The organism is Nocardia iowensis, assembly GCF_019222765.1.
Classification (GTDB): domain Bacteria; phylum Actinomycetota; class Actinomycetes; order Mycobacteriales; family Mycobacteriaceae; genus Nocardia; species Nocardia iowensis.
The window spans coordinates 1,436,473-1,492,973 of record NZ_CP078145.1 but is presented as its reverse complement, the minus strand read 5'-3'; the positions used below and the strand labels follow the sequence as shown (position 1 = coordinate 1,492,973).

Annotated in this window: 55 protein-coding genes and 1 tRNA gene (2 of these 56 only partly in view); 25 read left to right on the top strand and 31 right to left on the bottom strand. The window is 67.8% G+C overall.

Going from position 1 to position 56,501, the window contains the following annotated elements:
- Positions 1-300: the 5' end (the start) of a type I polyketide synthase gene (locus tag KV110_RS06715; RefSeq protein WP_218474363.1), read on the bottom strand. Its footprint begins 7,116 nt before the window's first position; 300 of the gene's 7,416 nt are visible here — the first part of the coding sequence; the start codon lies at positions 298-300; its stop codon lies off the left edge, out of view.
- A 473-nt stretch (positions 301-773) separates the two neighbouring features.
- Here KV110_RS06715 and KV110_RS06710 point away from each other — a divergent pair, with 473 nt between their 5' ends.
- Complete coding sequence (locus KV110_RS06710; RefSeq protein ID WP_218474361.1) at positions 774-1,325, top strand: TIGR03086 family metal-binding protein; 552 nt, start codon at positions 774-776, stop codon at positions 1,323-1,325.
- Positions 1,326-1,329: 4 nt separating this feature from the next.
- Here the strand turns inward: KV110_RS06710 and KV110_RS06705 are convergent, their stop codons facing one another.
- Positions 1,330-2,130 (bottom strand): CPBP family intramembrane glutamic endopeptidase, encoded by an 801-nt coding sequence (locus tag KV110_RS06705; protein WP_218474359.1) that lies wholly within the window; start codon positions 2,128-2,130, stop codon positions 1,330-1,332.
- A 165-nt stretch (positions 2,131-2,295) separates the two neighbouring features.
- On the opposite strand from KV110_RS06705, the gene KV110_RS06700 reads away from it, so the two are divergent.
- The 5 genes from KV110_RS06700 (at position 2,296) to KV110_RS06680 (ending at position 8,065) form a co-directional block, all read left to right on the top strand.
- On the top strand, positions 2,296-2,901 hold the full coding sequence (locus tag KV110_RS06700) for an Rv0361 family membrane protein (protein ID WP_218474357.1): 606 nt from the start codon (positions 2,296-2,298) through the stop codon (positions 2,899-2,901).
- A complete protein-coding gene (locus KV110_RS06695; RefSeq protein ID WP_246634374.1) occupies positions 2,865-4,304 on the top strand; it encodes a metallophosphoesterase in 1,440 nt (479 codons plus the stop codon). The genes KV110_RS06700 and KV110_RS06695 overlap by 37 nt, the downstream gene beginning before the upstream one ends.
- Before the next feature lie 124 nt (positions 4,305-4,428).
- The gene (locus KV110_RS06690) at positions 4,429-5,451 is read left to right on the top strand and encodes an iron ABC transporter substrate-binding protein (protein ID WP_218474355.1); all 1,023 of its coding nucleotides are present in this window, start codon (positions 4,429-4,431) and stop codon (positions 5,449-5,451) included.
- 2 nt (positions 5,452-5,453) lie between these two features.
- Positions 5,454-7,007 carry an ABC transporter permease gene (locus KV110_RS06685; RefSeq protein ID WP_218474353.1) on the top strand — a complete coding sequence of 518 codons (1,554 nt, stop codon included), beginning with the start codon at positions 5,454-5,456 and terminating at the stop codon, positions 7,005-7,007.
- Entirely contained in the window at positions 7,004-8,065 is a 1,062-nt protein-coding gene (locus tag KV110_RS06680) for an ABC transporter ATP-binding protein (protein WP_218474351.1), read from the top strand. The genes KV110_RS06685 and KV110_RS06680 overlap by 4 nt, the downstream gene beginning before the upstream one ends.
- Positions 8,066-8,084: 19 nt before the next feature.
- Here KV110_RS06680 and KV110_RS06675 read toward each other — a convergent pair.
- Positions 8,085-8,159: transfer RNA gene (locus tag KV110_RS06675), tRNA-Cys, on the bottom strand.
- Positions 8,160-8,307: 148 nt separating this feature from the next.
- On the opposite strand from KV110_RS06675, the gene KV110_RS06670 reads away from it, so the two are divergent.
- Both KV110_RS06670 and KV110_RS06665 read left to right on the top strand, forming a co-directional pair.
- On the top strand, positions 8,308-8,850 hold the full coding sequence (locus KV110_RS06670; RefSeq protein ID WP_218474349.1) for a MarR family winged helix-turn-helix transcriptional regulator: 543 nt from the start codon (positions 8,308-8,310) through the stop codon (positions 8,848-8,850).
- Between the two features lie 136 nt (positions 8,851-8,986).
- On the top strand, positions 8,987-10,045 hold the full coding sequence (locus KV110_RS06665; RefSeq protein ID WP_218474347.1) for an Hsp70 family protein: 1,059 nt from the start codon (positions 8,987-8,989) through the stop codon (positions 10,043-10,045).
- Between the two features lie 127 nt (positions 10,046-10,172).
- Here the strand turns inward: KV110_RS06665 and KV110_RS06660 are convergent, their stop codons facing one another.
- From KV110_RS06660 to KV110_RS06615, 10 genes are all read right to left on the bottom strand, one after another.
- A complete protein-coding gene (locus KV110_RS06660) occupies positions 10,173-10,982 on the bottom strand; it encodes an enoyl-CoA hydratase (RefSeq protein ID WP_218474345.1) in 810 nt (269 codons plus the stop codon).
- A 3-nt stretch (positions 10,983-10,985) separates the two neighbouring features.
- Positions 10,986-11,879: a 3-hydroxyisobutyrate dehydrogenase gene (gene mmsB / locus KV110_RS06655; protein WP_218474343.1), complete on the bottom strand. Its 894-nt coding sequence runs from the start codon at positions 11,877-11,879 to the stop codon at positions 10,986-10,988.
- Positions 11,872-12,930 (bottom strand): enoyl-CoA hydratase/isomerase family protein, encoded by a 1,059-nt coding sequence (locus KV110_RS06650; protein ID WP_218474341.1) that lies wholly within the window; start codon positions 12,928-12,930, stop codon positions 11,872-11,874. Before KV110_RS06650 ends, mmsB begins: the two co-directional genes overlap by 8 nt.
- Positions 12,927-14,066: an acyl-CoA dehydrogenase family protein gene (locus KV110_RS06645; protein WP_218474340.1), complete on the bottom strand. Its 1,140-nt coding sequence runs from the start codon at positions 14,064-14,066 to the stop codon at positions 12,927-12,929. Before KV110_RS06645 ends, KV110_RS06650 begins: the two co-directional genes overlap by 4 nt.
- Positions 14,067-14,070: 4 nt before the next feature.
- Complete coding sequence (locus KV110_RS06640) at positions 14,071-15,570, bottom strand: CoA-acylating methylmalonate-semialdehyde dehydrogenase (protein WP_218474338.1); 1,500 nt, start codon at positions 15,568-15,570, stop codon at positions 14,071-14,073.
- Positions 15,571-15,697: 127 nt separating this feature from the next.
- A complete protein-coding gene (locus tag KV110_RS06635; protein WP_218474337.1) occupies positions 15,698-16,642 on the bottom strand; it encodes a DUF2157 domain-containing protein in 945 nt (314 codons plus the stop codon).
- Between the two features lie 142 nt (positions 16,643-16,784).
- Positions 16,785-17,720, bottom strand: a complete 936-nt coding sequence (locus KV110_RS06630) for a hypothetical protein (protein WP_218474335.1) — start codon at positions 17,718-17,720, stop codon at positions 16,785-16,787.
- A 22-nt stretch (positions 17,721-17,742) separates the two neighbouring features.
- Positions 17,743-18,558 carry a hypothetical protein gene (locus KV110_RS06625; protein WP_218474333.1) on the bottom strand — a complete coding sequence of 272 codons (816 nt, stop codon included), beginning with the start codon at positions 18,556-18,558 and terminating at the stop codon, positions 17,743-17,745.
- A 38-nt stretch (positions 18,559-18,596) separates the two neighbouring features.
- On the bottom strand, positions 18,597-19,658 hold the full coding sequence (locus KV110_RS06620; RefSeq protein WP_218474332.1) for a hypothetical protein: 1,062 nt from the start codon (positions 19,656-19,658) through the stop codon (positions 18,597-18,599).
- Entirely contained in the window at positions 19,655-20,644 is a 990-nt protein-coding gene (locus KV110_RS06615) for a hypothetical protein (RefSeq protein ID WP_218474330.1), read from the bottom strand. The genes KV110_RS06620 and KV110_RS06615 overlap by 4 nt, the downstream gene beginning before the upstream one ends.
- A gap of 233 nt (positions 20,645-20,877) precedes the next feature.
- Between KV110_RS06615 and icmF the strand changes: the two genes are divergently transcribed.
- On the top strand, positions 20,878-24,096 hold the full coding sequence (gene icmF, locus KV110_RS06610; RefSeq protein ID WP_218474328.1) for a fused isobutyryl-CoA mutase/GTPase IcmF: 3,219 nt from the start codon (positions 20,878-20,880) through the stop codon (positions 24,094-24,096).
- A 6-nt stretch (positions 24,097-24,102) separates the two neighbouring features.
- Here icmF and KV110_RS06605 read toward each other — a convergent pair whose 3' ends face one another.
- Positions 24,103-24,504 carry a Dabb family protein gene (locus KV110_RS06605; RefSeq protein WP_218474326.1) on the bottom strand — a complete coding sequence of 134 codons (402 nt, stop codon included), beginning with the start codon at positions 24,502-24,504 and terminating at the stop codon, positions 24,103-24,105.
- A 109-nt stretch (positions 24,505-24,613) separates the two neighbouring features.
- On the opposite strand from KV110_RS06605, the gene KV110_RS06600 reads away from it, so the two are divergent.
- Together KV110_RS06600 and KV110_RS06595 are read left to right on the top strand one after the other, a co-directional pair.
- Positions 24,614-25,243 carry a TetR/AcrR family transcriptional regulator gene (locus tag KV110_RS06600; RefSeq protein ID WP_218474324.1) on the top strand — a complete coding sequence of 210 codons (630 nt, stop codon included), beginning with the start codon at positions 24,614-24,616 and terminating at the stop codon, positions 25,241-25,243.
- A 74-nt stretch (positions 25,244-25,317) separates the two neighbouring features.
- Entirely contained in the window at positions 25,318-26,400 is a 1,083-nt protein-coding gene (locus tag KV110_RS06595) for an amidohydrolase family protein (RefSeq protein ID WP_218474323.1), read from the top strand.
- 18 nt (positions 26,401-26,418) lie between these two features.
- Here the strand turns inward: KV110_RS06595 and KV110_RS06590 are convergent, their stop codons facing one another.
- Positions 26,419-27,075, bottom strand: coding sequence for a TetR/AcrR family transcriptional regulator (locus KV110_RS06590; protein ID WP_218474321.1), 657 nt, complete (start codon positions 27,073-27,075; stop codon positions 26,419-26,421).
- Between the two features lie 166 nt (positions 27,076-27,241).
- On the opposite strand from KV110_RS06590, the gene KV110_RS06585 reads away from it, so the two are divergent.
- Positions 27,242-28,735 carry a flavin-containing monooxygenase gene (locus tag KV110_RS06585; protein ID WP_218474319.1) on the top strand — a complete coding sequence of 498 codons (1,494 nt, stop codon included), beginning with the start codon at positions 27,242-27,244 and terminating at the stop codon, positions 28,733-28,735.
- A 21-nt stretch (positions 28,736-28,756) separates the two neighbouring features.
- Here the strand turns inward: KV110_RS06585 and KV110_RS06580 are convergent, their stop codons facing one another.
- On the bottom strand, positions 28,757-29,524 hold the full coding sequence (locus tag KV110_RS06580) for a helical backbone metal receptor (RefSeq protein ID WP_218474318.1): 768 nt from the start codon (positions 29,522-29,524) through the stop codon (positions 28,757-28,759).
- Entirely contained in the window at positions 29,521-29,658 is a 138-nt protein-coding gene (locus KV110_RS06575; RefSeq protein WP_218474316.1) for a hypothetical protein, read from the bottom strand. Before KV110_RS06575 ends, KV110_RS06580 begins: the two co-directional genes overlap by 4 nt.
- Positions 29,659-29,731: 73 nt before the next feature.
- Between KV110_RS06575 and KV110_RS06570 the strand changes: the two genes are divergently transcribed.
- Positions 29,732-30,205: an LIC_13387 family protein gene (locus KV110_RS06570; protein WP_218474314.1), complete on the top strand. Its 474-nt coding sequence runs from the start codon at positions 29,732-29,734 to the stop codon at positions 30,203-30,205.
- Between the two features lie 196 nt (positions 30,206-30,401).
- Here the strand turns inward: KV110_RS06570 and KV110_RS06565 are convergent, their stop codons facing one another.
- Both KV110_RS06565 and KV110_RS06560 read right to left on the bottom strand, forming a co-directional pair.
- The gene (locus tag KV110_RS06565; protein ID WP_218474312.1) at positions 30,402-31,169 is read right to left on the bottom strand and encodes an SWIM zinc finger family protein; all 768 of its coding nucleotides are present in this window, start codon (positions 31,167-31,169) and stop codon (positions 30,402-30,404) included.
- On the bottom strand, positions 31,166-34,159 hold the full coding sequence (locus KV110_RS06560) for a DEAD/DEAH box helicase (protein WP_218474310.1): 2,994 nt from the start codon (positions 34,157-34,159) through the stop codon (positions 31,166-31,168). Before KV110_RS06560 ends, KV110_RS06565 begins: the two co-directional genes overlap by 4 nt.
- A gap of 115 nt (positions 34,160-34,274) precedes the next feature.
- Between KV110_RS06560 and KV110_RS06555 the strand changes: the two genes are divergently transcribed.
- Complete coding sequence (locus KV110_RS06555) at positions 34,275-34,637, top strand: hypothetical protein (RefSeq protein ID WP_218474309.1); 363 nt, start codon at positions 34,275-34,277, stop codon at positions 34,635-34,637.
- A gap of 80 nt (positions 34,638-34,717) precedes the next feature.
- A complete protein-coding gene (locus KV110_RS06550; protein ID WP_218474307.1) occupies positions 34,718-35,422 on the top strand; it encodes an HNH endonuclease family protein in 705 nt (234 codons plus the stop codon).
- 23 nt (positions 35,423-35,445) lie between these two features.
- Here the strand turns inward: KV110_RS06550 and KV110_RS06545 are convergent, their stop codons facing one another.
- Positions 35,446-36,264 carry a sulfurtransferase gene (locus KV110_RS06545; protein ID WP_393537073.1) on the bottom strand — a complete coding sequence of 273 codons (819 nt, stop codon included), beginning with the start codon at positions 36,262-36,264 and terminating at the stop codon, positions 35,446-35,448.
- A gap of 226 nt (positions 36,265-36,490) precedes the next feature.
- On the opposite strand from KV110_RS06545, the gene KV110_RS06540 reads away from it, so the two are divergent.
- Positions 36,491-37,717, top strand: a complete 1,227-nt coding sequence (locus tag KV110_RS06540; RefSeq protein WP_218474306.1) for a benzoate/H(+) symporter BenE family transporter — start codon at positions 36,491-36,493, stop codon at positions 37,715-37,717.
- Positions 37,718-37,722: 5 nt separating this feature from the next.
- On the opposite strand, the gene KV110_RS06535 is transcribed toward KV110_RS06540, so the two are convergent.
- The 3 genes from KV110_RS06535 to KV110_RS06525 form a co-directional block, all read right to left on the bottom strand.
- Positions 37,723-39,063, bottom strand: a complete 1,341-nt coding sequence (locus KV110_RS06535; RefSeq protein ID WP_218474304.1) for a uracil-xanthine permease family protein — start codon at positions 39,061-39,063, stop codon at positions 37,723-37,725.
- An 82-nt stretch (positions 39,064-39,145) separates the two neighbouring features.
- On the bottom strand, positions 39,146-39,952 hold the full coding sequence (locus KV110_RS06530) for an SDR family oxidoreductase (RefSeq protein WP_218474303.1): 807 nt from the start codon (positions 39,950-39,952) through the stop codon (positions 39,146-39,148).
- A 48-nt stretch (positions 39,953-40,000) separates the two neighbouring features.
- On the bottom strand, positions 40,001-40,492 hold the full coding sequence (locus tag KV110_RS06525) for an Lrp/AsnC family transcriptional regulator (RefSeq protein ID WP_218474301.1): 492 nt from the start codon (positions 40,490-40,492) through the stop codon (positions 40,001-40,003).
- Positions 40,493-40,637: 145 nt separating this feature from the next.
- Between KV110_RS06525 and pdhA the strand changes: the two genes are divergently transcribed.
- From pdhA to KV110_RS06510, 3 genes are read left to right on the top strand one after another with little or no spacing between them, the layout of a single operon-like run.
- Complete coding sequence (pdhA, locus tag KV110_RS06520; RefSeq protein WP_218474299.1) at positions 40,638-41,750, top strand: pyruvate dehydrogenase (acetyl-transferring) E1 component subunit alpha; 1,113 nt, start codon at positions 40,638-40,640, stop codon at positions 41,748-41,750.
- Positions 41,747-42,730, top strand: coding sequence for an alpha-ketoacid dehydrogenase subunit beta (locus KV110_RS06515; protein WP_218474298.1), 984 nt, complete (start codon positions 41,747-41,749; stop codon positions 42,728-42,730). The genes pdhA and KV110_RS06515 overlap by 4 nt, the downstream gene beginning before the upstream one ends.
- 30 nt (positions 42,731-42,760) lie before the next feature.
- Positions 42,761-44,269, top strand: coding sequence for a dihydrolipoamide acetyltransferase family protein (locus tag KV110_RS06510; RefSeq protein WP_218474296.1), 1,509 nt, complete (start codon positions 42,761-42,763; stop codon positions 44,267-44,269).
- 6 nt (positions 44,270-44,275) lie between these two features.
- On the opposite strand, the gene KV110_RS06505 is transcribed toward KV110_RS06510, so the two are convergent.
- Positions 44,276-44,668 (bottom strand): acyl-CoA thioesterase, encoded by a 393-nt coding sequence (locus tag KV110_RS06505; protein ID WP_218478217.1) that lies wholly within the window; start codon positions 44,666-44,668, stop codon positions 44,276-44,278.
- Positions 44,669-44,694: 26 nt separating this feature from the next.
- On the bottom strand, positions 44,695-45,648 hold the full coding sequence (locus tag KV110_RS06500; protein WP_218474294.1) for an AraC family transcriptional regulator: 954 nt from the start codon (positions 45,646-45,648) through the stop codon (positions 44,695-44,697).
- Between the two features lie 81 nt (positions 45,649-45,729).
- Between KV110_RS06500 and KV110_RS06495 the strand changes: the two genes are divergently transcribed.
- Both KV110_RS06495 and KV110_RS06490 read left to right on the top strand, forming a co-directional pair.
- Positions 45,730-46,569, top strand: coding sequence for an SDR family oxidoreductase (locus KV110_RS06495; RefSeq protein WP_218474293.1), 840 nt, complete (start codon positions 45,730-45,732; stop codon positions 46,567-46,569).
- A gap of 187 nt (positions 46,570-46,756) precedes the next feature.
- Positions 46,757-48,004, top strand: a complete 1,248-nt coding sequence (locus KV110_RS06490) for an MFS transporter (RefSeq protein WP_218474292.1) — start codon at positions 46,757-46,759, stop codon at positions 48,002-48,004.
- On the opposite strand, the gene KV110_RS06485 is transcribed toward KV110_RS06490, so the two are convergent.
- From KV110_RS06485 to KV110_RS06470, 4 genes are all read right to left on the bottom strand, one after another.
- Complete coding sequence (locus tag KV110_RS06485) at positions 47,982-49,145, bottom strand: DUF5925 domain-containing protein (protein WP_218474290.1); 1,164 nt, start codon at positions 49,143-49,145, stop codon at positions 47,982-47,984. The two genes, KV110_RS06490 and KV110_RS06485, sit on opposite strands and share 23 nt — an antisense overlap.
- Before the next feature lie 94 nt (positions 49,146-49,239).
- The gene (locus tag KV110_RS06480; protein ID WP_218478215.1) at positions 49,240-50,658 is read right to left on the bottom strand and encodes an NAD(P)(+) transhydrogenase (Re/Si-specific) subunit beta; all 1,419 of its coding nucleotides are present in this window, start codon (positions 50,656-50,658) and stop codon (positions 49,240-49,242) included.
- Between the two features lie 17 nt (positions 50,659-50,675).
- Complete coding sequence (locus KV110_RS06475; RefSeq protein WP_218474289.1) at positions 50,676-50,993, bottom strand: NAD(P) transhydrogenase subunit alpha part 2; 318 nt, start codon at positions 50,991-50,993, stop codon at positions 50,676-50,678.
- Positions 50,993-52,111 (bottom strand): Re/Si-specific NAD(P)(+) transhydrogenase subunit alpha, encoded by a 1,119-nt coding sequence (locus KV110_RS06470; RefSeq protein WP_218474287.1) that lies wholly within the window; start codon positions 52,109-52,111, stop codon positions 50,993-50,995. The genes KV110_RS06475 and KV110_RS06470 overlap by 1 nt, the downstream gene beginning before the upstream one ends.
- 405 nt (positions 52,112-52,516) lie before the next feature.
- Between KV110_RS06470 and KV110_RS06465 the strand changes: the two genes are divergently transcribed.
- Genes KV110_RS06465 through KV110_RS06455 form a run of 3 tightly spaced genes read left to right on the top strand, consistent with a single transcriptional unit; the run spans position 52,517 to position 54,500 of the window.
- Positions 52,517-53,008, top strand: a complete 492-nt coding sequence (locus KV110_RS06465) for an HIT family protein (RefSeq protein WP_218474285.1) — start codon at positions 52,517-52,519, stop codon at positions 53,006-53,008.
- Positions 53,005-53,844, top strand: coding sequence for a maleylpyruvate isomerase family mycothiol-dependent enzyme (locus tag KV110_RS06460; RefSeq protein WP_218474283.1), 840 nt, complete (start codon positions 53,005-53,007; stop codon positions 53,842-53,844). Before KV110_RS06465 ends, KV110_RS06460 begins: the two co-directional genes overlap by 4 nt.
- A 2-nt stretch (positions 53,845-53,846) precedes the next feature.
- On the top strand, positions 53,847-54,500 hold the full coding sequence (locus KV110_RS06455; RefSeq protein WP_218474282.1) for a Type 1 glutamine amidotransferase-like domain-containing protein: 654 nt from the start codon (positions 53,847-53,849) through the stop codon (positions 54,498-54,500).
- Here the strand turns inward: KV110_RS06455 and KV110_RS06450 are convergent.
- Positions 54,481-55,275, bottom strand: a complete 795-nt coding sequence (locus tag KV110_RS06450; RefSeq protein ID WP_218474280.1) for a MerR family transcriptional regulator — start codon at positions 55,273-55,275, stop codon at positions 54,481-54,483. The two genes, KV110_RS06455 and KV110_RS06450, sit on opposite strands and share 20 nt — an antisense overlap.
- 18 nt (positions 55,276-55,293) lie before the next feature.
- The gene (locus tag KV110_RS06445) at positions 55,294-55,797 is read right to left on the bottom strand and encodes a GtrA family protein (protein WP_246634372.1); all 504 of its coding nucleotides are present in this window, start codon (positions 55,795-55,797) and stop codon (positions 55,294-55,296) included.
- 200 nt (positions 55,798-55,997) lie between these two features.
- On the opposite strand from KV110_RS06445, the gene KV110_RS06440 reads away from it, so the two are divergent.
- A protein-coding gene (locus KV110_RS06440; protein ID WP_218478214.1) for an FAD-binding oxidoreductase crosses the window boundary here: on the top strand, positions 55,998-56,501 show its start. Its footprint extends 840 nt past the window's final position; only the first 504 of its 1,344 coding nucleotides appear in the window; its start codon is at positions 55,998-56,000; its stop codon lies off the right edge, out of view.

Below are 56,501 nucleotides of genomic sequence, written 5' to 3'. Positions count from 1 at the left end.
CGGATCCATCCGGCTCGCTTCCCGCGGCGAGATGCCGAAGAACGGCGCGTCGAACGCGGCGACATCCACGCCGGTCAGCACGCCCGCCGCGCTGGTGTAGCTCTTGCCGGGCCTGCGCTCGCCGGGAGCGACGATCCTGCTCGTGTCGAAACGGTCGCTCGGTATTTCGGTGACGACATCGAGCCCGGAAGACAACGTCGTCCACAACCCGGCCAGGTCGGCGATGCCGCCGGGCAGCCGCAGCGCCACACCGATGATCGCGATGTCCTCGCCCTGATGGGCGGCACCGAAATCCGACATTCATCCTCCTGGTCCGATGCCCCGGGGCGGGGGCTGTGGTCATCGCGACGATCGTTGGCAAACAGAGCGGCACACACGGGCGAGCAGCGGGAGCATGGTCACGGTGGCGTCAACGATCCGGCTGTGCCACCGGCAGTCCGCCGAGCGACCGTAGGGATCACCGCATCCGGCCGTCGGGCGGGCGGCGCGGATAGATCGGGATGGGGCGATCCGATGAAGAATTCGACCGCGAACCTACCAAGCGGAACCATCGAGCGCAAGCCCACGATCACGAAAAATGCTGTGCGACAGCGCATTTCGTTGTCGGCAGGACGGAGCTCCGGCAACTCTTATTCGTTGCCGAGGCACCCGTGGATGGGAATCAATTGCCGCTCAGAGTTGAACGGTCGACCTGCTTGGGCGGCGGTCCAGCGTTCCGGGGCTACCCCGCGAAACCCGTGGCGGCGCCGCACGGCACGCCGTAGTCTCGCCGTGTGACCGCTTCTGTCGAGGATCTCGCGCGTGCGTCCGCAGCCGTCGGCGACCTATTGGCCGGTGTGCGGGACGATCAGTGGACAGCGCCGACGCCATGTAGCGCATGGAATGTGCGGGATGTGGTCGAACATCTGGTGACGGTGAATCTGACGTTCGCGGCGCTGATCAACGACAGCCCGCTCCCCGAGCGCGGCGCCGACCTGCTCGGCGACGACCCGGTCGAGGCCTACCGGACCTCCGCCTCATCGTTGCTTGCCATTTTCGACCACCCCGAGATTCGCGAGCGATCCCATTCCGGCCCGTTGGCCGAGCAATTGCGGCTTCGGCTCGCCGATCTGGTCACGCACGGCTGGGATCTGGCGCAGGCCACCGGGATTCCGGCGCGGCTGCCCGGCGAACTCGCCGAACAATCGCTGGCCTTCCTGCAGGAGCAACTCGCCATCCGGCCGCGCGGCGCCCAATTCGCCGAGGCACAGCACATCGAGGACACCGCCCCGGCGATCGACCGGCTCGCCGCGTTCGCGGGACGGTCGGTCCCGCCGAAGTCGTGAATGCTCAGCCCCGTCGCCGCCGCCGGGCCATTGCCCAGAGCAGGATTGCGGTACTGACAAACGGGATCACGACGAAAGCCAGTCCCACAATGGCCATATCGGGATCGTCGAGATCGATGTAATTCCACTTGTTGGCGAGAAATTGGGTAGTCAGCTGGAACATGGCGTGGAAACCCATGCATGCCAATAGGTTTCCGGTCGTAGCCCGAATCGCGCCGAGCACAAGGGCGAACGCGAAGAACAGCACTACGCGATCGACCGCTCCCGCCGCGCCGATCAGCACTCCCCATCCCGTGAAAAGCGCCGCCTGTGCGACAACAGTTATTCCGGTAGACCACCGCTCGGCCAGATTCGTGAAGAAGTAGCCGCGGAAAATGAGCTCCTCCGGAACAGCTTCATACAGCAGCACCAGCGCGACGAGGCCGAGGAGCGGCGGAAAGACTTCCGGCAGCGATGTCCGCAACGTGAGATCCGCCCAACCGAGCCACAGCATTACGGCCATGGACAAGAAGGCGGGAATGCCCCAGCACGCGGCGCCGAACAGGAAGGCGCGCGAACCACGTCCCACGGATGACCAGCCGAGCCCGGACCAGGGCTGCCGGTCGAGAAACCGCCGTGCCGCATAGATCAACGGCACCGTGAACACGGTCGCACCCACCGCACGCACCACATGACCACCGCGGGTGTATTCGTCGCCGGTCACCGCGGCTACGCCGTGGAACAGCACCAGCCACCAGACCGTCACAGCCGCGAAAACCACCCCCAGCCGAATGGCGATGCCGGGTCGGTCACGCTGCGCTTTCATGGATAACACCACGTCCGGACCATATCGCCTGCCCCACGACGACCACATCCTACGAAATGGTGACTCCCGGCCGGTGGCACTGATCGACGTCTCTTTTCGCTCGTCCGGGAACCCGGTTGCCGTAGCCTTCAGGAGAGCCGAGGGGGGCTGACGGAGGGCCAGACCATGACTTATCCGCCGGGCGGGCAGCCCCCGTCCCAGGATCCGCAGTTTCCGCAGCAGCCAGCGGAACCCACCGGTTATCCGCCACCGACGGATTACCCACCGGCCGAATATCCGCCGCCGGGACCGCCGAGCGGGCAACGGCCGTCGAAGAAAAGCAAGGTCGTTCTGATCGTCGGGCTGGTGGCGGTGCTACTGCTCGGGCTCGGCGGTGCGGTGGTGATCGGGGCCGTGCTGACCGCACAGGGGAAGGGTCCGTTCGCCTCCGATACCAAGCGGATCGAAGTGGCGATCCACGACTTCTACGACACGCTCGAGTCGAAGGGGTTCGAGGCCGCCGCGGCCACGGCGTGCGCGGCGGATCGGGCCGAGTTCGACGCGCTGCCGGAGGAACAGAAGCAACAGTTCGCCTCGGCGACAGTCGCGGTCGACCTCGATAGGATCGACCGCATCATGATCACCGGTGACGCCGCGACCGCGCACATCACCGGCAAGCTCACCTTGGAACTTCCCGGTCACGCACCCGATATCGACACCAGCACCACCGAACACCTGAAGAAGGAAGACGGTAAGTGGAAGGTCTGCTCCGCGACCTCGGCTCAGAATTGACCAGCGGGTGTTGCGGGCCGTCCCGGCGAACCTTGCTCGGCGCCATCGGCCTGACCGCCCTGCTGCCGTTGGCGCGACCGAGTTCGGCTCGGGCCCAACCGCATCCGCTGATCGCGACCGATCTGGAAGTGGTCACCATCACCGACCGGTCGGCGATCCTCACCTGGACGACGGTGGCACCCGACCTCGCCGGACGGCTCATGCCGGTGGATGCCGACGCGGAAGTTCGCCTGGCTCCGGCTGATTCGGCGCGCACGCCGGTTCCGGTGCACGCCGACCCGCGACCGACGCCCTTCCACTACGCGGAGATCGGCGGCCTCGAACCCGGCCGCACTTACCGTTTCGAGGCGTGGTCGCACGGCGTGCGCGCGATACCGGCCCTTTCCTTGACGACACTGAGCCCAGGAACTCCCGAATCCACCGGCGAATTCACCACCTTGGTGCCGCCGCCCGGCCGCCCGCTGCGCACCCTCGCCCTGGCCAACGACGTGCACTACGGCGAAGAGGTCAGCGGCCTGCTCGTCGCCGGACTGCCACCCGGCTTCCGCCAGGATGTGCCGCCATACCCCGAGGTGATGCTGGCGGCCATGCTCGACGACCTGCGCCGCCCCGACCGTGGCGCCGAGTTGCTGCTGATCGCCGGTGATCTCACCGACGAAGCGTCCTTGCCGGATGCCCGTGGCGTCCGCGCGCAACTCGACGACTGGGGCACCATGGGCAGCGACTACCTGGTCGTGCGCGGCAACCACGATCGTCCGCACGTCGGACCGGACTATGCCGGTTGTCCTCCCGCACCCGCCGACCATCACGACTGCTTTGCCGAGGCGTTCACCCCACGCCAGCAGCTGATCGAGCACGAGGTCGGCGGCCTGCGCCTGCTCGGCCTAGACACCAGTGAACTCGACGGCTCCGGCGGCACCATCGACCGCCCGCAATTCGACCAGTTCACCGACCGGCTGCGCGACGACCCGGACCGGCCGACCCTGGTCTTCGGCCACCACCCGGTCACTATCGAATCCGGCTTCACCAATCTTGCCGGCCCGGGTTTCGTGCTGAACGGCCGCGACAGCGCCGAACTCCAAGCCAGGTACGCGCGCTCCCCTGGCGTTTTCCTCCAGCACAGCGGCCACACCCACCGCAATCGGCGCACCCGCCCCGACACCGCGTGCGCCGTCGAATTCCTGGAAGTCGCCGCGGTGAAGGAATACCCGGGCGGATACAGCCTGCTCCGCCTGTACGAAGGCGGCTACATGGTCAACTTCTACAAGACCCGCACCGACGCCGCCCGCCGCTGGAGCGCCACCACCAGGGGCGAATACTTCGGCCTACTCCCCGATTACACCCTCGGCACCACCGCGGACCGCAATCACGTTGTGCTACGCGATTTCTCGGGACTCGAATAACCGCACCGGAATTTCGGCCGCGCCGCTGCAGGACCGATATCATCCGCGCACGTCGGACGCGGTATGTTCCTTAGGTAAGCCTCATCAACATGTATGGGGAATTCGACGCGGAAGGACCGAGCTGATGCCCGTCGGTTGGAAAAAGATCTCCGTAGTACTGGCAGTCACGGTAGCGACGCTGAGCATCCAGGCATGCTCGAATTCCTCCGACGACGACGCGAAAGACATCACGGTCTACAACGCGCAACACGAATCGCTCACCAAAGAGTGGGTGGCCGCGTTCACCAAGGAGACCGGCATCAAGGTCACGTTGCGGCAGGGCGGCGATACGGCGCTGGGCAACCAGCTCGTCGCCGAGGGCGGCGCATCGCCCGCCGACGTCTTCCTCACCGAGAATTCCCCCGCCATGGCACTGGTGGAAAACGCCGGTCTGTTCGCCGACGTGGACAAGCCGACGCTCGACCAGGTGCCAGCGCAATTCCGTCCGTCCACCGGCAAATGGACCGGAGTCGCCGCCCGCTCAACGGTTTTCGTCTACAACAAGGACAAGGTGGCGGCCGACCAGCTGCCCGCCTCGCTGCTCGACCTCGCGCAGCCGCAGTGGAAGGGACGCTGGGGCGCGGGCGTCTCCGGCGCCGATTTCCAGGCCATCGTGGCCGCCCTGCTCGCGCTGAAGGGCGAGGACGCCACCCGCGCCTGGCTGAAGGGCATGAAGGAGAACGCGACCGCCTTTCCGAACAATGTGGCCACCATGAAGGCGGTCGATTCGGGCAATCCGGACGGCGGCGTGATCTATCACTACTACTGGTACCGCGACCAGGCCAAGACCAAGGAGAGCAGCAGCCACACCGCGCTGCACTACTTCAAGAACCAGGATCCCGGCGCGTTCGTCAGCGTCTCCGGCGGCGGCGTGCTGAAGTCGAGCAAGAAGCAGGAGTCGGCGCAGAAGTTCCTGGCGTTCATCGTCGGCAAGGCGGGCCAGCAGGTGCTGCGCGACGGCGACTCGATGGAGTACCCGGTCGCCAGTGATGTCGCCGCAAATCCGGCCCTGCCGCCGCTGGCCGACCTGCAGGCGCCCGTCGTCGATCCGTCCGAGCTGGACGCCAAGAAGGTCACCGCGCTGATGACCGAGGCGGGCCTGCTCTAGCCGTGGCCCTTCGGACCGTTGTCGCCGGGCCCCGGGTCGGCCGACCGGGGCCCCTCGTCACGACCGTCGCCCTGCTGCTGGTGGCGGCGACGTTCGTGCCGCTGGGCTACATCGTGTCCGAGATCTTCGCGACCGGGCCGAGTCAGGCGGCGGAGCTGGTGTTCCGGCCCAGAGTCGGTCAGCTGCTGGCCAATACGGTCGGCCTGGTGGTGTGCACGGTGCCCATCTGCGTGCTGCTTGGGGTCGGCCTCGCCTGGGTGGTCGAACGCACCAATGTGCCCGGAAAGGCTTGGTGGGGGCCGATATTCGCGGCGCCGCTGGCGGTACCGGCGTTCGTGAACAGCTACGCCTGGGTCAGCGCGTTCCCGACCATGCACGGCCTCTCGGCCGGGGTGGTCATCGCCACCATGTCGTACTTCCCGCTGGTCTATCTGCCCGCGGCGGCCACGCTACGCCGCCTCGACCCCGCGGTGGAGGAGTCCGCGCGGGCACTCGGGTCCGGGCCGGTGGCGGTGTTCGCGCGAATCGTGTTGCCGCAGTTGCGGTTGGCCATTCTGGGTGGCGGGCTGCTCATCGCGCTGCACCTGCTCGCCGAGTACGGCGCGTTCGTGATGATTCGCTTCGACACCTTCACCACCGCGATCTTCGAGCAGTACCAGTCCAGTTTCGCCGGTCCCGCGGGCAGCATGCTGGCCGGTGTTCTCGTGCTGTGTTGTCTGGTGCTGCTCGCGGGTGAGGCGGGGCTGCGCGGCCGGGCCCGCTACGCCAGGATCGGCAGTGGTGCGCCGCGGGCCACCGCGCGGATCCGGTTGGGGTCCGGCACGATTCCGGTGCTGGCCGCGCTCGCCGTGGTGACCATCGGCGCGCTCGGTGTCCCGCTGTGGACGATCGGCCGGTGGCTGCGCATCGGCGGCGCGCAGGTGTGGGATTTCACCGAGATCGGCGAGGCGCTCGGACAGACCGTCGGGCTCGCCGCGGCGGCGGCGTTGCTCACCACGCTGTGCGCGTTCCCGGTCGCCTGGATCGCGGTCCGGTCCACCTCGGTGTTCGCCCGAATGGTGGAGGGCGCCAACTACATCACCAGTTCGCTGCCCGGCATCGTCATCGCGCTGGCGATGGTGACGGTGACCATCCGGTGGGCGCCGCCGCTCTATCAGACGGTGACCATGGTGGTCGCCGCCTACGTGCTGCTGTTTCTGCCCCGCGCGCTGGTCAGCGTGCGGGCCGGGCTCGCGCAGGTGCCGATCGGACTGGAAGAGGTGTCACGCTCGCTCGGTAAGTCCGGCCCGGCCACCTTCGTGCGAGTCACCCTGCGGCTCACCGCACCCGCCGCCGCCTCGGCCGCCGCGCTGGTATTCGTCGCGGTCGCGACCGAATTGACCGCGACGCTGCTGTTGGCGCCCAACGGGACTCGCACGCTGGCCATGCGGTTCTGGTCGCTTTCCGGCGAATTGGACTACGCGGCTGCCGCACCCTACGCGCTGATCATGATCGTCGCGGCGGTGCCGGTGACCTATCTGCTGTTCACCCAATCCCGGAAGGCGGCCGGTATATGAGTCAGCTTGTCGTCGAGAATGTTTCGAAGACGTTCAGCCGTCACCGCGTGCTCGACGGGATCACCCTCGCGGTGCCGGATCGGACGTCGACCGCGGTGGTTGGCTCCTCCGGCTGCGGGAAGACGACGCTGCTGCGGGTCGTTGCCGGATTCGAGACGCCGGACGCGGGATCGGTCGCGATCGGCTCGGAAACCGTTGCCCGCGACGGATTCTCGGTGCCGCCGCAGCGCCGCAATATCGGTTACGTCGCCCAGGACGGCGCATTGTTTCCGCATCTGACAGTCGGCCAGAACATCGCCTACGGACTGCGCAACGGGTTCACCGGGTGGCGCGCTGGCAAGCGCCGGGTCGATGAGCTCCTCGAGATGGTCTCGCTGGACCCCTCCTACGCCGACCGCCGCCCGCACCAGCTCTCCGGTGGCCAGCAGCAGCGCGTCGCACTGGCCCGCGCGCTGGCCCGCAAGCCCGATGTGATGCTGCTGGACGAACCGTTCAGCGCGCTCGACGCCGGACTGCGCGCGACGACCAGGCAGGCCGTCGCCGATACGCTGCGCGCGGCGGGCATGACCAGCATCCTGGTCACCCACGACCAGGAAGAGGCGCTGTGCTTCGCCGAGCAGGTCGCGGTGATGCGGGACGGCCGGTTCACCCAGGTCGGCGCGCCAGAACAGGTCTACGCCGCGCCGAAGGACCTGTTCACCGCCCGCTTCCTCGGCGATTGCGTGCTGCTGGACGCGGTGGTGGCCGACGAGGTGGCCGAGTGCGTGCTCGGCCGGATCCCCGTGCAGAAGTCCGCGCCCAGTGGCCAGGCGACCATCATGATGCGCCCGGAACAGCTTGTCGCCCATGTCGTTTCGAATGGCGACGCGGACAGTGGCGTGGTCAGGGAGGTCGAATTCCGTGGCGCCGACGTAATGCTCACCATCGCACTGGACGGCCGCGGCGACGCGGTACGCGTGCGCCGGGCCAGCGTCGCCGCCCCGGCCGTCGGCCAGCGCGTGCGACTCGAGGTGCTCGGTTCGGCGGTGGCGTACGCCGAACCGAGCGTCGTCGCCTGAGGCGACCCTCGAACCCGGTTGGAGCGAGCGGCGGGAATTGAACCCGCGTAAACGGCTTTGCAGACCGTTGCCTCAACCACTCAGCCACGCCCGCCTCGCGATTGATAGTGCCCCGAACTGGCGCTCCGGCCCACCCTTGCGCTCACTCTGATTCGAAGAACGCGTTCGATTCGAAGACAGTGTGATCCGAAGTCCCCCTGGATGTCCCCGATCCGCGCCCACCCGCATGGAATGATCGGAACATGTCTCGGCCACGCCCACTTCCGCTCGATCCGATCGAGGAGGCCCATCGCCAATGGGTCGGCCACGGCTGGGGGGACGTGGCCGATGGCATGGCCGCGGTGACCTCCCTGGTGCGGGCCCAGCAAATCGTGATGGCGCGAGTGGACGAGGCACTGAAACCGACCGGTTTGACCTTCTCCCGGTACGAACTGCTCATGCTGCTGAGCTTCAGCAAGACCGGCGCGCTACCGATGGCGAAGGCCAGCGCACGGTTGCAGGTGCACCCCACCAGCGTGACCAATACCGTCGATCGACTCGAGGCGGCGAAGCTGGTCGAGCGGGTGCCGCACCCCACCGACCGGCGCGCGACCTTGATCGAGATCACCGACGCCGGAAGGGAATTGGTCGCGCAGGCGACCGAGGAACTCAATACCAAGGTCTTCGCACTGCCCGGCCTGCCGCCGGATCGGCTGCACACCCTGCTACAGCTATTGGCGGAATTCCGACATGCCGCAGGCGACTTCGACACCGGTGATGAACAGGCGCACTGGTCCGCGACCTAGCCCGGCACGCGACGGCCGTACTGGACGGTCCAATACACGCTCCGATTGACCAACCGGTAACGGTCCGGCATCCAACTAGCGAATTTCCCAGCCTGTTGTCTTGGCAGCGGGCCAGAAAGGGTTCACCATGTAAACCATGGTGCTGGTCTTGGGGGTGTCGGCGGGCGCTGGCGGCGCACGCGCGATGCTGACGCATTCCGATCAGCCACACCTCCCCCCGATCGACCGCTGCGAGGTACCGCGCCGCGCCGGTGGCGGCGTCGAAGAACCCGTTTTCGAGGCGATCCGCCAGATGCGTGGCGCCGCGGACCGGCGCGACGAATTGGTCACCGGAACCGCCGTGACCTGCCGCTGCACCATGCACGCCGACGCCATCCGGTCCGTCGCGGGCCGCAACCGCCTCACCATCGTCGACGAACCGCTGGCCCAGCTGCGCTATCTGCGGTTTACCGGGCAGTTGCCCGACGAGGGCTCAGTGCTCCTCTACGACCTCGGCACGTCCGGGCTGACCATCACGCACGCCGACTGCCGCACCGACACCATCCTGGCAGGCAAACGCAGTACGGTGCTCGGCGGCGACGGCTACGACGCCCTGCTGCGCTGGCAGCTCGCGCGCGGCGGCGTGCTCACCGACAAGCTGACCAGCCGCAGGCATCGGGAGGCGTTGAGCAGCGAGCGAGTGGTCACCGCGATCGACCCGATTTCCGGCGGCCGTGAGGTGGTCACCCGCAGTGACCTGGCCGAATTGTGCGCCGCGAGCATTCATCATTCGGCCTCGTTCGTGCACCAGCTGATCGAGGAGAGCGGCGTCGAGCCCAAGGCACTGGTGCTGCTCGGCGGCTGCACCCGCAATCCGAGCATTCGGGAGGAACTGGCCGAGCTGATCGACCTGCCGATCATCTATGACCCGGAGCCGGACTACGTTTCGGCGCGCGGCGCGGTATTGCTCGCCGCCGAGCGGCACAGCGGCGATGTGCGGATGCCGCGCGCCCGGGCGGGTGCGGCGCTGTCGGCCTCGCTGGTGCACGGCCCGGTGGACCGCCGCAAGCTCATCGCCGCCGTCGCGGTGACGGCGGCGCTCGGCGCGACCATCGCGGGAATCCTTGCCATGGACAAGAGTTCGGCCGAACCGAACCATGGCACCACGCCGACGCCGATGGAGATCGTCGTACCGTCGCCGTCGCATTTCGGATAGCGGGCGAACATCCGAGCTAAGTGGATCCGCATTCTGCCGGGGCCGCCCCGGCTTTCGCGCGATTGCCCCCGCCTTTCGGGCGATTGCCCCGCCCGCCCGGCAGCAACTCGGACCGGCGGAGCACCGATCAGCGGTTGGTGAACTTCGCCGGACGCTTCTCAACGAAGGCGGTCATGCCTTCCTTCTGATCATCGATGGCGAACAGCGAGTGGAACACCCGGCGTTCGAAGCGCAGCCCCTCGGCGAGCGTGGTCTCGAAGGAACGGTTGACCGCCTCCTTCGCAATCATGGTGACCGGCAACGACATCGACGCGATCGTCTCGGCCACCTCGAGCGCGGTGTCGAGCAGTTCACCCGCGGGCACGATGCGCGAAACCAGTCCCGCGCGCTCTGCCTCCTCGGCGTCCATGTTGCGACCAGTGAGCACCAGATCCATCGCCTTGGCCTTGCCGACCGCGCGGGTGAGCCGCTGCGAGCCACCGATGCCGGGAATGACGCCGAGCTTGATCTCCGGCTGGCCGAACTTCGCCGTGTCCGCCGCGATCAGGATGTCGCAGATCATGGCCAGCTCACAGCCGCCGCCGAGGGCGTACCCGGCGACCGCGGCAATGGTGGGCTTGCGGAACTGGGCGAGCCGGTCCCAGCGCGCGAAATAGTCGTTCAGGAACATGTCCATGTACGACTTCGGCTGCATCTCCTTGATGTCGGCACCGGCCGCGAAGGCCCGGTCCGACCCGGTGATGACCACCGCTCCGATCTCGTCGTCGCGCTCCAGCTCGTCCAGCGCGGCGATCACGTCATCGAGGACCTGCGCGTTGAGCGCGTTGAGCGCCTTCGGACGGTTCAGCGTGATCCAGCCGACCCGGCCCTTGCGCTCCAGCAGAATCGTCTCGAACTCGGGCCCGCCCCCCACAGAATCGCTACGCGATGCGTCCATCTTTTAGGCACCTTCTCGGTCGGAACGGTTACGGATTTCCTCGACGATAGCGGAGAAGTCCCGTCCGCCGGACGTCTGGTTGAACCGGTTGTAGATCTCCGCGGCGAGCAGGCCGACCTGCCCGTCGATGCCGTTCTCGCGCAATGCGTTTGCGGCGAGGCCGAGGTCTTTGTTCATCAGCGCGGTGGCGAAACCGGGCTGATAGTCGTTGTTGGCGGGGCTGGTGGGGACCGGGCCGGGGACGGGACAGTAGCTGGTCAGCGCCCAGCTCTGGCCGGAGGCGGTGGAGACGACGTCGAAGAACGACTGGTGGCTCAGGCCGAGTTTCTCGCCGAGGACCAGGGCTTCGGACAGCGCGATCATGGAGACGCCGAGGAGCATGTTGTTGCAGATCTTGGCGGCCTGGCCGACGCCGGAGCCGCCGCAGTGCACGACCTTGCCGCCCATCACCTCGAGCAGCGGCAGGGCCGCGGCGAAGTCTTCGGCGCCACCACCGACCATGAAGGTCAGGGTGCCTGCCGCCGCACCGGCGACGCCGCCCGAGACGGGCGCGTCCAGGGCACGGTGGCCCGCGCCGATGGCGAGGACGGCGGCGGACTTGGCGTCGGCGACGTCGATGGTGGAGCAGTCGATGAACAGGGTGCCCGGCTTGGCGGCGGGTAGCAGTTCGGCGTAGACGTCGAGAACCAGTTTCCCGTTGGGCAGCATGGTGATGACGACGCCGGCGGCCGCCGCTTCGGCGGCCGTGCTCACCACGGTGGCGCCGTCCCGGCTGGCCTGCTCCTGCGCGGCGGGCACCGGATCGTAGGCCAGCACTTCATATCCGGCCTTGACCAGGTTTGCCGCCATCGGCGCGCCCATGTGGCCGAGGCCGAGGAATCCGATCTTCTCAGTCATTGCTCACCAAACCCAGTTCCTGATCGCCCAATTCGGCGAAGTATGCGTCGACCTGCGCGGTGCTGACGTCGGCGAGGGTCGCCGGCGACCACCGCGGATTGCGGTCCTTGTCGATCACCTGCGCGCGGATGCCCTCCACCAGATCGGACGAGGACAGCGCCGCGATGGAGACCCGGTACTCCTCGTTCAGCACCGCTTCCAGGCTCGGCGCGGTCCGTGCCGAGCGCAACGACCGTAGCGTGACCTTCAACGCGACAGGCGATTTCGTGAGAATATCCGCGGCCGCCTTGGCGGCTTCGGGCGAATCGTGCGCCTGCAGGCGGGCGACGATCTCCTCGACACTGTCGGCGCGGTAGCAGGCGTCGATCCAGTCCCGCTGCGCGACCAGGCCGGATTCCGGTGCGGCCGTGGCGAACTTGGCGATCGCGATCTCCGCGGGCTCGGTGCGCAGCGTGTCCAGCAGTGCCGGAAGGTGTTCGGCGGCGACGTAGTAGTCCGCGAAGCCGGCCGCGATGGCGTCACCCGCACCCATCCGGGCCGTGGTCAGCGCGACGTGCGTGCCGATCTCACCGGGTGTGCGCGAAAGCAGGTAGGTGCCACCGACATCCGGGATGAAGCCGATGCCGACCTCGGGCATGCCGATCTTGGATCGTTCGGTGACGATCCGGTGGCTGCCGTGGCCGGACAGGCCGACCCCGCCGCCCATCACGATGCCGTCCATCACCACCACGTAGGGCTTCGGGTAGCGGCCGATCAGCGCGTTGAGTACGTACTCGTCGCGCCAGAAGCGGCCGGTGGGCGAATCTGCGCCCGCCGCACCGCTCTTGGCGTCGGTGTGAATGGCGACGATGTCGCCGCCCGCGCACAGCCCGCGCTCACCGGCCCCGGTGACGACGACGGTGCGCACCTCGTCATCCGTTGCCCAGGTCCGCAGCGCATCGCTGATGGCAAGTGCCATCGAGTGATTGAGCGCGTTGATGGCCTTGGGGCGGTTCAAGGTGATGAGCCCCAAGCCATCCTGCTTCTCGAGGAGAACTTCCGGTTCGGTCATGCCGCTCCTGCCACCGCGCGGGAGACAACCACCCGCATGATTTCGTTGGTGCCTTCGAGGATCTGGTGCACCCGCAGATCCCGGACGATTTTCTCCAGGCCGTACTCGGCCAGGTAACCGTAGCCGCCGTGCAGTTGAAGCGCCTTGTTGGCGACCTCGAAACCGGCGTCGGTCGCGAACAGCTTGGCCATGGCGCACAACTCGACCTTGTCCGGCGCGTCGGCATCGAGCGCCGCCGCGGCCCGCCACAGCAGGGTGCGGGCGGCCTCCAATTCGGTACGCATATCGGCGAGGTCGAACCGCAGTGCGTCGTTGTCCAGCAACGGCTTGCCGAACGCGCGGCGTTCGGCCAGATACGGCACGGTCTTGTCCAGCGCCGCCTGCGCACCGCCGACCGAGCAGGCGGCAATATTCAACCGCCCGCCGTTGAGGCCGTTCATCGCGATACGGAAGCCGTCGCCCTCGGCGCCGAGCAGGTTCGCCGCGGGCACCCTGGCGTCGTCGAAGAGCACCTGACGGGTGGGCTGTGCGTGCCAGCCCATCTTTCTTTCGTTGGCGCCGAACGAGACTCCAGGAGTATCGGCGGGCACGATGAACGCCGAAACGCCGCGTGCGCCCGCGTCGGCCGTGCGCGCCATGACCACGTACACATCGGTGGCGCCCGCGCCGGAGATGAATTGCTTTGCGCCGTTGAAGATGTAGGCGTCACCGTCCCGAACGGCCTTGGTGCTCAGCGCCGCCGCGTCCGAGCCGACATTTGGTTCGGTCAGTGCGTAGCTCGCCAACAGCTCCATCGACGTCAGCCGCGGCAGCCAGTGGTGGCGCTGCGCGTCGTTGCCGTAACTGTCGATCATCCAGCTGGCCATGTTGTGGATGGAGATGTAGGCCGCGATGGCCGGGCAACCGGTGGCGAGCTGCTCGAAGATACGCACGGCATCGAGCCTGCGCAGACCCGAACCGCCTACGTCCTCCTGGACGTAGATGCCGCCGAGGCCCAGCGGCCCCGCCTTGCGCAGCACGTCGACCGGAAAGTGCTTCTGCTCATCCCATTCCAGCGCGTTCGGCGCGAGGAACTCGTCCGCGAAACCACGCGCGGTGTCGCGGATCGCCTTCTCGTCTTCGTCGAGGGTGAACATGCGATCAGTCCATCGTCGGGATGACGAACGCGTTGCTCTCCTTGAGGCCGGAGGGCCAGCGCTGCGTGACGGTCTTGGTCTTGGTGTAGAAGCGGATCGAGTCCGGGCCGTGCTGATTGAGGTCGCCGAAGCCGGAACGCTTCCACCCACCGAACGTGTAGTACGCGATCGGGACCGGGATCGGCACGTTGATGCCGACCATGCCGACCTGCACGCGGGCCGCGAAGTCCCGGGCGGTGTCGCCGTCGCGGGTGAAAATCGCTACGCCGTTGCCGTATTCGTGCTCGTTGGCCAGGCGCAGGCCTTCCTCGTAGTCCTTGGCCCGGACCACGGCCAACACGGGGCCGAAGATCTCTTCCCGGTAGATCCGCATTTCCGGGGTGACCTTGTCGAAAAGCGTTGCGCCGACGAAGTACCCGTCCTCGGCACCCGCGACGGTCACGCCGCGTCCATCCACCACCAGCTCGGCCCCCTCATCGATGCCGATCTGGACGTAGTTGTTCACCCGGTCCACGCCGTCCTTGCCGACCAGCGGGCCGTAGTCGGCGCCGGGATCGTCGGAGCGGCCGATGTTGAGCTTGTGCACCCGCTCGGTGAGCTTGGCCAGCAGACGGTCCGCGGTCTCCTCGCCGACCGGCACGGCCACCGAGATGGCCATGCACCGCTCGCCCGCGGAACCGTAACCGGCGCCGATCAATTGGTCGGCGACATCGTCGAGGTCGGCGTCCGGCATGACGATCGCGTGGTTCTTGGCGCCGCCGAAGCACTGGGCGCGCTTGCCGTTCGCGGTCGCGGTCTCGTAGATGTACTGGGCGATCGGGGTGGAGCCGACGAAGCCGACGGCCTTGATCCTCGGGTCGTGCAGCAGCGCGTCGACGGCCACCTTGTCGCCGTTGACGACGTTGAACACACCGGGCGGCAGTCCGGCCTCGAGGAACAGCTCGGCCAGCCGCAGCGGCACCGACGGGTCGCGCTCGGACGGCTTGAGCACGAACGCGTTTCCGGTGGCCAGCGCGGGGCCCGCCTTCCACAGCGGGATCATGGCGGGGAAGTTGAACGGGGTGATGCCCGCGACGACGCCGAGCGGCTGGCGCATCGAGTAGACGTCGATGCCGGTGCCCGCGCTCTCGGTGTACTCGCCCTTGAGCAGGTGCGGGATGCCGGTGGCGAACTCGATGACTTCCAGACCGCGCTGGATATCGCCCTTGGCATCGGCAATGGTCTTGCCGTGCTCCGAAGAGAGCAGCGCGGCGAGCGAATCCATCTCGTCCTGCACCAGCGCGAGGAAGCGCATCAGCACCCTGGCCCGCTTCTGCGGGTTGAATGCGGCCCACACCTGCTGCGCCGCTTCGGCATTGGCGATGACCGCCGCGACCTCGGCCTTGCTCGCCAGCGGCACGCGCGCCTGCACCTGGCCGAGATTCGGGTCGAAGACGTCACCGAAGTTGCCGGAGGTACCCGCGACGTGCTGCCCGCCGATGAAGTGAGTGAGTTCGCGAACCATGCCAGTCCTGTCTCGTAGCCGACCATGACACCGCGGAGCGGTATGCGGTCATCCTATAGTTGGACGTCCATGTATATAACCGATGTGATTCATCCCACGTCAGGCAGCGCACAGTGAGCGAACGGTCCTAGGCCGCCGGTTTCGGCGCCTTGGTGAGTAGGTACGCGCCGATCCCGAGCACCACGGCGCCGACCACCAGCACCGCGACCGCGGCGGCCAGCACGCTGTCGGTCCACTCGGTAACCGCCTGACCCGTCGCGAGCGCGACCGCGAGGCCGCCGCCGACGACGAGCACCGTCGAACGCTGCTGAGCGAACAGCGCGAAGCAGACCGCGGCCACCAGCAGGCTGAGCAAAAACGCCCACCACCAGTCATCGACATCGACGACCAGCGCACCGATCAGCGAGATACCGACCCCGATCGCATATCCCAGCCAGGTCTCGACGAAGCCGCCGATCCGGCTGAGCGCGAACCATATTCCGCCGACCACGAGCATGCCGAGTCCGATCCACACCTCGGCGACACCTGTTCGATCACCGAGCACGCTCGGTATCACCGCGGCGCTGAAAACCCCGCAGACGAGCATGCCGATCACTGACGGCACGGCGACATAACCGAGCACGGCCGCCGCCAAACCGGCGAGCACCGCCCATTTCCCCGCGTCGGTGGAACCGTTGTCCAATGCGGTCCCCACCGTCCCGGCGATCGATCCGGTGGCGAGCGCGAGCAAGGCGGCCGCGAGCCGGACCCTGGAGCCGGGTGCGGCCCGTCCGAACAGCTGGGACGGCCCACCGACCAGCGCGAGCGCACCGAGGACGAGCCCGATCGACACGGCGATCAGCACCGCGACCTGTCCACCGCGGGAAAGACCGTCCCAGGACGACCCGATCACCAGTGCGATCCCACCGAACACCAGCCCGGCACCGATATACGCCGCGATCTCGGCCACAATCTTCCCCCGCGGCCGCTGCTCGTCCGCCGCCAGCGTCCCCATGACCGCCTCGAACTGCGCCTCGGTCAGCACGCCCTGCTCGACCAGCTTCCGCACAGCCACCCGATGGTCTGTCGCCATGCGCCCATTATGTCCGGCTACCCGCGCCGCAACCGGAGATCACCGATCCCGCGCACCAGCGCCGTCGCCCGCGCACGTCCCGTCATGCCGCGTTCGAAATGTACGGCGAATCCGTGCGCGGGACACCAGGAGGTGCGCGGAGTCAGGACTCGGGGCCGAGTTCTACGACGGTGCCAGGGTGGGCGAGGGAGGCAACGGTGATGTGGCCGCCCTTCGCCTGGTCGATGATCTGGCCTTGCCAGGCGACGAAGCAGGAGGCGATTTCGCTGTTGTAGGCGCGGGTGAGGATGGGGGCCAGCACCTTGGCGAGCTCACCCTCGGCGGCGATGAGCTGGTCCCGGTAGGGCCCGTAGTAGGGCAGGATCGCTTGCAGGACAACGGCTTCCACACCCTGCACCTGAGTGATGAACGGATCGATCGCTGGCTGGTAGTGCGCGATCACCGGGGCGACCTCGGCCAGGACCGGGCCCGCCAGTTGCAGGATCGGCTGATAGACCGAGCCGAGAGCGAACGCTTCCGAGGAGAACGGACCGGCCAGCGGCGCGAGCCCGATCAGCGAGGCGAGCCCGCCCTGCTGCTTCGGGGCAGGCCAGCCGAGGGGGCACGCGGGCTGCGTGCCGACGGGGGCGGCCGCGAACGGGTTGGTGGCCCCCGAGCCGCCGAGCGGGACGGAACTGTTCGGCGCGCCCGCACCCAGTGGTACGGAACTGTTCGGCGCACCGGCACCCGGTGCCGACGGCGCGGCTGGTGTGCCCGCACCCGGGTTGATGGCGACGGCGGTGGGTGCACCGCCCGAGCCCAGCGGTACCGAGGTAGCGGGCGCGGGCCCGCCCGGTGCGGGGGCGTTCGGAGCCGGGGCTGCCGGAGCCGGGGCACCCGGTGGATCGGCCGGGGCCTGCGGCGCGGCGGGCCGTGCGCCGGCGGCCGTCTGCTCCTGGGTGACTACCACGGCGGTGACGTCATCGTCTTGGCGGACCGTCAGCGCGGTAGCCGCGACGGCGCTGCCGATGACCGTCAGCGCGGCTACCGCGCGGATGGCACTGGCCAGCGCCGGCCGGGACGTCGTGCGAGAACTCATCGGACCGTACTCCTTCTGATGTCTATTTGACCGACGGCGCAGGCGAATTCGGTGCGGCGGCGGCTGGTTCGAATACCCCCTCCAGGTGCCAGACGCCGGTGAAGCCGTTGAACGGCCCCCCGACGATGAGGCTGGTCCACTGGAGGGTGAACTTGCGAGTTTTCGCGTCGTAACTGCCGGTGGCCGAAGGACCTTGGGCGGCATCGGAGGTCGGCTTGTCGAACCACTGCTTGGCGACCCAGTCCCACACCTTCTGCACCTGTTCGGCGCCCGCCACCTGGGCGTCCTGCTTTTCCGGCGGCTTCGGCGCGCCCTGATTGAACTCCTGGTCGTTCCACGAGGCCGCCCAGGACGACACGTCCGCCGTCAACTTGCCGCCGTCGTTGGTCACCGTCGGCGGCGGCACTCTGCGCTGGGTCTGCGGGTCCACCGGATTGGTGGAGATGCCGAACTCGACCGCGAAGAACTTGGTCGGCTTGGTGATCGACGCTGATAACGAATTCCCTTGTGCGAAGCCGGGCTTCGGTTCGCTCTGGTATCCGCCGGTGCGCAGGCCGCCCGCAGTACCCGGCTCCAGCAGGGTCGTCGAGCCGCCTTGCGCGGGCGAATCACCGTTGGGCATGTAGGGACCTTTATCCGGCGTGCCACCGGGCTGAACCATCCGGAACCAGGTACCGGCGACGCTGTCCCCGGACACCGAACCCGGTGTGAACCGGAGCAAGCCGACCAGCGGCTCGGGACCGCTCGACGAGGAAGCGTCATCACCACTCGAACATCCGGACACCACCAGCGCCAGTGCGGCAAGCATTGTCACCGCGATCAATTGCCGTGCGCTCATGCCGGATCGCCTCCTGCTTCGTTCGGTGTCGACCGTGCTCATTTCTGCTCACCGCCAGGTGAAGTGGGCGCTCTGGCCGCGTCGGCCACAGCCGTGCCGCCGTTTCCCCTCGGTCGAGTCGGCAGCCGAAGGCCCTCCACCGTGGCGGCGAGCGCGAAGATGCCCGGAACCAGGTAAAAGAAGCCCAAACCGCGAAATGCACCGAAGCCCAACGGGCGCGTCGAGTCGTTCAGCGCGACAACGGCATCGAAGTTGCGGACGTTGTCGTTCATCGCCCCGATGAGCGCTGCGAGCCGGGAAGTCATCGGCTGCCAACGGGTTTCGAGGGTGGTGATGCCGGTGAGGTCGGCGTCCGGGTGGGCGGTGCGGACGGCGGCGGTGTAGCGGCTGTTGAGTTCGCCGTCGGCCGCGACGAGAGTGACGAAATAGCCCTGCAACTTTCGGACCTCGTCATGGGTGAGGATCGGGCGCAGGTCATTGATCAGCGGTTGGGCCGCGGGCGAGGCGGGGAACAGCCCACCGAACAGCGGCACGGCGATCAAGCCGAGCGCGGCGAGTGCGGCGAACGAACGCCAGGCCAAGGCCTGCTTCCCGGCCTGCGCGCGCCGGAATCCCAGCACGCCTGCACCGGCGAGAACCACACCGGGCAGCGCGAACAACCACGGCAAGGTACCGAAAGGTACTACCCCGGAGAGCTTTTCGTAGTTGTTCCGATTGTCATCGATCGCGCCGATCATCCCGGACATGTGGTAGTGGATCTCCGGGTAGTCACGGGCGAACTGGTCGACCCGGTCGTAGCTCCCCGGCTGCTGCCCACGTTGCTGCAGCGTGACCACGTTCGTCCTGGCATCGTCGAGCACCTGGAGATCGTGGCGGTAGCCGTCGATACTCGACCGCGTCATATACGGCCCGAACGCGTCGATCATCGCCTCCCCCTTGGCCGCTCGCGGAAACATGCCGGTGCCGACGGGGGCGAGGACCAAGAGCGCGCCGAGCACGATGATCAGCACGAACGGCCACCGCTTCGCGGGCCGTGGGGGCGCGGGTTCCGGATTCGAGACGAACTCCGAATAGGTGGGCAGCCCCGACACGGTGGTCACTGCCGTTGCCGACGGACGATCCGGTCCGCGTTGAAGAACACTCCGGCCGCCGCGACCGCCACGACGAACAGCGTCGGCACCACCCAGGCCGGGGTGTGCCGTCCGCGCGGGACCTCGATCGTCTTGGACGCCAGCACCGGATCGGTGCGGGCGGCCGGTGCCTGACCCTGCGCTACCGGCACGGCATCCGGTGCGGCCGCCGGAGCAGGCGCAGCGGGCGGAGCAGGTGCCGCCGGAGCACCGGGAGCGGGCGGGGCGGCGGCGGGCGCTGGTGCGATAGGTGCGGCCGCCGGTGCGGCCTGCGGAACACTGCCGCCACGGTATTGCCCGGCCAGATGCCACAGGCCGGTGAAATTGTTGAACGGACCGCCGACGATCTGGCTGGTCCACTCGATCACGAAATTGCCCGAGCCGTCGATGGTGCCGTGCACCGGACTGGTCTTGCCGGGCAGTCCACCGCCGGGTTTCGGTGCGCCCTGGTTGAACACCTGGTTGTTCCAGGTGACCCCGAGGCTGCTCAGATCGCCGGAGAGCTGCCCGCCGTCGGAGAACAGCTGCGGCACTCCGGTGCCGCCGCCGGTCTGCGGATCGGTGGGGTTGGTCGCGGTGGCGAAGTCGACGCCGTAGAAGCGGACCGGCCGGGTGACCCGGCCCGACTGCGCATTGCCCGCGGCGTCGAATGCGGCGGCGGGCTGCGGCTGATAAGTGCCGCTGACCAGGCCGCCGTCGCTGCCCGCGGACAGCGTCGTCACCGTCTGGTCGCTGCAACCCGAGTCGCTGTTCGCCAGGTAGGGACCGCCCGCGTCACCCGTCGGCAGGATCATCCGGAAGAAACTGCCGGTCACCGCGCCGCCCGAGCAGACGCCAGGGGCCAGTGCGAACAGCCCGTTCAGCGGCGCGGGTTCGGCATGCGCGAACGGTGCCGCGAGCGTGCCGAGGGCGAGGGCGGCTACCGCGGCGGTGAGCCGATAAGAGTTCCGTCCCATGAGGTGTCCTTTGGTGGATTTGCGCAGATAGATTTCGGTTTCAGGGCATCGCGTCTCATCGGAACTCGAGCCCGGACCGTTGTCGCCCTTTGCATTCACCATGAGCGGAATCCGTACCCCCGACTCCGCCGAATTGGCCGGGCGTGTTCTCCCTGGCGCTGTGATCGGCATCACCGTAGGATTAGTTTGACGTCCTAGTATCGGGCGCCAACTGGAATTGCCGGGAGGAACCCGTGGCCGACAGCAGCGCACTTCATACGCCGACCAACCCCGTTCGTTTCGTGACCTCCGCGGCTCTGTTCGACGGGCACGACGCGGCGATCAACATCATGCGCCGGATCCTGCAGGCGCAAGGCGCGGAGGTGATCCACCTCGGACACAATCGCGCGGTCAGCGAAGTGGTCGACGCGGTGCTCACCGAGGACGCGCAAGGTGTGGCGGTCAGCTCCTATCAGGGCGGGCATGTCGAGTACTTCGAATATCTCGCCGACGCGCTGAAAAAGGCCGGAGCGGAACATGTTCGGATATTCGGCGGTGGTGGCGGCGTCATCGTCGCCGAGGAAATCGCGCGACTCGCCGAATCCGGCGTGACCATCTTCTCCCCCGAAGACGGCCAGCGACTCGGCCTGCCCGGCATGATCAATCAGCTCATTCGCGCCTGCGACATCGACCTTTCCACCGAACCGCCGGTCCTGGACGCGGTGCTGTCCGGCGAACGCGCCGCGCTGGCCCGCGCGATCACCTGCATCCAGCAGGGCGCCCTGCCCGACACCGACCGGCAGGCATTGACGCAGGCCGCGGCCGCGCGCACCGTTCCGGTGCTCGGCATCACCGGCACGGGCGGCTCCGGAAAGTCCTCGCTCACCGACGAATTGGTGCGCAGGCTGCGTTCAGACCAGCAGGACAAGCTGCGCGTCGCGATCCTCGCGGTCGATCCGACCCGGCGACGCGGCGGTGGCGCTCTGCTCGGCGACCGCATCCGGATGAACGCCCTCGACGGCGACCACATCTTCTTCCGCTCGCTGGCCACCAGGGGTGGACGGGAACTGCCGAACAATATCGAGTTGATCGTGACCGCCTGCAAGGCAGCGGGTTACGACCTGGTGATCCTGGAAACGCCGGGTATCGGCCAGGGCGACGCGGCGGTCACCGACCACGTCGATGTGTCCATGTATGTGATGACCCCGGAATTCGGCGCCGCCTCCCAGCTGGAGAAGATCGACATGCTGGATTACGCGGATGTGGTGGCGATCAACAAGTTCGAGCGCCGCGGTGCCGCCGACGCGCTGCGGGATGTGTCGCGCCAGTTGATCCGCAATCGCGAGGAGTTCACCGCAGCACCGGAGGACATGCCGGTATTCGGCACCAGCGCGGCGACATTCAACGACGACGGCGTCACCGCGCTGTACCAGCATCTGGCCGGACTACTGGCCGACCATGGGTTGCGATTGGAGCAGGGTGCGCTGCCCAGGGTGAACACCCGGGTGTCCACCCGGTTCGCGCAGATCATCCCACCTGCCCGGGTGCGCTACCTGGCCGAGATCGCCGCGACCGTACGCGACTATCACGCACACACGGCCGCGCAAGTCGTTGCCGCACAACGGCTCCAGCGCATCGAACAGGTGGCCGCGGAACTGCCCGACGACCGAGCCGTCGCCGAGCTGGCCGACGCGGCCAGCACGGAGCTGACCGCCGACAATGCCGCGTTGCTGGCCGAGTGGCCCGCACTCGCCGAGTCCTACCGGGGCGACGAGCAGGTGGTACGGGTACGCGACCGCGAAATCCACACTCCGCTGCGCCGGGAGTCGCTGTCCGGCAACTCGATCCCGCGCGTCGCGCTGCCCCGCTACACCGATCACGGTGAGTTGCTTCGGTTCCTGCGCGCGGAGAACCTGCCGGGTCGCTTCCCGTACACCGCGGGGGTTTTCCCGTTCAAGCGGGACAACGAGGACCCGGCCAGAATGTTCGCCGGCGAGGGTGACCCGTTCCGCACCAACCGGCGCTTCAAGGTGCTCAGCGAACATTCCGACGCGAAACGGCTTTCCACCGCCTTCGACTCGGTGACGCTCTACGGCCACGATCCCGCCGAACGACCCGACATCTACGGCAAGGTCGGCACCTCGGGTGTGTCGATCGCCTCGCTCGACGATATGAAGGTGCTCTACGACGGCTTCGACCTGACGGCACCGACGACCTCGGTGTCGATGACCATCAACGGCCCGGCTCCGACCATCCTGGCCTACTTCCTCAATACCGCGATAGACCAAGCGCTGGAACGGTTCTCGGCCGCGGAGGGCCGGGCGCCGACCGCGGACGAGGCCGCCGAGATCCGGGCGAAAACCCTGGCGACGGTGCGCGGCACGGTGCAGGCCGACATCCTCAAGGAGGATCAGGGCCAGAACACCTGCATCTTCTCCACCGAGTTCAGCCTGCGGATGATGGCCGACATCCAGGAATGGTTCGTACGCAACGGCGTTCGCAACTTCTACTCGGTGTCGATATCCGGATACCACATCGCCGAGGCCGGCGCGAACCCGATCAGCCAGCTCGCCTTCACCCTCGCCAACGGATTCACCTATGTCGAGGCCTATCTCGCACGCGGCATGAAGATCGACGACTTCGCGCCGAACCTGTCGTTCTTCTTCTCCAACGGCATGGATCCGGAGTACTCGGTGATCGGGCGGGTGGCCCGGCGGATCTGGGCCATCGCCATGCGAGAGCGCTACGGCGCCAACGATCGTTCGCAGAAGCTGAAGTACCACATCCAGACCTCCGGCCGGTCGCTACACGCGCAGGAGATGAGCTTCAACGACATCCGCACCACCCTGCAGGCGCTCATCGCCATCTACGACAACTGCAACAGCCTGCACACCAACGCCTATGACGAGGCGGTGACCACCCCCACCGAGGATTCGGTGCGCAGGGCGCTGGCCATCCAGCTCATCATCAACCGCGAGTGGGGCGTGGCGATGAACGAAAACCCCTTGCAGGGCAGCTTTCTCATCGACGAACTCACCGATCTGGTGGAGGAGGCCGTGCTGGTCGAATTCGACCGGATCAGCGAACGCGGCGGCGTGCTCGGCGCGATGGAAACCGGATACCAGCGCGGCAAGATCCAGGACGAGTCGATGCGCTACGAGCACCGGAAACACGACGGCTCGCTGCCCATCATCGGCGTCAATACCTTCCGCAACCCGCACGGCGAGCCGCACCACGACATCGAACTGGCCCGCGGCACCGAGGAAGAGAAGCAGTCCCAACTGCGTCGGGTCCGCGAATTCCAGCACCGGCACCGCGATCCCGCGCATGCCGCCCTCGCCCGCCTCGAGGCCGTCGCCCGCACCGACGACAACATCTTCGAGGTGCTGATGGACGCCGCCCGCGTCTGCACCCTGCAGCAGGTCACCGACACCTTCTTCACCGTCGGCGGCCAATACCGCCGCAACGTCTGAGGCCGCTCAGCAGATCTGCACCTCGGGAACGGTCGCCATCAGCCGCGCCCACTCCGGGTACTTCGCCAGCTTCGCCTCGTGCAGGGCCATGATCTTGTCGCGCAGCCCCGGGTCCGGCTCATCCGAAACATCCGGGCCGATAGCGATTTTCGCGACGTGCGGGATGATCCGCGGATCACCGTCCAGGTGAACCGGGTCGTGCATGTATCGCTCCAGCGCCGACAGGTCCTCGATGCCGACGCAATAGGCGTGGGTCAGGCCTTCGGAAGCATCACCCAGGTTCTGGCCGACGGTGGCGAACGATACCGACTCGACCGATGCCGTGCGTTTCATCGTCGCAAGCACCTCGGCCTTCTGCTCGTCGGTCGTCTCGTCGCGGAAGCCGAAGCGCAGTAGGTGAACGATCATGATCTCTCCTCTTTTGAACTGACAGGTTCAATCTAGACAACTGTTCAGTAGATCCACAAGAGTGAACCAGCAAGTTCATTTCGTCGTCTGGAAGCGCTAACATGCAGGGGTGACGGGAGCAACGGCGGCGCGAGGGCGGATCGACAAGCGGCAGGCGATCCTCGACGTCGCGTTCACCGTCTTCGCCCGGCGCGGCTACGACAAGACCTGCGTCCAAGAGATCGCCGACGAGGCGGGCGTCGCGAAACCCACGGTGTACAACCACCTCACCGACAAGCAAACCCTCTTCCGGCACGCCGTGCTGGCCGCGGCCGACGCGGTGGCCGCGGAGACCCTCGCGATCACCGATCGGCTCAGGACGCCCGGCGACGACCTCCGCACGGTACTGGCGGACGTCGCCGAGGACCTGCTCCGGGTGTGCTCGACCGAGCGCGCCCGCGCCCTCCGCGCGCTGACCTACGCACAGCTCGCGGCGTTCCCCGAGCTCACCGACGCGGTGCTGGAACGGACGTCACAGCGCATTGCCGAGGCGCTGGCGGATCGGCTGGCGCGACTGGCCTTGGCGGGCGACTTGCGGACGAACGATCCGGCGCAGGCCGCGGAGCAATTGCTCGCCCTGCTCACCGCGCCGCTGGAGGCGCGTTCCAGACTCGGCACCCGCGCGGTCCCCGACATCGAGATCCGGCAGATCGCCGACGCGGCCGTCCGTACTTTCCTGTCCGCGTTCGGATCCCACTGAACCCGGACCGGGCGCACCACCATCGTGTGACAATCGCCGGGTCAGAGCCATCGGCGCGAGTTGGGACGGCGGACATGGATCTCACCGGTCTTCGGATCATCGACGCACACATCCATCAGTGGGACCCGTTCACGACGCCACGGGTCTTCAGCAGCATGGCGAAGGTATTCCGGGTACTGCCGATCCCCCTCGGTGTCGCCGCCCGGCTCGCGCCACGCCGCGACCGGCAGTTCGTCGGCGATCCCACGGCATACGCGCAGCCGTACCTGCCCGCGAACTATCGCGCGGACACAGGCGCCGTACCGGTCGAGGCGATCGTGCACATCGAGGCCGATTGGTCGGACAAGGGCGGCACCGCCCAGGCCAATGAGACCAGGTGGGTGGCCAGCCTGCCGTTCGGCGTGGACACTCCCGCGCTGGGCGCGATCATCGGCGCAGGTGATCCGTCAGCGGCCGGGTTCGCCGAACTGCTCGACGCGCACCGTTCGGCCTCGCCGCTGCTGCGCGGGATCCGAACCTTGACCGCACTCCATCCGGACCCGGATGTCCGGCCGTTCACCCAGACCGAGCACGCCCTCGTCAGCAAGGAATTTCTGGACGGCTTCGCGAACCTGGCCGAGCAGGACCTCTCGTTCGAGGCATGGGTGTATTCGCACCAGCTGCCCGACGTCGCCGAACTCGCCGAGCGCTACCCCGAGGTCCCCATCGTGCTCAACCATCTCGGTACTCCCGCAGGCCTTTTCGGTCCCGTCGGCAAACACACCGGGACGAACCCGAGCCTGCGCCGCGAGTTGTTCGTGCGCTGGCGCGACGACGTCGCCGCCGTGGCCGCCAATGCCAACGTGGTCGCGAAGGTGAGTGGCCTGACGATGCCGATTCTCGGCCATCCGGTCCCGCCGCGCGGCACCGCCACTCCCGTTCCGGTGCTACTGGATCGCATCGGTCCGATGATCGGGCACGCGCTCGAGTTCTTCGGTGCCGACCGGCTGCTGTGGGGCTCGAATTTCCCGGTGGACAAACCGATTACCAGCATCGCCAACAGCGTCGAGGCGGTCGCCGCGGCGGTCACCGGTCATGGCGGCGGACAGCCGGAACTGGAGCAGATTTTCCGGAATACCGCTCGACGCGTGTATCGAATCGAAGACCCGACAAGCTGAGGTTCCCGATGAAACCCCTTATCGCGCAGGCGGAATGACCTCCGGCGGCAGATACAGCGTACCGAGCAGCGCGCCGATCCGGCAGATGTGTTCGATGATGCGGGCGCCGTCGATATCCAGCGCACCGGTGCGCCATGCGGTGAGCAGTTCGATGAAGCCGCCGATGCCGACGAGCGTGCTCATCCGGAACTCGCTCTCGTCGGTATCCGGGCGCAGGTACGGCCGTGCGGTGGCGATGAGCAGGTCGGTGGCGTCGGTGAGCATTGTCTTGCGGCGCTGCTCGAGCACGGCGCTGCCCGCGTGATCGGCCAGCAGGATGCGGGCGCGCCCGCGATCGTCGGACTGTAGGCGCACTACGCCGGTCACCGCCGCACGCAAGATCTCCAGTGGCGGCTGCTCGATGTGTTCGGCGGCGATCGCCGCCAGGTCGGCGTAGACCTCGGCGCACACGGCGTCCCAGGCGTCGCCGAGCAGCGCGTCACGGTCAGTGAAGTGTTCGTAGAAGTAGCGGTCATTGAGCGCGGTGCGCTGGCAGACGCCGCGCATTGTCACGGCCGCCCAGCCGTTTTCGATCCAGATGTCGAGGGCGGCATCGATCAGCCGCGCCCGGCGTTCGGCGCGCCGCTCCTCGGTGGTGCGGCCGCCCCAGGTGCGGACCGGTACGCGCAGGCTCATGGTTGACAAAGTACCGCACCGCGCGCCTAATTGGTGGCATGTGCGGCCAATTAGCGAATCGGCGGCACGCACACCGGGTCGGCTCCGCCGTCTTCGCCGCGGATACGGCTCATGACGCACAGGCGATTGCGCGGGCGGGGACGCCGCACCGCATACAGGAGGTGGCATGAACGACAATGGAGTCGATCATGAGGTGATCATCGTTGGCGCCGGGTTCTCCGGGATCGGCGTCGCGATCAAGTTGCGGGAGGCCGGGTTCGACGATTTCCTCATCGTCGACGAGGCCGACGGCGTCGGTGGAACGTGGCACTGGAACACCTATCCCGGTATCGCCGTGGATATTCCGTCGTTCAGCTACCAGTTCTCCTTCGAGCAGCGGGCCGGCTGGTCACGGACGTACGCGCCGGGCCATGAGCTGAAGGCCTATGCCGAGTCCTGCGTGGACAAGTACCAACTGCGGCCCCGAATCCGGTTCAACACCAACATCACCGAAGCCGAGTTCGATGAGGATGGCTGCCGGTGGCGGCTGCACACCGCCGACGGTGGCGAGCTGCGGTCCCGATTCGTGATCAGTGCTACCGGGGTGCTGACCCGACCCAAGCTGCCCGAGATCCAGGGCGTCGAGGACTTCACCGGGGTCACCATGCACACCTCGCGCTGGGATCATCGGCAGGACCTGCGCGGCAAGCGGGTGGCCATCATCGGCACGGGAGCGTCCGCGGTGCAGGTGATTCCGGAGACGGCGCCGGATGTCGAGCAACTCGTCGTCTTCCAGCGCACGCCGATCTGGTGCCTGCCCCGGTTGGACCTGCCGCTGCCCAAGCCGGTGCAGTGGGCGCTGCGGGTGCCCGGCGCGCGGTCATTGACCCGGCTGATCAGCCAGACGTACGTCGAGCTCACCTTCCCGATCGCCGCGCACTACCACAAGAGTTTGCCGACGGCCGCGCTCGGCGAGCGCCTTGGCCTCTCCTTTCTGCGCAGTCAGGTGCAGGATCCGGTCGTCCGCGAAAAGCTCACGCCACGTTACGCTTTGGGCTGCAAGCGACCCAGCTTCTCGAACGACTACCTGGCCACGTTCAACCGCGACAATGTCGTGCTGGAGACCGACCCGATCGAACAGATCACCAGCACCGGCGTGCGCACCGCCACCGGCACCGAATACCCGGTCGACGTCCTGATTCTGGCGACCGGTTTCAAGGTGATGGAGTCCGGCAATATGCCGACCTATCACCTGCGCGGTCTCGGCGGCCTCGACCTGGAGAAGTGGTGGGACGAGAACCGGCTGCAGGCTTACGAGGGTGTCAGCGTTCCCGGCTTCCCGAACTTCTTCTCGATGATCGGTCCGTACGGCTACAACGGCTCGTCCTACTTCGCGCTGATCGAGAACCAGACCAGGCACATCCTGCGCTGTCTGCGCCACGCCCGCGCGGGCAAGGCGACAGTCGTCGAAGTGACCCGGGAGGCCAACGACCGGTACTTCCGGGAAATGCTCGCCCGCCGTGGCGGCCAGGTGTTCTGGCAGGACAGCTGCGCGCTGTCCAACAGCTACTACTTCGACAAGCACGGCGATGTGCCGTTGCGGCCGTCGACCACGGTCGAGGCGGCATGGCGCAGTGGACATTTCGACCTGGCCGACTACCGGTTCGCGACCTCGGCTTAGGCCGCGCGCCAGCAGCCCAATTCACGGGAGAAAAGCCTGAGCGAGTTGCCGGGTGAGGGTTTCCCGGGCGGTGACCAAGGACGGGCCGTACCAGGTGAGGCTGCGGCCTTCCACCAGGGCGACCGGCGTTCCCGGAAAGGCATCGGGGCCATCGGTTCTGGTGAAGACGTACGGCTCGTCCGGCAGGACGGCGAGGTCGATTCCGGCGGTCAGTTCGTCCTGGGTGAGACGGGGATAACGGTCCGGGCGGTCGGCATGCACGAGGCGCAGACCGAGGCGCCCCGCCAGGTCGCCGGTGAAGGTGTTGCGGCCGACCACCATCCAGGGATTGCGCCAGATGGGGATCACCGCATTGCGCGGTGGTGTCGGCGGCGGTGGCGCCCAGACGGATTCGGCCGCGGTGAGCCAGGGTGGAATGCCGGTGCGGAGGGCGACGGTGCAGAGACGAGCCAGCGAGGCGAGTGCCTCGTCCACGGTTTCGATTCTGGTGACCCACACCGGAATTCCGGCGTTGCGGAGACGATCGACATCGATGCGCCGGTTCTCCTCCTTGTTGCACAGCACCAGGTCGGGTGCGAGCTCGATGATGCGGCGCACATCCGGGTTCTTCGTGCCGCGCACCCGTTCGACAGCGAGATCTTTTGGATGCGTACACCATTCGGTCGCGGCCAGCAGACGTTCCGGGCAGGTCGCGGCAACCGCTTCGGTCAACGAGGGCACCAGGGATACCACCCGGCGCGGCGGCTCGGTGAGCGCGACAACGGTGCCAAGATCGTCGCCGCCGGTCATGACGGGACCCGAAGGGCGAGCACGCGCAGTCCATCCGGCGGCACTGCGGGAAGCGTGCAGTCCGCGCCGAGTACCAGCAGGTAGAGGAGCTGTGCCAGCTGCCGCGCAGCGAGCCATGAACTCTTGTCTGCCACGTTCGCGAGCCTATAGCGTAACTTTTGTTCTGTTCGGCGGAATGCTGGCTCGGCCCGAGTTACGGAGGTCGCGATGACCGCGATGACACCCTCGTCCACCATCCGCTCCGCCCGCTGGGCCACCCCGGTCCACCTCACCGGGTCGGCGCTGCTCGGCTTCATCGGCCTGGCGCACCTGCTGGGCTTGCACGTCTTCAACGGCAACGACTCCCCCGCCGAAGAGGTCGTCAACGAGTTGTCGGCACAGGTATCCACATCGATGTTCGACGGCAGTAGGCAGGTGACCGTCTTCGGCCTGAACACCGGCTACAGCGTCGGAATGGGCCTGTTGGCTCTGCTTTTCGGCCTGCTGGCGATCGTCGCGGTGCGTGCCGCGCCCCAGCTGATCGCCCGGTGGTCGCTGTTCAACGCGATCTGCCTGGCAGCGGCGGGCGGGATGTTCTGGATCGCCTGCCTGTATTTCCCCGAGCTGGCCATCGTGGCGTCCGGACTTGCCACGCTGTGCTTCGCGGCGGTACTGGTGGCCGGTAACCGGCGGACGGCCTGAACGCTGCCCCCGCCTTCGATGCAAGGGCAGTGGTCGGGCAACCCTCGGGCAGTTCCGAGGCGGGTCCGGCGCGCGCAGACTGGGTGAGGCATCCGGTGTCGGGAAGTCCCGGTCCCTGTGCAGCCGGACCTGATCCCGCCCCAAGGAGTCCGGCGGCAACCGTAAGCCCCGACGCCGGGTGCCCACCACAGCTCGCTCAGCCGTCGAACATGCGATACAGCGCGGTGAATTCGCGCAGCCCGGTCGCGGCGATCGACTCCTCGGCCGAGGTCATCCGCATCGCCTTGCGCAACAGCAGCGGATCCAGATCCTCGGGGGCAGGATGGAATTCGACCTTCGGCAGGTTCGGCAGCTCGGCTTCGTTGCCGTACGGATCGCCGGAATCCGTTGCGCGCGGGTCACGTTCGATGCCGCCGATGAGGGTGTCCAAGTCGAGTCCGCGCAGCGCGAGAATCTCGCGGGGGCGCTCGTCGAGCCGTTCGGCGAGCAGGTAGCAGACCGCGGCCACATGCTTGCACGGCCAACCAGGGTCGGGGCAGCTGCAGGTGAAATCCAGATCGGCCGCGGTGGTCGGCAGCAGCAGTGGCCCGAGGGCGGTCGGCAGTGCGCCGGAAGCGATCTCGGCGAGCATGCCCGGCGCGTCGCGGATCGTCTCGATGAGCAGTTCGATTTCTTCCGCACGCAGCGGCCGGACCGTGAACACCGCGGTGAACGGGCGAGGTTGACTGCCCTGCACTTCCGCGGTCACCGAGCCCGGCTCGATCCGGTAGCTGACCACCTGCCCGGCCCGGGCGTAGGTGCGGCCGCGCGACATGCGCCCTCCATCGGCCATCTGCTCGACCAGGTCGATCAACGCCTTACCCCACCAGGTACGCCCGAAACCCCCACGCCGACTGCGCGCCTCGACGCCACCGCGCACCGGGCGGCGTTTGCCGTACTCGCTGTAGTCGATGTAGGGACTCACTCGCCGACCGCCTCCGCCCCAAGGGTGAACAGCTCACGCAGGTCGTCGGTGCTGAGCTCGGTAATCCAGTTCTCCCCCGCACCGACCGCCAAGTCGGCCAGTTGCCTTTTACCCTTGATCATTTCGTCGATCCGCTCTTCGATGGTGTCGACGCAGACCAGTTTGCGCACCTGAACATTGCGCTGCTGGCCGATTCGGTACGCGCGGTCGGTGGCCTGGTTCTCCACTGCCGGATTCCACCAGCGATCCAGGTGCACAACATGATTGGCGGCGGTAAGGTTCAGACCGGTGCCACCGGCCTTGAGCGACAACAGCATCAGCGGGGGACCGTCCGGCTCCTGGAAGCGGGTGACCATGGTGTCGCGCCGCTGCTTTGGCACCCCGCCGTGTAGGAACGGGATCTCGGTACCGAACCGCTCGGCCAGGTAGGGCGCGACGAGCTCGCCGAACTCGCGAAACTGGGTGAACAGCAATGCTTTCTCGCCGTCCGCGAGCACCGCGTCGAGCACGTCCTCCACCAGGGCGAGCTTGCCGGAGCGATGGCCGCCGCGGTGCAGCACGGCGGAGCCGTCGCCGAGGAAGTGCGCCGGGTGATTGCACACCTGCTTCAGCCTGGTCAGCGCGCCGAGCACGGCGCCCTTGCGCGCCATACCTTTCGCGTCCTTGATCTTGGCCAGCATGTCGTCGACCACCGCCTGGTACAGCGCGGCCTGCTCGACGGTCAGGTTGGCGCGCACCGTCATCTCCAGCTTGTCCGGCAGATCGGAGATCACCGCTGGATCGGTCTTCACACGGCGCAGCACGAACGGCTGCGTGATCATCCGCAGCCTGCTGATCGCGTTCTCGTCCCGCTCGCGCTCGATGGGCACGGCGAAGCGGGCGCGGAAGGTCTGCGGGCTACCGAGCACCTTCGGCACCGCGAAATCCATGATCGAGCGCAGTTCCTCCAGCCGGTTCTCCACCGGAGTTCCGGTGAGCGCCAGCCGATGTCGCGCGGGCAGCGCACGCGCCGCGCGCGACTGCCTGGTGGCGGCATTCTTGATGTGTTGTGCCTCGTCGAGCACGATGCGGTCCCAGGTCTGCCGCTTCAACTCGTCGAGATCGCGCGCGAGCAGCGAATACGTCGTGATCACCAGATCCGCCTCGGCCACCGCCGCGTCCAACTCCGCGCCGGAGCGCCGGCCCGCGCCGTGGTGGACCCAGACGCGTAGATCCGGCGCGAAACGCTCGGTCTCGCGCTGCCAGTTGCCGACCACCGACATCGGGCACACCAGCAAGGTGGGCCCCGGCATGCCGTCCGGACGCGAGTTTTCCGCTGTCTGCCGGAGAGCGTGCTGCCGGCCGATGCCGCCGTCGGCAACTCCGGCCTTGCGACGCCGCGCGGCGTCGAGCGAAATGACCACTGCGCCATCGAAACTCGCATCCGCCGAGGTGCGATCCCGACTTGTCGACGCCGCCTGATGATTTCCGGGCCGCTGGTCTCGCACCGTGCGGGCCGCCTCGCGCTCGTGTACCAACAGCGCGAGCACCTGCACGGTCTTACCGAGGCCCATGTCGTCGGCCAGGATCGCCCCGAAACCCATGTGGCTCATGGTCGCCAGCCATGCGAGGCCGCGTTCCTGGTAGGGCCGCAGTTGCGCTTTCAGCCCGACCGGGGGCTCGATCGGGGCCAGCTCGCGGGTCCGATCCAGGATGTCGGCCGCCCAGCCGGTGGCGGTGACCTCGGTGATCGGCACCTGTTCGACGCGACCGCCCGCGAGTTCGCCGATCAGGTCGGCGAAGGTGATTTCGGAGGTGTCGGTGTGCGCGGCGACGTAACGGGCGGCGGCGGCCAGCACTTTGTGGTCGGCCTGCACCCAGTCGCCGCGCAGCTGGACCAGGTCCGACTTGCTGCGGACCAGCCGTTCCATCTCCGCCTTGGTCAGGATGGTGTCGCCGAGCGCGAGTTCCCATCGGTAGGAGACGAGTCCCGGCATGCCGACGATGCTTTCGGCCGCGGGCACCGCGCTTTCCACTCGCAGCCGCATGGTCGGCGCGCTGACATTCCAGGCGCGCGGCAGCAGCAACGGGACCCCTGCCGCCCGCAACGCGTGCGCCCCATGCTCGACCAAATCGACGACGACCTCGGTCGGCAGCAGTAGATCCAACGACTGTGGGTCGCTCGGCAGTTCACGCAGCCGCGGATACGCGCGCTGTGCCTCGCCGAGCTGCTCCACCGCGTTCCGGAGCAAATTCGGATCACCTTGCAACAGCACGGGATTCGGGGCCTCGCCGTCGACCCGCAGGCAGACCTGCAGCCGCCACAGCGCCACCGACTCGTCCGCGGTGCCGACCTCGCCGTCCGGCTCGAGCAGGCGGAGTACCAGTTCCGGCTCGTCGCCGGTCAGGGTGGCCCGCCACCGCTCCAGCACCTCGGCCACCTGGTAGCTGCCGCCGTCCAGCGGGACATCCCGGACCAGGGCATCGACCAGCGGATGCGACGAGCCCGGCAGGTCGATCAACGCCCGCGCGATCGGGTCGGTGAGTTCGCTGACCAGGTCGTCGAGCAGCACGGTCGGCCGACCCGCCACCCGCAGCGCGGCGGGCATGGCCACCGCCAACTCGGCCAGCCAGGCCCGCTGCCGCTCGCTGCCGACCAGCCGCCAGCGCACCCACCACTGGCCGTCTTCCCGGCGCAGTTCCGGCACGATCCGACCGGCCCGCACCCACCGCTCGACACCGTGCGCGACGTGCGCCAGGAAGCGCAGATCACCGGCCACCGCCGCGGCGGGAAGGCGCTGCCGCAGCGCCTCCGCCGCGGCCGCCGGGACCATCGCGTGCGCGCGGACCTGTTCGGTCGCGGTGCCGTCCGGACCGCTGACCAGCACGTCGGCCCGGTGCCGGAATTTGGACGCGCTCAACACGCTGCCCAATGGGTCGGGCAGCGCGGTAAGGGGCGCGTCGTGCCAGAGCAGCAACCCGGATCCCGGCGACCACAGACCGTGCAGCATCAGCCCATCCAAGCAGGTGGGTCCGACAGCGATCCAGCGGCGGCGACCCGGCCGCTATGGATTTCTCGGGCCGGGCGGAACATACTTGAATATCCGCTGGTCAACGGAGGCAATCATGACGATTCTGCTCCAGGTTCTCGAGCAGAGCTTCACGCCGACGACGCCGTGGGAGCGACGCAAATTCACCTTCATCAACGCCGAGAAGATCGTCGGTATGCGCCTGGACGGTCAGTCCGGCGTGTGGCTGGACCTGTCCCGCCCTGGTGAATCCCAGCGCCTGGCTCGAACTCTCGACCCGAACGAGGCCATCACCTTCCTGCTCGCCACCTTCGCCAAGCTCGCCGAGTGCGAGGAACGCGGCGGCTCGTGGCTGATCGGGCACGACGGCGCGAACACCGAGTCGATTTCGGCCACCCGGTTCCCGCCGAGGGCGAGCGAGGTCGCCGATGACGACCTGCTCGCGCGTGCCTGGTTGTGAGGGTTGTTCCACTCCGCTCCTGACAACTGCTCTTTCTTCGGGTTCTACGCATGTCGGTCCATCCGTGTACACCTGGCGCCATGGGTGCGGACATTCGGCGATGGCTCGTCGGCGTGCTCGTCGTGCTGTCCGCGGCGGGGTGCGCCCAGATCGGTACGGCCCCGGTGGCGCCCGCGCCGGGTAGCCCGACCCGGGTCGAGTTGGAGCGGCTGCTGGCCGGTGTGCGGGTCATTGCGGATCGGCCGCATCCCGGTGGCTACGACCGTGGTTGCAAGGCCGGACAGAAATGCGTGTTCGGACCCGCCTGGACCGACGACTACGACGGTCCCGGCGGGCACGACGGCTGCGACACCCGCAACAACGTGCTGGCCAAGCAGCTCATCGGGGTGAGTTTCCGGCCGGGAACCAATGACTGCGTTGTGGTCGGCGGCACCTTGAACGATCCGTACACGGGCAAGCAGATCCCCTTCACCAAGGCCGACGCCGACCAGGTGCAGATCGACCACGTGTATTCGCTGGCCGCCGCCTGGGACATGGGCGCGGCCTTCTGGCCGCCCGAGCGTCGGATCCGGTTCGCCAACGACGTCGACTTCAACCTGCTCGCCACCGAAGGACGGATCAACCAGGCCAAGGGCGACAAGACGCCCGAGGACTGGCTACCGCCCGCCCGCGCGAACCACTGTTTCTACGCGGGCAAGTACCTCACCGCGGCCGTCCAATACGACCTGCCGTTGACCACCGCCGACACCATGGCGTTGCAGGGTGTCGCCCGGACCTGTCCCTGAATATCGGGTGCGCCGAATCGGGTTCAGCTTCCGGTCGCGACGGGCCGCTTCGGATCGTTCGACCATTGGGACCACGAGCCCGGGTACAAGGCGGCGTCGATACCGACCACCGCCAGCGCGGCCACCTGATGGGCCGCTGTCACGCCGGAGCCGCAGTAGACCGCGATCGGTTCGGTGCCGAATCCGGCGAAACGTTCGCGCAATTCGGCCGGGTCGCGGAAACGCCCTTGGGCGTCCAGGTTTTCGGCGGTGGGCGCGCTGATGGCGCCGGGGATGTGACCGGCCCGCGGATCGATCGGCTCGACGTCGCCGCGATAGCGCTCGCCCGCGCGGGCGTCGAGCAGCACGCCAGGCCAGCGGGCGGCCGCGTCGGCATCGATAACTTTCAGGTGTCCGGGGCTCAGTTCGACGTCCCCGGGTTCGGGGTCGGGTTCGGTGCCGGTGGCGAGCTCACCGCCGGTGTTCGTCCAGGCGGGCAAGCCGCCATCGAGGATCCGCACGTCGGCGATGCCCGCCCAGCGCAGCAGCCACCAAGCGCGGGCGGCCGCCATACCGCCGGTCGCGTCGTAGACGACCACCGGATCCCCGTTGCGAATGCCCCAGCTGCGCGCGCACTTCTCCAGCTGCGCGAGGTCGGGCAGCGGATGCCTGCCGCGGGTGGGCGACGGCGGCGCGGCCAGCTCGGTTTCCATGTCGACGAACACCGCGCCCGGGATGTGGCCGTCAAGATAGTGTTGCGGGCCGTCCGGGTCACCCAGCGCCCATCGGACATCCAGCAGGCGAACCCGCTTGTCCGACAACACTTCCCGAAGCTCTTCCGGCGAGATCAGTACCGCGCTCAACCCAGCTCCTAGTTCAGAATCGCACCCTCGCGCACCGAATACCCCTCAGACTACGCACCTGAACAGGGGAATGTGGCTGCACCCCAGCGCTACTCGCCGGTAGCGACGGCCGACCGGTCGGACGAACCAGCGAGCACGGTCCACCATGACCAGCGCCGCCAATTCGGTCCAGTTTCGGCCGACTGGCCCGTGACGGAGCAGTCCAGTTGCGGGCAGGATCGCCACAATGTCGAACGTTTCCTCGGCGCCCGAGGCACCCGCCGTACCCCATCCCGAATCCACGGTCGCTCCCGCGGCCGGCCTCGCCCAGCCGCTCGGCGCCGGTGTCGTTACCGCACTCGTCGGTTTCACCAGCGCGTTCGCCGTGGTGCTCAGCGGGCTCACCGCGGTCGGCGCGAACGCGGCGCAGGCGGCGTCGGGACTGCTGGCGGTGTGCGTGACGCAGGCGGTCGGCATGATGCTGCTCAGCTACCGGTATCGGATGCCGATCACGCTGGCCTGGTCCACCCCCGGCGCCGCACTGCTGGCCAGCACGGGTGCGGTGGCCGGTGGCTGGCCCGCCGCGGTCGGCGCGTTCGCGCTCGCCGGGGTGTTGATCGTGATCACCGGCCTGTGGCAGCGGCTCGGGAATCTGGTCGCCGCGATACCGGTGGAGATCGCGCAGGCCATGCTGGCCGGGGTGCTGCTGCCGCTGTGCCTAGCGCCGGTGCAGGCCGTGCAGTCCAGTCCGGCGGTGGTCGTTCCGGTGATCCTGGTGTGGCTGGTGCTGCAGCGGGTGGCCAAGCGCTTGGCGGTGATCGCCGCGTTCGCCACGGCGGCGATCGGCTCGGGCATCAGCATCGCCGTGCAGCACAGGCAGCTCGACTTCGCGGCCATGGTGCCATCGGTGGAACTGACACTGCCGCACTGGAATTGGCAGGCGATGATCGGCGTCGCGATACCGCTCTACATCGTCACCATGGCCTCACAGAACATTCCGGGAACCGCGGTCATGAAGTCCTTCGGTTACGAAGTCCCGTGGCGGGCGGCCATGACCGTCACCGGCATCGGCACCATGGTCGGCGCCCCCGCGGGCGGCCACGCCATCAACCTGGCCGCGATCAGCGCCGCGCTCTCGGCGGCCCCCTCGGCCCACCCCGATCCGAAGAAGCGCTGGATCGCGTCCTTCACCTCGGGCGCGGGCTACCTGGTGCTCGCCCTCGGCTCAGCAGCCCTGGTCACCCTCATCGCTGCCGCTCCCAAAGGCACCCTGGAAACCGTTGCGGGCCTTGCCCTCCTTGCGACCCTGGCGGCCGCCCTGACCGGAGCCCTACGTTCCGAACAGCACCGCGAAGCAGGCGTGGTCACCTTCCTGATCGCCGCCTCCGGCGTGGGTTTCCTCGGCATCGGCGCGGCGTTCTGGGCTCTGCTCGCCGGACTGGTGGTCCGCAAAGTACTGACGCACCGCGACTGACCGCGTCACAACGAAACGCGGGGTGGCACAACGCCACGGGCGAGGACACCGAGCCTGGTGTGGTTGAACAGCAGGTTGAGTACGAAAGCTGTTGCCGCGCCCAGGGTTACGCCGCTGGTAAGCAGGATTTGCGCGGAGTCGGGGAACTTGACGAACATGTCCTTCGCCATGACCGGCAGCAGACCGACACCGAGGGCGGTGGCGACAATGGTGGCGTTGACCCGGTCGGCGAGATCGGCCTTGCGCAGGGTGTCGACGCCGACGATCGCGACGGTGGCGAACAACACCAGGCCGACGCCGCCGACCACCGGCTCGGGGACCGCCGCGACGATCGCGCCGAATCGGGGCAGCACGCCGAGCAGCACCAGGATGGCCCCGCTGGTGGCGGTGACATAGCGGCTGTACACCCGGGTCGCCGCGACGGAGCCGACGTTCTGGTTGAAGATCGTGTCGATGAACGCGGTGCAGATGCCGCCGAGTACACCGGAGAGCCCGTCACCGACCAGGCCGCGCGCCAAATCGCCCTTGCCGAGCGGTTTTCCGGTGATCTCACTGATCGCCAGCATGCTCGCGGTGGACTCGGCGAACACCACTGCCATCACAATGCTCATCGCGACCACCGCGGTGATCGGGAACTCCGGCGCGCCGAAGTGGAACGGCCGCGGCAGGCCCACCCAGTCGGTGGCCCCGATGCCGCCGGTGTCCACCAACCCCATCGGTATGGCGATCACGATCCCGGCCACCAGGGCGATCAGCACACCCAGTTGCGACCACACACCGCGGCCGAGGCACAGAAATCCCACGGCGATCACGACCACCACGGCGGCCAACCCGATATGCGACGGCGCGGCGAACGACGACGCCGTCGGATCGGCGCCGATGATCAACCCACCGGCCACCCCGATCAGCGAGATGCCGACGACGGTCAGCACGGTCCCGGTGACCAGCGGCGGAAAGAACCGCACCATCCTGGCGAACGGCCAGGCCAGTGCCACACCGACCACACCGCCGACCATCATCGATCCGTAGACCGCCTGCAGGCCGTATTCCGCGGCGATCAGGATCATCGGGTTGAGCCCGACGAAGGTGGCGCCGCAGACGATCGGCAACCGCGCACCGGCGAGCTTGGCCACGCCGAGGCTCTGTATCAGCGTGATGACCCCGGCGATCAGCAGATCCGCGCTGATCAGCAGCCCGACGGTGCCCCGGTCCAGCCCCGCGGCGGCGCCGAACACCAGCGGCACCGTGACGCACCCGGTGTACATGATCAGAACGTGCTGAATGCCGAAGGTGAGCTGCCGCCCGAACGGCAACCGGGTATCGACGGGATGCGCTGCAACTGCCATAGCTACAGAACTAGCCGCCGTTCTTTACGCGCAACCCCCGCAATGTTTCACCCGCGTGACATCACAGCGGACAGTGCGCGGCTCAGCCGCGCAGCGCGGCTTGGAAGCGGCGCATGCCGTCGAGCCAGCGGTCGTAGTCGGAGCCCTTGTAGCGGTACATCTTCAGTACCTCGGGGTGCGGCAGGATCAGGAAGTGTTCGGCTTCGACACCGGCGACCACGACCTCGGCGACCTGGTCCGGGGAGAGCACCGCGCCCGCGGTGGTGACCGCCTTGACCGCGAGCTCCGCGTCGGCGGCCTGCTCCGCCGGGGCAAGGCCGGTGCGCAACAATTGCGTATCAACGCCCATCGGGCATAGGCAGCTCACTCGAATTCCTTTGTCCCCGTAGGTGACCGACAACCATTCGGCGAATCCGACAGCAGCGTGCTTGGTGACCGCGTATGGTGCGGAACCGAGCTGAGTGAGCAAGCCCGCCGCCGAGGCGGTGGACACGAAGTAGCCGGTCCCCCGGGCCAGCCAGCCGGGCACCAGCAGCCGCGCGGCGCGGACGTGGGCGAGCACATTGACCTCCAGCGCCGCCGCCCATTGCGCATCCGTGCTGTCGAGCCCGCCGCCTCCGCCGATGCCCGCGTTCGCGAAATACAGATCCACCGGCCCGAATTCGGTCTCGGCGCGCTCGATCAAGCCGCGGATCACCTGCTCGTCGGCGACGTCTCCGCCGACCGCGACCGCTGCGCCGCCGAGGGATTCGGCAACCCGCGTCGCGCCGTCGGCATCGAGATCGGCGAGCACCACCCGGGCCCCGCCGTCGACCAGCTTGCGGGCCAATGCCGCACCGATCCCCGCTCCGGCCCCCGTGACGATCGCAACCTTGCCCGAAATCTCCATTCCCGCACCCTATCGCCGCACCGAGGCGCCGCCACCGCACCGCACAGATCAGCCGCCGCGGGATAGTCGATCGAGCAGCGGCGCGGTCCGCGGCCCGACCAGCTCGCGCATCACCAGCGCCATATTGGTGCGCTCCACCCCGGGAATCTTCAATATCTGCCCGGCAATTCGATACAAATCGTCGGCGTCCCTGGCGACCACGCGGACCGTCAGGTCGGTGAGTCCGGTCATGCCGCACACCTCGGTCACCTCGGGCACTTTGGCGAGTTCGTCTACCACCGAATCCAATTGGTGCTGATCGACGACCACCGCGACGAACGCGGCCAGCGGATACCCCAGCGCGCGCGGCTGCACCCGGCGCTCGAAACTGCCGAGCACCCCACCCGCCTCCCAGCGAGCCAGGCGGGCCTGGACGGTGTTGCGGGACAGCCCGAGCCGGGCGGCCAGCTCCACGCCGGTCGCTCTCGGATTGGCGACCAGTTCCAGCAAGAGCCTGGCGTCGGTGGCGTCCAAGGTCACGTCGACCGTCTCTCTGGTCATACAACGCAGTATGACATTCGGGTCCGGGTAAGAATTGAGCATTCTGCGCATTTACGCGTCGATCACTTGCGCACATCGCATTCTCGTGGATGCTGTGAGGTAGGACACACGCGCATTCGCGGGTCAGGTGAGGAGGCGGTCACCGATGCCAGACAAGGTCGAGTATCCGGTGCAATTGGTCCAGCCCGACGGTCGCCGTGTGCTCGATCGAGAGCACGCCGCCCTGGTCGCGGACGTCGGGCCCGAGTTGCTACGCAAGATGTATGAGGACATGGTCGTCACCCGGCGCATCGACACCGAGGCGACCGCGTTGCAACGGCAGGGTCAACTCGGGCTATGGGCTCCGCTGCTCGGGCAGGAGGCCACCCAGGTGGGCTCGGCGCACGCTCTGTATCCCGACGACTACGTGTTCTGCAGCTATCGCGAGGCCGCCGTCGCCTATTGCCGGGGGGTGAATCCCAGCGAGATCACCCGGCTGTGGCGCGGCGTCGCACATTCCTGCTGGGATCCGAGCGCGGTCAATATGACCAATCCGAACATCATCGTCGGCTCGCAGGGCCTGCACGCGACCGGCTACGCCTACGCCGCCCACCTGGACGGCGCCGAGATCGCGACCATCGCCTACTTCGGTGACGGCGCCAGCAGTCAGGGCGATATCGCCGAGGCGCTCGGCTTCGCGTCGAGTTGGAGCGCCCCGGTGGTGTTCCTGTGCCAGAACAATCACTGGGCGATCAGCGAACCGGTCCGGGTGCAGAGTCAGACGCCGATCGTGCGCCGCGCCTACGGCTACGGCATCCCCGGCGTGCAGGTCGACGGCAACGACGCGCTCGCGGTGCTCGCCGTGACGCGGCAGGCGGTGGCGCGCGCCCGCTCCGGCGGCGGCCCGTCCTTCATCGAGGCGATCACCTACCGGATGGGCCCGCACACCACGGCCGACGACCCCACCCGCTACCGCTCGTCCGCGGAGACCGAGCAGTGGGCCCGCCGCGATCCGATCGACCGGCTGCGCAGGCTGCTGGAACGCGAGTCGCTGTTCGACTCGTCGTTCCAGCGATCGGTCGCCGACCGGGCCGACGAGGTGGCCCGCCAGGTGCGCACCTCGACCATCGAAATGCCGGACCCAGGACCGATGGACCTGTTCGAGCACGTCTATGCCGCCCCGCACGCGCTCATCACCGAAGAGCGGCGGGCATACGCGGAGTACTTGGCTGGCGATCCCAGCGAGGCTGCCGCGCGACCGGAAGGAGTCCCTTCATGATCACGACCTTCGCCGGCGCACTGAACACCGGGCTGCGCCGCGCCCTGGAGGACGACCCCAAGGTCATTCTCATGGGCGAGGACATCGGCCGCCTCGGTGGTGTGTTCCGGGTGACCGACGCCCTGCAGAAGGACTTCGGCAACAACCGGGTCGTCGACACCCCGCTTGCCGAATCCGGCATCGTGGGAACGGCTTTCGGCATGGCGCTGCGCGGATATCGGCCGGTGTGTGAGATCCAGTTCGACGGGTTCGTCTATCCGGCCTTCGATCAGATCGTCTCGCACGTGGCGAAGATCCACTACCGGACACAAGGAAAGGTGCACGCGCCCATCACGATTCGCATTCCGTTCGGCGGCGGGATCGGCTCGGTGGAACACCACTCGGAATCGCCGGAAGCCTATTTCGCGCACACCGCCGGGTTGCGGGTGATGACGCCGAGCACGCCCGCCGACGCGTATTCGATGATCCGTCAGGCGATCGCGTTGGACGACCCGGTGATCTTCTTCGAACCCAAGCGGCGCTACTGGGACAAGGCCGACGTCGACTTCGTCGCACTGGACCGCGACGGCGGGCTGCCCGCCGACCGCGCCCGGGTGTGCGCCACCGGTACCGACGCCACGATCGTCGCCTATGGCGGCACCGTGGCCACCGCGCTCTCCGCCGCGAAAATTGCTGGGGAGGAAGGGCATTCACTCGAGGTGATCGATCTGCGCAGCCTGTCGCCGATCGATTTCGACACGATCGCGGAATCGGTCGCCAAGACCGGCAGGCTGGTGATCACCCATGAGGCACCGGTTTTCGCCGGTCTCGGCGCGGAAATCGCGGCGCGGATCACCGAACGCTGCTTCTACTATCTGGAGGCGCCGGTGCTGCGCGTCGGCGGGTTCGACATCCCATATCCCCCGGCCAAGCTCGAAAAGTTCCATCTGCCCGACCCCGACCGCATCCTCGCCGCGGTCGATCGAACGCTCGCCGCCTGACGCCGGTCCGCCGTAGGGAAAGGCTCCACCGTGGAAGATCGCGCACCCCAGCAAAGCCAAGGGAACGTTCTGGAATTCCGGCTACCCGACCTCGGCGAAGGGCTGGCTGACGCCGAGTTGGTGTCCTGGTCGGTCGGCGTCGGCGACGAGGTGGCCTTGAATCAGACGATCGCCGAGGTCGAGACGGCGAAGGCGGTGGTGGCGCTGCCGTCGCCGTTCGCCGGGCGGGTGGTCGAGTTGCTCGCGCAACCCGGCGAGACCGTGCTGGTCGGGGCGCCGCTGATCCGGGTGCAGAACGACGAAGCGCCTACCGCGACGGCGCAGCCGGACACGAGCCGGACGGCGCAGGCGGCCGCGACTCAGGAGAGCGCGGCGAACGGGAACGAGACGAACGGCACCGGGCGAACGGCGGTGCTGGTTGGCTATGGGCCGGAAGGCGAGACCGCGTCGCGGCGGCGAAGGCCCGCGGCTCCGAAACCCGAGACGTCGGCGGAGTTTTCATCGGAAACCGCTGCCGCGCAGCCTGATTCGCCGGATACCGAGTCGGGTCCAAGTCCGCAACACGCCGAATCCACTGCCGCGGAGACCATGTCGGGAAACGCGCGGCCGCAACTGTCCACCACCAGACCAGCCGCGACTCCCGCCGCCCGCAGGCTCGCGCGCGAGCTCGGCATCGATCTCTGGTTCGTCGCGGGCTCCGGTCCGGACGGTGCGGTCACCGTCGAGGACGTGCGCGGCGCGGTCCCGGTATCGCAATCGCGCACGATGGCGAGTCAGGCCGAGTCGACCGCGACCCCACCCGCCGTCCCCGCTTCCGGCGACGGCGTCAGCCCACCGGCGCGGGAGGTGCGCACACCCGTCAGCGGCATTCGCAAGCGCACGGCGGCGGCCATGCTGGCCAGTGCTCGGTCCATCCCGCAGGCCAGCACCTTCGTCACCGTGGATTGCACCGCGTCGATGGAGCTGCTCGACCACCTGCGGACGACCAAATCTTTTGCCGGACTGACACTTACGCCACTGGCCCTGGTGGCGAAGTCCGCGCTGGCGGCGATCGCCGAATTCCCCGGCATCAATACCTACTGGGACGAGGCGAATCAGGAGATCGTCACCAAGCACTACGTGAACCTCGGCATCGCGGTCGCTGCCGACCGTGGACTGCTGGTGCCGAACATCAAAGAAGCGCAGTCACTGAGCCTGCGCGACCTGACCCGCGAGATCGGCTGGCTGGCCGAGACCGCGCGCTCGGGTGGCGCGAGCCCGACCGACCTGCGCGGCGGTACCTTCACCATCACCAATGTCGGCGTGTTCGGGGTGGACACCGGCGTGCCGCTGGTCAATCCGGGCGAGGCGGCGATCCTGTGCTTGGGCTCGATCCGTAAGCGCCCCTGGGTATTCCGCGACGAACTAGCGATCCGCTGGGTCACCACGCTCGGCATCAGCTTCGATCACCGGATGATCGACGGCGAACTCGCCTCCCGCTTCCTCGCCACCACCGCGAGCCTGCTCGAGGACCCCCTCACCCTGCTGAGCCGGATCTGACTGCGGTCAGTCGGTGACGAGTGCGGTGGCGGCGGTGCGGATGACGGCGGGGATCTCGACGGGTTTGCGGGTTTCGGCGTCGACGTAGACGTGCACGAAGGTGCCGGTGGCGGCGAGTTCGAGGTCGCCGTCGGCCTCCCGGAAGATCGCCAGGTCGTAGGTGATGCTGGAGCGGCCGAGGCGGGAGATGCGCAGGCCGACCTGCAACTGGTCCGGGAAGCTGAGTGAACCGACGTACTGGCACGAGGTCTGCGCGACGACGCCGAGTGCGGGCAGCTCACGGATGTCGGTGCCGGTGGCGTGCATCAACCACGCGTTGACCGCGGTGTCGAAGTACGAGTAGTACGTCACGTTGTTCACGTGCCCGTAGTGGTCGTTGTCGGCCCAGCGGGTCGGCATCGGCCAGAGCACCGGATACTGCTGCGTCACCCGGCCGACGATAGCTCAGCGGGGGTGGCGCCCTGCCGGTGGTCGCGCGGGCTCACCCCGAAGTGGCGTTTGAAGGCGGTGCTCAGGGCGAAGGCGCTGCCGTAACCGACTTGCCGGGCAATGGCTTCGATGGTGGCGTCGGATTCGGCGAGTAGGTCGGCGGCCAGCGCGAGCCGCCACTCGGTGAGGAAGGACATCGGCGGCTCGCCGACCAGATCGGTGAAGCGGCGGGCGAGCGCGGCCCTGGACACCCCGACCGCCTCGGCCAGGCCCGCTACGGTCCAGCCGTGCGCGGGATTGTGTTGCAGCAGCCGCAGCGCCTTGCCGACCAGCGGGTCGCTGTAGGCGTGGTACCAGGCGGGGGCGTCGTTGCGGGCGAACCAAGCCCGCAGGGCGGCGATCAGCACCATGTCCAGCAGCCGGTCGAGCACGGCGCCTTGGGCGGGCTCGTCCCGGACGGCCTCGTCGACCAGGATGTCGAGCAGGCGGGTGTCGAAGTCGCCGCGCTGCAGCACGATCAGCGGCGGTAGGGCGCGCAGCAGACGCTGGCTGGCCGCACCCGCCGACTCGTAGGTTCCGGTGACCAGCATGGTGGCGCCGTCGGCGTCGGTGCCCCACTGGCGAACGCCGAGACTCAATGTCTCGCAGAGGGCTTCGCCGTCCGGCGTCTTCGTCACATTGCCGGGATGGATGATGATCTGCGGCTCGGTGGTCGGCGTGTCGGCGACCGTGTAGTGATCGGGACCGCGGAAGATCGCGACGTCGCCTTCGCTCAACTGCCGCGGCGCGTTCTGGCCCATCATCACCCACGCGCCGCCACGGACCATCGCCACCACGGTGAGCGGAGCCTCGTCCTGAATGCGCAGCGACCACGGCGGCTTCAGCAACGAGCACATCAGAAACGCGCCTCGGGCACGTGGACCTTCGAGCAGACTGGCGAGCGCATCCACGCCACCAACAGTAGACGATCACGCATGATCATGAGCTGCTGAACCATGTTCCGTCTCGGCTTCTGCCGGTGTACTCGAACCATGACAAACAGCACCGCATCCCAGCACCTCACCCTCGTCACCGGCGGCACCGGCAAGACCGGCAGCCGGGTCGCCGCCCGGCTCACCGCGGCGGGCCACCCGGTCCGCCTCGGCTCGCGCTCGGCGGAGATCCCGTTCAGCTGGGCCGACCGCGACACCTGGCCCGCGGCCCTGGCCGGCGTGCATGCCGCCTACCTGGCGTACCAGCCCGACCTGGCGGTGCCCGGCGCTCCCGAAACGCTGCGCGCGTTCGCGGCCGTGGCGAAGCAGAGCGGCGTGCACCGGCTGGTGCTGCTGTCCGGCCGTGGCGAGCCGGAGGCGGTGGAATGCGAGGAGTTCGTGCAGGAATCCGGCCTCGACTGGACCATCGTGCGGTGCAGCTTCTTCGCGCAGAACTTCAGCGAAGGCGCGTTCACCGAATACATCCTGGCCGGAGAGGTGGCGCTGCCCAACGGTGACGTGCCGGAACCGTTCGTACACGCCGACGACATCGCCGATGTCGCCGTCCGCGCGCTCACCGAGGACGGGCACCACGGCGAGGTATACGAGCTGACCGGGCCACGCGCGCTCACCTTCGCCGAGGCGGTCGCGGAGATCGCCGAGGCGACCGGACGCGACATCGCCTTCCTTCCGATATCCCGGACGGAATTCGTTGCGGCGCTGACCGAATACCAGGTGCCCGCCGACGCGGTGAGCCTGCTCGACTATCTCTTCGGCACGGTGCTTGACGGGAGGAACAGCAAGACCACCGACGGCGTGCAACGCGCCTTGGGCCGGGAGCCAAAGGATTTCACCGAATACGCACGCGAGACCGCCGCCTCGGGAATCTGGAACATCTAGCGCCGGTTCGCGGTTGGAACAAACAGAGGCTGTGCAGACAACCCGCGGGAACCGATCGCAACGACGCGATCCGGCTATCCGGACGCACCAGGCCGACGATGTCCTGGCCCGGATTCCGCGGGGCCGCGCCTCGCATCGGCACGGAGGGGGTGGGCGCACCGAAACGATCATCGGTACCGTCGGACTGATGTTGCGTCCGAGCATCGATCGCCCCATCCGGGTCGCCCGTGCTGCCGTGTTCGCGGTGTTCGGGTTGAACGGGTTCCTGCTGGCCATGTGGGTCGTGCACATTCCGGTGATCACCGATCGGACCGGCATCGAGAAGTCGACGCTCGGCATGTTCATCCTGTCGATGGCCGGGGCGGGTGTCGTCGGCATGCGCATCGCGGGCCCGCTCGCCGACCGGTTCGGCAGCCGGACACTGGCCGCCGCCGCCGCGATCCTCATGTCGATCGCGGTGATCGGACCCGGTCTGGCTACCGGCCCGGTCACCCTGGCGCTCGCGTTGACCTGCTTCGGTTTCGGCAACGGCGCACTGGACGTGTCGATGAATACCCAAGCGGTGCATGTGGAACGAGCGTATGGGCGCCCGATCATGTCGGCCTTTCACGCGCTGTTCTCCGGCGGTGGGTTGCTCGGCTCGCTACTCGGCGCGGCGACCCTGCGGGCGGGGTGGGATATGCGAATGACGTTGGCGCTGGCGGCGATCGGCTGCGTGGCGTTGACCATCGCGCTACTGCCGAGACTGCTCAGGGACACCGGCCCCGAGCAGGCTGTGGAGCTACACCTCGGTTCGACCGATGCGGACTCGTTCGGCGGCGAGTCCGCGTCTCGACCTGCCACCGGGAAGAACCCCGGCGAGCGAGCGCACAGCCGAAAAGTGCTGGCGCTAGCCGTAATCGCGTTCGCGGTACTGCTCGCCGAGGGCGTGGCCGGCGACTGGAGCACCTTGCAGATGCGCGAGCACCTCGGCGCCGACGCGGCCACCGCGGCACTGGCTTTCGGCGCCTTCTCGGTCACCATGACCGCGGGCCGCCTCGCCGCCGACCGGGTGAGCGGCGCGTTCGGCCGGGTGGCCGTCGTCCGCTACGGCATGCTCGTCTCGGCGCTCGGCCTGGCCCTGGTCATCGTGTCGCCGTGGGTCCCACTGACCTTGCTCGGGTGGGCCTTGACGGGACTCGGCCTGTCCGGCAGTGTCCCGCAGATCTTTACCGCCGCAGGGAATCTCGGTTCCGGCAAGGCCGCGACCGACATGTCCCGCGTCTTCAGCGTCGGCTATCTCGGCCTGCTCGCCGGACCGGCGGTGATCGGCTGGCTCACCGAGCTGGTGCCGCTCACCGCCGCCATGGCCGTCCCGCTTATCGCATTGCTGGTGTGCTGCCGCTATGCCGGAGTCGTCGCTCCGGCACGGATCACAGGTAGAGACCTGGATTGACGGAGTCCTGCTCGACCGATCGGATTTTGGTGTCGCCGTCGCGCAGCGCCACCAATTCGGCCAGCGTCGCGCCGTCGGGGCAGGCGGCGTCGGCCGGTGTGTCCGGACGACGTTCCCTGGCGAGCCAGTCCGCCGATTCCGCGGGCGACAACCGCCCGATCTCGAGCTGTGCCAGGCAGCGGCCCGGCCTGGTCACCGCGGGGTGCAGCCGGGACAGGTCTTCGTTGGTGGTGATCGCGACCAGCACGTCCCTGCCCTGCCCGAGCATGCCGTCGGTCAGGTTCAGCAGCCGGGAAAGGCCTTGCCCCGCCGCTTCTTTCGCCTCGCCCCGGATCAGCTCGTCACAGTCCTCCAGCACCAGCATGCGCCAGCGCTTGGTGTCGTCTTCACCGTCGACGCCCGCCGCCACGTCCATCAGGTAGCCGGGCTTGCCGAACATCACCTCCGGGTCGAGCACACAGTCGAATTGGCACCACGGCGCCCATGCTCGCGCGAGGGCCCGCAGGGCGGTGGTCTTCCCGGTCCCTGGCGGCCCGTGCAGCAGCACGAGGCGGCCGCGCACGTCCGCTGCCGTCAAACCCATCAGGCGGTCCAGCGCCGCCGCGACATCCCTGGCGTAGTTGCCGCGGATCGCGGGCCACTCCGGCGCCGAGATGGCGTGCCCTCGGCGCAGCGGCCCGTGGCCGCCCATGTGCCAGAATCCCATCTCGATCGTCTCGCCGACCGCAGGCTGCGCGGCCGCGCCCCGAATCGACTCGGCGAGCACACTGGCGGCGAGTTCGTCGGTCACGGCGGTCACCTCGACCATCGCCGACCCACCCGACCAGCGGACGGCACGCAACGACCAGCCGACGCCGACCACCAGGGTCGCGGTGCTGTCTTCTTCGTGCACCGACCGCACCACCTGCCCGTGCTCGGGTCGCAGCGGCGCGTCCGGGTCGGCCCGCTCGAAACGCGCTATGTGCGCGCAGGGTTGATCGCCGCGCAGGAACGGGCTCACCGCGAGGGCATCGATCGCATCGCGGGGCGAGTAGGCGGAATCGACGGTGACCGCCCACGGCAGCCGCTCGGCGAGATCGGCCGAGGGCGCACTCGGGTCGATCAACCGAAGAGGCTCATTACGTGCGGACACTCCGAGCATGATCAGGGTTACGGCCCCGTCGTGTCCACCCAATTAACGGCGAACGGCCCCTGCTCGCGCTGAGCAAGGGGCCGCTGCCGGGTGTTGCGGGTCGCTACAGCGCCTTCAATTCCTCGGTGACCGCGCCGACGGACTTCTTCGCGTCGCCGAACAGCATGGAGGTGTGGTCGGCGTAGAACAGCGGGTTGTCGATGCCGGCGAAGCCGGAGTTCATCGAGCGCTTGAGCACGATCACGCTCTTGGCCTGGTCGACGTTGAGGACCGGCATGCCATAGATCGGGCTGCTGGCGTCCTCGCGGGCGGCCGGGTTGGTGACGTCGTTGGCGCCGATCACCAGGGCGACATCGGTGCGAGTGAACTCGCCGTTGATGTCGTCCATCTCCTTGAGCGCGTCGTAGGAGACCTCGGCCTCGGCGAGCAGCACGTTCATGTGCCCGGGCATCCGACCCGCGACCGGGTGGATGGCGTACTTGACCTCGACGCCCTTGGCCTCCAGCAGCGCGGCCATCTCCTTGACCGCGTGCTGCGCCTGGGCGACGGCCATGCCGTAACCGGGCACCACGATCACCTGATTGGCGTAGGCCATCTGGATCGCGGCGTCGGCGGCGGAGGTGGCCTTGGCCGTCTTCTGCTCGCCGTCACCGGCGCCGGGAGCCGTTCCGCCACCGCCGAATCCGCCTGCCACGATGGCCGGGATGGACCGGTTCATCGCCTTGGCCATCAGGTTGGTGAGGATGGTGCCGGACGCGCCGACGATCATGCCCGCCACGATCATCGCGGTGTTGTTCAGCGCCAAACCCGCTGCGGCAGCGGACAATCCGGTCAACGCGTTGAGCAGCGAGATGACCACTGGCATGTCCGCGCCACCGATCGGCAACACAACGGCCAGGCCGAGCACACCGGCCAGCACCAGCACCGCGATCATCCACAGCTGGGAGACGCCCTCGTCGGTGGCGCCGATGCCGATCACCACGGCCGCGGCGATCGCACCGATGAGCAGCAGCAGGTTCAGCGGCTGCTGCAGCTTGCCGAGGCCGATCGGGCGGCCGGGCAGGATCTCCTGCAGCTTGCCGAACGCGATCAGCGAGCCCCAGAACGAGATCGAGCCGATGATCGCCGCGAACAGCGAGCCGATGACGATGTGGACGGTGGGTTCCTCGCCGTGCTTGAAATGCGAGAAGCCGTCACTGTTGATGAATTCCGACCACGCGATGAGCGCGACGGTGCCACCACCGACACCGTTGAACGCGGCGACCAGCTGCGGCATCGCGGTCATCTTGGTGAACTTCGCCGGCGGCACACCGAGCGCGATACCGACGACCAAACCGGCGACGATCAGAATCCAGTTGTTGGTGTGCCGGATCGAAATCAGCGTCGCCACAACGGCGATGACCATCCCGGCGGCGGCGATCAGGTTGCCGCGCACCGCGGTCTTGGGACCGGTCAGGCCCATCAGGCCGTAGATGAACATGCCGAAGGCCACGATGTAGAGGCCGTTGACCAGGTAGGTCACATTGTCGAAGGTATGCATCACTTCTCCGCCTCAACCGGCGCGGTGGCCTTCTTGCCCTTGAACATGCCGAGCATGCGGTCGGTCACCACGAAACCGCCGATGACGTTCAGGGTTCCGAAGACGACGGCGACGAACAGAATGATCTGGGTCAAGATCGAGGGATCCTGCGTATTACCCAGCACGACGAGCGCGCCGAGCACGACGATGCCGTGAATGGCGTTGGTGCCCGACATGAGTGGGGTGTGCAGGGTATTGGGGACCTTGGAGATGACGGCGAACCCGACGAACCCCGACAACACCAGGATCGCGATATTCGCAAGCAGTTCCGTATACATCAGGCATCAACCTCACGTGTCACGCAGGAATCGGCGAGCACCTGATCGCTGAAGTCGGGCGCGAGCTTCCCGTCCACCAGCATCAGTTCCAGCAGCGCCGCAATGTTTTTCGAGTACAGCTCGGAGGCGTGCTCGGGCATGGTCGCGGGCAGGTTCAGCGGCGAGGCGATGGTCACCTGGTGCTTGACCACGGTCTGGCCGGGCTCGGTGAGCTCGCAGTTGCCGCCGGTCTCGCCGGCCAGGTCGACGATCACGCTGCCGGGCTTCATGCCCGCTACTGCCTCGGCATTGACCAGGCGCGGCGCGGGCCGCCCCGGCACCAATGCGGTGGTGATCACCACGTCGAAGCCCTTGATCGCGTCTTCCAAGGCCTGCTGCTGCTTGGCCTTCTCCGCCTCGGTGAGTTCCCGGGCGTAGCCACCCTCGCCAGCGGCGTCGATGCCGAGGTCGAGCCACTGCGCACCGACCGAACGCACCTGGTCGGCGACCTCGGGCCGCACGTCGTAACCGGTGGTGCGGCCGCCGAGACGCTTGGCGGTGGCCAGTGCCTGCAGCCCCGCCACACCGACGCCGAGCACCAGCACGGTCGCGGGCTTCACGGTGCCCGCCGCGGTGGTGAGCATCGGAAAGAAGCGGGTCGATTCGGACGCGGCGAGCAGCACGGCCTTGTAACCGGCGACATTGGCCTGCGACGACAGGGCGTCCATCACCTGCGCGCGCGAGATGCGCGGAATGGCCTCCACCGCGAAGGCTTGCACGCCAGCGGATTTCAGTTTGCCGATCTGGTTTTCCGCGTTGCGCGGGGCCAGGAAGCCGATCAGCGTCTGCCCGTCGGACAGCCGCGCCACCTCGGCATCGGTGGGCGGCGCGACCTTGGCGATGACCTCGGCCGACCACGGGTCGCCGATCGTCGCGCCCGCCGCTTCGTAGGCGCTGTCGGGAATGAGCGCGCCGAGCCCGGCTCCGGACTCGACCACCACCTGCACGCCCTGCTTCAGCAGGGACGGAATGATCTTCGGCACCAATGCGACACGTCGTTCGCCCGCGTTGGACTCGCGAACGACTCCGACACGCGCGCCGCGTGGCGACTCGTCGCCTACGCTCTGCGTTGTCTCCACTATGTCAGTTCCTTCTCGTGCTGAGCTTCAGGCATCAGATGGACGGCCGGACGATGTTACTTCAGAGTAAGGTCGCCCAAATCCTCGCAACTGTACCCGGCGCTTTGTGCGGTCCGCTGAGACGCCCGTCACAAGATCATGCCGGATTCCGCCGGTTTGCCGGATTCGCAAGGTCCTCGCAGACATCTGGTTACCTCCTGCGCTGTCGGTTGTTCGTCATCGCGCCGGTTCTGATGGTGGTCGTCGCAGGTGAGCGCGACAAGAGCGAACTCGCAGGTCCGTTACTTACCCGTAGGTCGGACTCCAGGTCAGGACGTGGTCCCGGGGCGGGACAGTGACGTGCATCATGGCGATTCCACCGCGGGGGTGTACCCCGGGCGCTCGTACGCCGTAAGGTCCTGGCTTGTGAACGACTGCGTCTTCTGCCGCATCGTGGCAGGCGAGGCTCCGGCTACGAAGGTGTACGAGGACGACATCCTCTGCGCCTTCCTCGATATCCGGCCCATCGCCCGAGGCCACATGCTGGTGGTCCCGAAAAAGCACGCCGCCGAACTGGAAGACCTCGACGCCGAACTCGGCGCCTACGTGTTCCGTGCCGGGCATCGGCTCGCGCTGGCCGTTCGGCGCAGCAGCCTCGCAGCCGACGGCGCGAACCTGCTGCTCAACGACGGTACCGCCGCCTTTCAGACGGTCTCGCACGTCCACCTGCACGTGATCCCGCGCAAGCACGGCGACAAGTTCCGGTTCGCGGCAGGGGTCGTGCTGCGGCGCCCACACGACGCACAATCCACCGCGGCCGCCATCCAGGCCGGGATCGCGGCGCTCGAACGCGACGAAAAGCTGGGCCACAATGCGAGACTGGGCATGGAAAGCCCGGAAGAAGGAGCCCAGGAATGACCGATCCGACGCTGGACCGGACCGAGCTGCCGACCCGATTGTCCGAACAGTGGGACGCGATCGCCGCACTGGTCGTCGATATCGATGAAAACCAGTGGCGCGCACCGACATCGCTGCCGGGCTGGAGCGTGTTCGATGTGGTGGCGCACGTGGTCGGCACCGAAGCGTGGTTGCTCGGTGAGCGCCCGCCCGCACACGATCCGACCACACCGAAAACCGACGTGCGCACGCTGCCGCACGTGCGCAACGAAACCGCGGTACTCAATGAGATCTGGGTGGACCGGCTGCGGCCGCTGTCCGGCGCGCGGCTGCTGGAAATGTTCCACGACGTCATCGGCCGCAGGCGCAAAGCCCTCGCCGCCATGGGTGACGACGAATGGCAGGCGCAAACCCAGTCCCCGATCGGGCAGGTCAGCTACGGCCGGTTCATGCGGGTGCGGCTGTTCGACTGCTGGATGCACGAACTCGACCTCGCCGATGCGCTCGGCGTCCGGGTCGACGAGGGCGGGCGGCGCGGTGAGATCGCGTTCACCGAGTTCCTCGGCGGTGTGCCGCGAGTGGTGGTGAAAAAGGGTGGGGCACCGGACGGTTCGCGGATCACCTTCACCCTGACCGGCTCGTTGGCCAGGAGCCTGCATATCCAGGTAGCCGGGCGCGCGAACTACGTCGACGCGTTCGATGAGCCCGCCACCGTCGAAATTCGGCTGCCCTCCGAGGTTTTCGTCCGACTCGGCGGCGGACGTTCGACCGCGGACGAGCATCTGGACGCGATCACGATCACCGGCGACCAGGAGCTCGGGCTGCGGTTGGTCCGCAACCTGGCCTTCACCATCTGAGAATGCGACTCTTCCTGTCCAGCTACCGGTTCGGCGCGCACTACGATCGGCTCGCCGCACTGGTCGGCGAGCCGGGACGAGTCGCGTTGATCCCCAACGCTTGTGACTCCTGGCCCGATGTGTGGGAGTCGGCGGTGACCAGCGATGTGGTGCCGCTGCGCAAACTGGGGTACGCGCCGGAGACGGTCGACCTGCGCGACTTCATCGGTTGTCCAGCGGAATTGGAGCGGACGCTGGCGAGCTTCCCGATGGTGTGGGTGCGCGGCGGCAACACCTTCGTACTGCGGGCCCAATTCGCCCGCAGCGGCGCCGATCTCGTGCTACCGCGGCTACTCGCCGCCGATGCGCTGGTGTACGCGGGCTACAGTGCGGGCGCCTGCGTGATGACGCCCGATCTGCACGGCCTCGAGTCGGCGGATGATCCCGCCGAGGTCGTGTCGACCTGCGGAATCGAACCCCGCTGGGACGGACTGGGATTGGTCGACCGGCGCATCGTGCCGCACATCGACTCCCCCACCGACCCGGTCGGCCAAGGCGATCTGCTGGCCGAGTTCTATCGCGCGGAGGGCATCGCCCACTGGGCGCTCACCGACAACGACGCGATCGTCGTCGACGGTGACCGGACCGAGGTGCTGATCAGTCCAGCGGCGTCATGAACGACCACAGCCGCTGTTCGAGGTCGCGCGCGCTGTAGTCGCGATAGCCGTAGAACTGATCGGTGGGCTCGTAGAGGATTTCGGCGCCCGCCGCCTTCGCGTGCCGGAAGTGCGCATCCACGTCCTCGACCACGATCGACATGCCCTCGGTGCAGGCGCCGAGGGTGATCGGCGACTGCAGCTTGAACTGCTCGGAGACCTGATGCAACCAGATCACGCCGTCGCCCGCGGTGACCTCCGCGTGGTGGACGGTGCCGTCCTCGCCCCTGCTGATCCGGCCGGGCTCCATGCCGAACACGGTGGTCAGGTAGTCGTGCGCGGCGGCGATATCGCGGTAGACGAGCGTCGGGATGCGACGCTGGATTTTGGTGTCAAGCATGGCCATGTCCTCCAATGTGTCCAGCAGCTCCCGAGTGTCGAGGCTGCGCTGGTCGGTGACGGTGGCGACCATCGTGGTCAAGCGCTGGCGCAGCCGATGACCGACGGCGAGCCTGCGGTCGAGTTCGGCGACGTGCCGCACCATCACGCCGGTCAGATCCCAGGCGGGATCGTCCAGCGCGGCGGCCACCTCGTCCAAGCGCAGCCCGAGAGTGCGCAGCAGCCCGATCCGGTACAGCCGCTGGACATCGTCGTTCGAGTACAACCGGTGCCCGGCGCCGCTGCGGCCGGACGGCGACAGCAGGCCGATCTCGTCGTAGTAGTGCAAGGTGCGCACGGTCAGCCCGGTGACCGTGGCCAGCTCGCCGACCTTGACGTATCCGTTGGTGTTCGCCACACCTACGACGCTAAAACCTCACGCCGCGTGAGGTGCAAGTTCTGACTTCGGGTCGCGGCGGAACACCACCCAGCGCATCGCGCTGTACATGTAGACGGCCTCGCACGCCCCGGCCAGCAACCTGGCCAGGTGGTATTCGAGGCCGAGCGCGGTGAGGCCGCTGCCGACACCGAGGATGAAGGCGACGTAGTTGATCGCGACGACCACGCCGTACACCGCGGCCTGCTTGCCGACGGGTGCGTGCGAGTGGAAGTTGAAGGTGCGGTTGAGCACGAAACTCAGCCCGAACGCGCACACATAGGCGATGGTGACCGACAGCCACACCGGCAGGCCCCACCAGCCGTGGAACACGGTGAGCAGAACTAGATCGACGCCGAAGGTGAAGCTGTTGATCAGCGCGAAGCCGAGGAAGGTCGCCGGGACAAGGCGATTCAGACCCCACGGCAGCCGGGCGACCACGGATTCGCACCACCGGGTGAACCGGTCCGCGACGGTATCGGTGGTCCTCGCCGTCTCGTGCACGGCACGAGCCTGCCAGCGGCAGGTGTACGTCAGATGATCAATCAGCAAAGTTACAATCGGACGACTGATTTCGGACGCACATGGGTAACTCGCCGGGTACGGGCTGACTCAGCCACCACGTCACCGTCGGCCGCCGACGCCACCGTCGCGGCACCCGGGTCTGGCCTGAAGACACGGAGAGGCGGACTGGCGTGCACGACCTGATCGAGGCGCTACCCGATGGCGCGGTAGTCACCGACCCCGACCTGCTCGCGACGTACCGGCAGGACTGGGCGCGGGATCCCGAGGCGGGTACGCCGCTCGCGGTGGTGCGCGCTACCAGTACCGATGATGTCGCGGCGACGCTGCGCTGGGCGCACGAGCGAAAAGTGCCGGTGGTGCCGCGCGGCGCGGGTTCCGGGCTGTCCGGCGGTGCCACCGCCGTCGACGGCGGGCTCGTACTGAGCACCGAGCGGATGCGGGCGATCACGGTCGACCCGGTCACCAGGACCGCGGTGGTGCAGCCCGGCCTGCTGAACGCCGAGGTGAAACGCGCGGTCGCCGAGCACGGGCTCTGGTATCCGCCGGACCCCTCGTCGTTCGAGATCTGCTCGATCGGCGGGAACGCCGCGACCAACGCGGGCGGGCTGTGCTGTGTGAAGTACGGCGTGACCACCGATTACGTGCTCGGCATGGAAGTCGTGCTCGCCGACGGGACGGTGCTG

What these genes read in the sequence shown, in the direction of transcription:
- KV110_RS06485 (WP_218474290.1), bottom strand. Translation starts at nt 49,145, where the DNA reads ATGCTCGGAGTGTCCGCACGTAATGAGCCTCTTCGGTTGATCGACCCG.
- KV110_RS06705 (WP_218474359.1), bottom strand. Translation starts at nt 2,130, where the DNA reads ATGAAAGCGCAGCGTGACCGACCCGGCATCGCCATTCGGCTGGGGGTG.
- KV110_RS06560 (WP_218474310.1), bottom strand. Translation starts at nt 34,159, where the DNA reads ATGCTGCACGGTCTGTGGTCGCCGGGATCCGGGTTGCTGCTCTGGCAC.
- KV110_RS06580 (WP_218474318.1), bottom strand. Translation starts at nt 29,524, where the DNA reads ATGACCGGCGGCGACGATCTTGGCACCGTTGTCGCGCTCACCGAGCCG.
- pdhA (WP_218474299.1), top strand. Translation starts at nt 40,638, where the DNA reads ATGCCAGACAAGGTCGAGTATCCGGTGCAATTGGTCCAGCCCGACGGT.
- KV110_RS06595 (WP_218474323.1), top strand. Translation starts at nt 25,318, where the DNA reads ATGGATCTCACCGGTCTTCGGATCATCGACGCACACATCCATCAGTGG.
- KV110_RS06645 (WP_218474340.1), bottom strand. Translation starts at nt 14,066, where the DNA reads ATGTTCACCCTCGACGAAGACGAGAAGGCGATCCGCGACACCGCGCGT.
- KV110_RS06585 (WP_218474319.1), top strand. Translation starts at nt 27,242, where the DNA reads ATGAACGACAATGGAGTCGATCATGAGGTGATCATCGTTGGCGCCGGG.
- KV110_RS06460 (WP_218474283.1), top strand. Translation starts at nt 53,005, where the DNA reads ATGACCGATCCGACGCTGGACCGGACCGAGCTGCCGACCCGATTGTCC.
- KV110_RS06555 (WP_218474309.1), top strand. Translation starts at nt 34,275, where the DNA reads ATGACGATTCTGCTCCAGGTTCTCGAGCAGAGCTTCACGCCGACGACG.
- KV110_RS06540 (WP_218474306.1), top strand. Translation starts at nt 36,491, where the DNA reads ATGTCGAACGTTTCCTCGGCGCCCGAGGCACCCGCCGTACCCCATCCC.
- mmsB (WP_218474343.1), bottom strand. Translation starts at nt 11,879, where the DNA reads ATGACTGAGAAGATCGGATTCCTCGGCCTCGGCCACATGGGCGCGCCG.
- KV110_RS06615 (WP_218474330.1), bottom strand. Translation starts at nt 20,644, where the DNA reads ATGGGACGGAACTCTTATCGGCTCACCGCCGCGGTAGCCGCCCTCGCC.
- KV110_RS06535 (WP_218474304.1), bottom strand. Translation starts at nt 39,063, where the DNA reads ATGGCAGTTGCAGCGCATCCCGTCGATACCCGGTTGCCGTTCGGGCGG.
- KV110_RS06660 (WP_218474345.1), bottom strand. Translation starts at nt 10,982, where the DNA reads ATGGACGCATCGCGTAGCGATTCTGTGGGGGGCGGGCCCGAGTTCGAG.
- KV110_RS06690 (WP_218474355.1), top strand. Translation starts at nt 4,429, where the DNA reads ATGCCCGTCGGTTGGAAAAAGATCTCCGTAGTACTGGCAGTCACGGTA.
- KV110_RS06665 (WP_218474347.1), top strand. Translation starts at nt 8,987, where the DNA reads ATGGTGCTGGTCTTGGGGGTGTCGGCGGGCGCTGGCGGCGCACGCGCG.
- KV110_RS06475 (WP_218474289.1), bottom strand. Translation starts at nt 50,993, where the DNA reads ATGTATACGGAACTGCTTGCGAATATCGCGATCCTGGTGTTGTCGGGG.
- KV110_RS06700 (WP_218474357.1), top strand. Translation starts at nt 2,296, where the DNA reads ATGACTTATCCGCCGGGCGGGCAGCCCCCGTCCCAGGATCCGCAGTTT.
- KV110_RS06590 (WP_218474321.1), bottom strand. Translation starts at nt 27,075, where the DNA reads ATGAGCCTGCGCGTACCGGTCCGCACCTGGGGCGGCCGCACCACCGAG.
- KV110_RS06550 (WP_218474307.1), top strand. Translation starts at nt 34,718, where the DNA reads ATGGGTGCGGACATTCGGCGATGGCTCGTCGGCGTGCTCGTCGTGCTG.
- KV110_RS06670 (WP_218474349.1), top strand. Translation starts at nt 8,308, where the DNA reads ATGTCTCGGCCACGCCCACTTCCGCTCGATCCGATCGAGGAGGCCCAT.
- KV110_RS06530 (WP_218474303.1), bottom strand. Translation starts at nt 39,952, where the DNA reads ATGGAGATTTCGGGCAAGGTTGCGATCGTCACGGGGGCCGGAGCGGGG.
- KV110_RS06495 (WP_218474293.1), top strand. Translation starts at nt 45,730, where the DNA reads ATGACAAACAGCACCGCATCCCAGCACCTCACCCTCGTCACCGGCGGC.
- KV110_RS06455 (WP_218474282.1), top strand. Translation starts at nt 53,847, where the DNA reads ATGCGACTCTTCCTGTCCAGCTACCGGTTCGGCGCGCACTACGATCGG.
- KV110_RS06525 (WP_218474301.1), bottom strand. Translation starts at nt 40,492, where the DNA reads ATGACCAGAGAGACGGTCGACGTGACCTTGGACGCCACCGACGCCAGG.
- KV110_RS06490 (WP_218474292.1), top strand. Translation starts at nt 46,757, where the DNA reads ATGTTGCGTCCGAGCATCGATCGCCCCATCCGGGTCGCCCGTGCTGCC.
- KV110_RS06505 (WP_218478217.1), bottom strand. Translation starts at nt 44,668, where the DNA reads ATGCCGACCCGCTGGGCCGACAACGACCACTACGGGCACGTGAACAAC.
- KV110_RS06515 (WP_218474298.1), top strand. Translation starts at nt 41,747, where the DNA reads ATGATCACGACCTTCGCCGGCGCACTGAACACCGGGCTGCGCCGCGCC.
- KV110_RS06605 (WP_218474326.1), bottom strand. Translation starts at nt 24,504, where the DNA reads ATGATCGTTCACCTACTGCGCTTCGGCTTCCGCGACGAGACGACCGAC.
- KV110_RS06680 (WP_218474351.1), top strand. Translation starts at nt 7,004, where the DNA reads ATGAGTCAGCTTGTCGTCGAGAATGTTTCGAAGACGTTCAGCCGTCAC.
- KV110_RS06635 (WP_218474337.1), bottom strand. Translation starts at nt 16,642, where the DNA reads ATGGCGACAGACCATCGGGTGGCTGTGCGGAAGCTGGTCGAGCAGGGC.
- KV110_RS06640 (WP_218474338.1), bottom strand. Translation starts at nt 15,570, where the DNA reads ATGGTTCGCGAACTCACTCACTTCATCGGCGGGCAGCACGTCGCGGGT.
- KV110_RS06570 (WP_218474314.1), top strand. Translation starts at nt 29,732, where the DNA reads ATGACCGCGATGACACCCTCGTCCACCATCCGCTCCGCCCGCTGGGCC.
- KV110_RS06650 (WP_218474341.1), bottom strand. Translation starts at nt 12,930, where the DNA reads ATGACCGAACCGGAAGTTCTCCTCGAGAAGCAGGATGGCTTGGGGCTC.
- KV110_RS06625 (WP_218474333.1), bottom strand. Translation starts at nt 18,558, where the DNA reads ATGAGCGCACGGCAATTGATCGCGGTGACAATGCTTGCCGCACTGGCG.
- KV110_RS06630 (WP_218474335.1), bottom strand. Translation starts at nt 17,720, where the DNA reads ATGAGTTCTCGCACGACGTCCCGGCCGGCGCTGGCCAGTGCCATCCGC.